At 58.5% G+C, this 57,037-nt stretch carries 54 protein-coding genes (1 of these 54 cut by a window edge); 32 read left to right on the forward strand and 22 right to left on the reverse strand.

What is annotated here, in order from left to right; genetic code table 11:
* The first annotated feature begins 1,284 nt into the window (after positions 1–1,284).
* Both MFF62_RS24490 and MFF62_RS24495 read left to right on the forward strand, forming a co-directional pair.
* A complete protein-coding gene (locus MFF62_RS24490; RefSeq protein ID WP_238265847.1) occupies positions 1,285–2,739 on the forward strand; it encodes an FAD-binding oxidoreductase in 1,455 nt (484 codons plus the stop codon).
* 499 nt (positions 2,740–3,238) lie between these two features.
* Complete coding sequence (locus tag MFF62_RS24495) at positions 3,239–3,556, forward strand: hypothetical protein (RefSeq protein WP_238265724.1); 318 nt, start codon at positions 3,239–3,241, stop codon at positions 3,554–3,556.
* 5 nt (positions 3,557–3,561) lie between these two features.
* On the opposite strand, the gene MFF62_RS24500 is transcribed toward MFF62_RS24495, so the two are convergent.
* The gene (locus MFF62_RS24500; protein WP_238265725.1) at positions 3,562–4,572 is read right to left on the reverse strand and encodes a hypothetical protein; all 1,011 of its coding nucleotides are present in this window, start codon (positions 4,570–4,572) and stop codon (positions 3,562–3,564) included.
* 317 nt (positions 4,573–4,889) lie between these two features.
* The gene (locus MFF62_RS24505; RefSeq protein WP_238265726.1) at positions 4,890–5,792 is read right to left on the reverse strand and encodes a LysR family transcriptional regulator; all 903 of its coding nucleotides are present in this window, start codon (positions 5,790–5,792) and stop codon (positions 4,890–4,892) included.
* Between the two features lie 124 nt (positions 5,793–5,916).
* Between MFF62_RS24505 and MFF62_RS24510 the strand changes: the two genes are divergently transcribed.
* From MFF62_RS24510 to MFF62_RS24530, 5 genes are all read left to right on the forward strand, one after another.
* Positions 5,917–7,182, forward strand: coding sequence for an alpha-hydroxy acid oxidase (locus MFF62_RS24510; RefSeq protein WP_238265727.1), 1,266 nt, complete (start codon positions 5,917–5,919; stop codon positions 7,180–7,182).
* Positions 7,183–7,240: 58 nt separating this feature from the next.
* Positions 7,241–7,918 carry an RraA family protein gene (locus MFF62_RS24515; protein WP_238265728.1) on the forward strand — a complete coding sequence of 226 codons (678 nt, stop codon included), beginning with the start codon at positions 7,241–7,243 and terminating at the stop codon, positions 7,916–7,918.
* Positions 7,915–8,973, forward strand: coding sequence for a hydroxyacid dehydrogenase (locus MFF62_RS24520; RefSeq protein ID WP_238265729.1), 1,059 nt, complete (start codon positions 7,915–7,917; stop codon positions 8,971–8,973). Before MFF62_RS24515 ends, MFF62_RS24520 begins: the two co-directional genes overlap by 4 nt.
* Before the next feature lie 131 nt (positions 8,974–9,104).
* Positions 9,105–10,043: a tripartite tricarboxylate transporter substrate binding protein gene (locus MFF62_RS24525; RefSeq protein WP_238265848.1), complete on the forward strand. Its 939-nt coding sequence runs from the start codon at positions 9,105–9,107 to the stop codon at positions 10,041–10,043.
* Positions 10,028–11,008, forward strand: coding sequence for a Bug family tripartite tricarboxylate transporter substrate binding protein (locus MFF62_RS24530; protein WP_238265730.1), 981 nt, complete (start codon positions 10,028–10,030; stop codon positions 11,006–11,008). Before MFF62_RS24525 ends, MFF62_RS24530 begins: the two co-directional genes overlap by 16 nt.
* 996 nt (positions 11,009–12,004) lie before the next feature.
* Here the strand turns inward: MFF62_RS24530 and MFF62_RS24535 are convergent.
* Complete coding sequence (locus tag MFF62_RS24535; RefSeq protein ID WP_238265731.1) at positions 12,005–12,898, reverse strand: LysR family transcriptional regulator; 894 nt, start codon at positions 12,896–12,898, stop codon at positions 12,005–12,007.
* An 87-nt stretch (positions 12,899–12,985) separates the two neighbouring features.
* Here MFF62_RS24535 and MFF62_RS24540 point away from each other — a divergent pair, with 87 nt between their 5' ends.
* Genes MFF62_RS24540 through MFF62_RS24550 form a run of 3 tightly spaced genes read left to right on the forward strand, consistent with a single transcriptional unit; the run spans position 12,986 to position 15,351 of the window.
* The gene (locus tag MFF62_RS24540) at positions 12,986–13,660 is read left to right on the forward strand and encodes an RraA family protein (RefSeq protein ID WP_238265732.1); all 675 of its coding nucleotides are present in this window, start codon (positions 12,986–12,988) and stop codon (positions 13,658–13,660) included.
* 32 nt (positions 13,661–13,692) lie between these two features.
* Complete coding sequence (locus MFF62_RS24545; RefSeq protein ID WP_238265733.1) at positions 13,693–14,676, forward strand: Bug family tripartite tricarboxylate transporter substrate binding protein; 984 nt, start codon at positions 13,693–13,695, stop codon at positions 14,674–14,676.
* 27 nt (positions 14,677–14,703) lie between these two features.
* Complete coding sequence (locus tag MFF62_RS24550; RefSeq protein WP_238265734.1) at positions 14,704–15,351, forward strand: 4-carboxy-4-hydroxy-2-oxoadipate aldolase/oxaloacetate decarboxylase; 648 nt, start codon at positions 14,704–14,706, stop codon at positions 15,349–15,351.
* A gap of 202 nt (positions 15,352–15,553) precedes the next feature.
* Here the strand turns inward: MFF62_RS24550 and MFF62_RS24555 are convergent, their stop codons facing one another.
* The 7 genes from MFF62_RS24555 to MFF62_RS24585 form a co-directional block, all read right to left on the reverse strand.
* Positions 15,554–16,465: a LysR substrate-binding domain-containing protein gene (locus tag MFF62_RS24555; protein WP_238265735.1), complete on the reverse strand. Its 912-nt coding sequence runs from the start codon at positions 16,463–16,465 to the stop codon at positions 15,554–15,556.
* Positions 16,466–16,557: 92 nt separating this feature from the next.
* On the reverse strand, positions 16,558–17,559 hold the full coding sequence (pdxA, locus tag MFF62_RS24560) for a 4-hydroxythreonine-4-phosphate dehydrogenase PdxA (RefSeq protein WP_238265736.1): 1,002 nt from the start codon (positions 17,557–17,559) through the stop codon (positions 16,558–16,560).
* A 34-nt stretch (positions 17,560–17,593) separates the two neighbouring features.
* A complete protein-coding gene (locus MFF62_RS24565) occupies positions 17,594–18,856 on the reverse strand; it encodes a four-carbon acid sugar kinase family protein (protein ID WP_238265737.1) in 1,263 nt (420 codons plus the stop codon).
* A 24-nt stretch (positions 18,857–18,880) separates the two neighbouring features.
* A complete protein-coding gene (locus tag MFF62_RS24570; RefSeq protein WP_238265738.1) occupies positions 18,881–19,963 on the reverse strand; it encodes an Ldh family oxidoreductase in 1,083 nt (360 codons plus the stop codon).
* Positions 19,964–20,062: 99 nt separating this feature from the next.
* Positions 20,063–21,040, reverse strand: a complete 978-nt coding sequence (locus tag MFF62_RS24575) for a Bug family tripartite tricarboxylate transporter substrate binding protein (RefSeq protein WP_238265739.1) — start codon at positions 21,038–21,040, stop codon at positions 20,063–20,065.
* A 457-nt stretch (positions 21,041–21,497) separates the two neighbouring features.
* The gene (locus MFF62_RS24580; RefSeq protein ID WP_238265740.1) at positions 21,498–22,688 is read right to left on the reverse strand and encodes a CaiB/BaiF CoA transferase family protein; all 1,191 of its coding nucleotides are present in this window, start codon (positions 22,686–22,688) and stop codon (positions 21,498–21,500) included.
* Between the two features lie 101 nt (positions 22,689–22,789).
* The gene (locus tag MFF62_RS24585; protein ID WP_238265741.1) at positions 22,790–23,710 is read right to left on the reverse strand and encodes a LysR family transcriptional regulator; all 921 of its coding nucleotides are present in this window, start codon (positions 23,708–23,710) and stop codon (positions 22,790–22,792) included.
* A gap of 170 nt (positions 23,711–23,880) precedes the next feature.
* Between MFF62_RS24585 and MFF62_RS24590 the strand changes: the two genes are divergently transcribed.
* Entirely contained in the window at positions 23,881–25,194 is a 1,314-nt protein-coding gene (locus MFF62_RS24590; protein ID WP_283205375.1) for a dicarboxylate/amino acid:cation symporter, read from the forward strand.
* Positions 25,195–25,261: 67 nt separating this feature from the next.
* A complete protein-coding gene (locus MFF62_RS24595; protein ID WP_238265742.1) occupies positions 25,262–26,224 on the forward strand; it encodes a hydroxymethylglutaryl-CoA lyase in 963 nt (320 codons plus the stop codon).
* A gap of 183 nt (positions 26,225–26,407) precedes the next feature.
* Here the strand turns inward: MFF62_RS24595 and MFF62_RS24600 are convergent, their stop codons facing one another.
* The 10 genes from MFF62_RS24600 to MFF62_RS24645 form a co-directional block, all read right to left on the reverse strand.
* Entirely contained in the window at positions 26,408–27,550 is a 1,143-nt protein-coding gene (locus tag MFF62_RS24600) for a glycerate kinase (RefSeq protein WP_238265743.1), read from the reverse strand.
* Positions 27,547–29,022, reverse strand: a complete 1,476-nt coding sequence (gene pyk, locus MFF62_RS24605; RefSeq protein ID WP_238265744.1) for a pyruvate kinase — start codon at positions 29,020–29,022, stop codon at positions 27,547–27,549. The genes MFF62_RS24600 and pyk overlap by 4 nt, the downstream gene beginning before the upstream one ends.
* A 30-nt stretch (positions 29,023–29,052) precedes the next feature.
* On the reverse strand, positions 29,053–30,006 hold the full coding sequence (locus MFF62_RS24610) for a D-2-hydroxyacid dehydrogenase (RefSeq protein ID WP_238265745.1): 954 nt from the start codon (positions 30,004–30,006) through the stop codon (positions 29,053–29,055).
* A gap of 218 nt (positions 30,007–30,224) precedes the next feature.
* Positions 30,225–31,196: a Bug family tripartite tricarboxylate transporter substrate binding protein gene (locus MFF62_RS24615; RefSeq protein WP_238265746.1), complete on the reverse strand. Its 972-nt coding sequence runs from the start codon at positions 31,194–31,196 to the stop codon at positions 30,225–30,227.
* 63 nt (positions 31,197–31,259) lie between these two features.
* A complete protein-coding gene (locus tag MFF62_RS24620; protein ID WP_238265747.1) occupies positions 31,260–32,168 on the reverse strand; it encodes an HpcH/HpaI aldolase/citrate lyase family protein in 909 nt (302 codons plus the stop codon).
* On the reverse strand, positions 32,165–33,349 hold the full coding sequence (locus MFF62_RS24625; protein WP_238265748.1) for a CaiB/BaiF CoA transferase family protein: 1,185 nt from the start codon (positions 33,347–33,349) through the stop codon (positions 32,165–32,167). Before MFF62_RS24625 ends, MFF62_RS24620 begins: the two co-directional genes overlap by 4 nt.
* Before the next feature lie 101 nt (positions 33,350–33,450).
* Entirely contained in the window at positions 33,451–34,395 is a 945-nt protein-coding gene (locus MFF62_RS24630) for a LysR family transcriptional regulator (RefSeq protein ID WP_283205376.1), read from the reverse strand.
* A 125-nt stretch (positions 34,396–34,520) separates the two neighbouring features.
* Entirely contained in the window at positions 34,521–36,056 is a 1,536-nt protein-coding gene (locus tag MFF62_RS24635) for a carboxylesterase/lipase family protein (RefSeq protein WP_238265750.1), read from the reverse strand.
* 21 nt (positions 36,057–36,077) lie between these two features.
* Positions 36,078–37,046: a Bug family tripartite tricarboxylate transporter substrate binding protein gene (locus MFF62_RS24640; protein WP_238265751.1), complete on the reverse strand. Its 969-nt coding sequence runs from the start codon at positions 37,044–37,046 to the stop codon at positions 36,078–36,080.
* Between the two features lie 99 nt (positions 37,047–37,145).
* Positions 37,146–37,529: a VOC family protein gene (locus MFF62_RS24645; protein WP_238265752.1), complete on the reverse strand. Its 384-nt coding sequence runs from the start codon at positions 37,527–37,529 to the stop codon at positions 37,146–37,148.
* A 134-nt stretch (positions 37,530–37,663) separates the two neighbouring features.
* Between MFF62_RS24645 and MFF62_RS24650 the strand changes: the two genes are divergently transcribed.
* The 5 genes from MFF62_RS24650 (at position 37,664) to MFF62_RS24670 (ending at position 41,954) form a co-directional block, all read left to right on the forward strand.
* The gene (locus tag MFF62_RS24650) at positions 37,664–38,578 is read left to right on the forward strand and encodes a LysR family transcriptional regulator (protein WP_238265753.1); all 915 of its coding nucleotides are present in this window, start codon (positions 37,664–37,666) and stop codon (positions 38,576–38,578) included.
* A 154-nt stretch (positions 38,579–38,732) separates the two neighbouring features.
* On the forward strand, positions 38,733–39,410 hold the full coding sequence (locus MFF62_RS24655) for a GntR family transcriptional regulator (protein WP_238265754.1): 678 nt from the start codon (positions 38,733–38,735) through the stop codon (positions 39,408–39,410).
* A gap of 7 nt (positions 39,411–39,417) precedes the next feature.
* Positions 39,418–40,503 carry an isocitrate/isopropylmalate dehydrogenase family protein gene (locus MFF62_RS24660; protein WP_238265755.1) on the forward strand — a complete coding sequence of 362 codons (1,086 nt, stop codon included), beginning with the start codon at positions 39,418–39,420 and terminating at the stop codon, positions 40,501–40,503.
* A 99-nt stretch (positions 40,504–40,602) separates the two neighbouring features.
* Positions 40,603–41,592 (forward strand): Bug family tripartite tricarboxylate transporter substrate binding protein, encoded by a 990-nt coding sequence (locus tag MFF62_RS24665; protein WP_238265756.1) that lies wholly within the window; start codon positions 40,603–40,605, stop codon positions 41,590–41,592.
* Positions 41,589–41,954 carry a putative quinol monooxygenase gene (locus MFF62_RS24670; RefSeq protein ID WP_238265757.1) on the forward strand — a complete coding sequence of 122 codons (366 nt, stop codon included), beginning with the start codon at positions 41,589–41,591 and terminating at the stop codon, positions 41,952–41,954. The genes MFF62_RS24665 and MFF62_RS24670 overlap by 4 nt, the downstream gene beginning before the upstream one ends.
* A gap of 178 nt (positions 41,955–42,132) precedes the next feature.
* Here the strand turns inward: MFF62_RS24670 and MFF62_RS24675 are convergent, their stop codons facing one another.
* Positions 42,133–42,801: an RraA family protein gene (locus tag MFF62_RS24675; RefSeq protein WP_238265758.1), complete on the reverse strand. Its 669-nt coding sequence runs from the start codon at positions 42,799–42,801 to the stop codon at positions 42,133–42,135.
* Between the two features lie 121 nt (positions 42,802–42,922).
* A complete protein-coding gene (locus MFF62_RS24680; protein WP_238265759.1) occupies positions 42,923–43,852 on the reverse strand; it encodes a LysR family transcriptional regulator in 930 nt (309 codons plus the stop codon).
* 106 nt (positions 43,853–43,958) lie between these two features.
* Between MFF62_RS24680 and MFF62_RS24685 the strand changes: the two genes are divergently transcribed.
* The 15 genes from MFF62_RS24685 to MFF62_RS24755 all read left to right on the forward strand — a co-directional run.
* Entirely contained in the window at positions 43,959–44,627 is a 669-nt protein-coding gene (locus MFF62_RS24685) for an RraA family protein (RefSeq protein WP_238265760.1), read from the forward strand.
* Positions 44,624–45,280, forward strand: coding sequence for an RraA family protein (locus tag MFF62_RS24690; protein ID WP_238265761.1), 657 nt, complete (start codon positions 44,624–44,626; stop codon positions 45,278–45,280). Before MFF62_RS24685 ends, MFF62_RS24690 begins: the two co-directional genes overlap by 4 nt.
* Positions 45,280–46,494, forward strand: a complete 1,215-nt coding sequence (locus tag MFF62_RS24695) for a pyridoxal phosphate-dependent aminotransferase (RefSeq protein WP_238265762.1) — start codon at positions 45,280–45,282, stop codon at positions 46,492–46,494. The genes MFF62_RS24690 and MFF62_RS24695 overlap by 1 nt, the downstream gene beginning before the upstream one ends.
* Positions 46,495–46,584: 90 nt before the next feature.
* Positions 46,585–47,556, forward strand: a complete 972-nt coding sequence (locus MFF62_RS24700) for a Bug family tripartite tricarboxylate transporter substrate binding protein (RefSeq protein ID WP_238265763.1) — start codon at positions 46,585–46,587, stop codon at positions 47,554–47,556.
* Between the two features lie 18 nt (positions 47,557–47,574).
* The gene (locus tag MFF62_RS24705) at positions 47,575–48,387 is read left to right on the forward strand and encodes an alpha/beta fold hydrolase (protein WP_238265764.1); all 813 of its coding nucleotides are present in this window, start codon (positions 47,575–47,577) and stop codon (positions 48,385–48,387) included.
* A gap of 58 nt (positions 48,388–48,445) precedes the next feature.
* Complete coding sequence (locus MFF62_RS24710; RefSeq protein ID WP_238265765.1) at positions 48,446–49,354, forward strand: LysR family transcriptional regulator; 909 nt, start codon at positions 48,446–48,448, stop codon at positions 49,352–49,354.
* Between the two features lie 311 nt (positions 49,355–49,665).
* Positions 49,666–50,313, forward strand: a complete 648-nt coding sequence (locus tag MFF62_RS24715; RefSeq protein WP_238265766.1) for a DUF4286 family protein — start codon at positions 49,666–49,668, stop codon at positions 50,311–50,313.
* Positions 50,313–51,638: an MFS transporter gene (locus tag MFF62_RS24720; RefSeq protein ID WP_404990830.1), complete on the forward strand. Its 1,326-nt coding sequence runs from the start codon at positions 50,313–50,315 to the stop codon at positions 51,636–51,638. Before MFF62_RS24715 ends, MFF62_RS24720 begins: the two co-directional genes overlap by 1 nt.
* Before the next feature lie 62 nt (positions 51,639–51,700).
* On the forward strand, positions 51,701–52,402 hold the full coding sequence (gene pxpB / locus MFF62_RS24725) for a 5-oxoprolinase subunit PxpB (protein ID WP_238265767.1): 702 nt from the start codon (positions 51,701–51,703) through the stop codon (positions 52,400–52,402).
* On the forward strand, positions 52,399–53,382 hold the full coding sequence (locus MFF62_RS24730; RefSeq protein ID WP_238265768.1) for a 5-oxoprolinase subunit C family protein: 984 nt from the start codon (positions 52,399–52,401) through the stop codon (positions 53,380–53,382). Before pxpB ends, MFF62_RS24730 begins: the two co-directional genes overlap by 4 nt.
* A 37-nt stretch (positions 53,383–53,419) precedes the next feature.
* Positions 53,420–54,196: a LamB/YcsF family protein gene (locus MFF62_RS24735; RefSeq protein ID WP_238265769.1), complete on the forward strand. Its 777-nt coding sequence runs from the start codon at positions 53,420–53,422 to the stop codon at positions 54,194–54,196.
* Between the two features lie 7 nt (positions 54,197–54,203).
* Complete coding sequence (accB, locus tag MFF62_RS24740; RefSeq protein WP_283205377.1) at positions 54,204–54,689, forward strand: acetyl-CoA carboxylase biotin carboxyl carrier protein; 486 nt, start codon at positions 54,204–54,206, stop codon at positions 54,687–54,689.
* On the forward strand, positions 54,682–56,055 hold the full coding sequence (gene accC, locus MFF62_RS24745; protein WP_238265770.1) for an acetyl-CoA carboxylase biotin carboxylase subunit: 1,374 nt from the start codon (positions 54,682–54,684) through the stop codon (positions 56,053–56,055). The genes accB and accC overlap by 8 nt, the downstream gene beginning before the upstream one ends.
* Positions 56,045–56,452 (forward strand): acetyl-CoA carboxylase biotin carboxyl carrier protein, encoded by a 408-nt coding sequence (locus MFF62_RS24750; protein ID WP_238265771.1) that lies wholly within the window; start codon positions 56,045–56,047, stop codon positions 56,450–56,452. The genes accC and MFF62_RS24750 overlap by 11 nt, the downstream gene beginning before the upstream one ends.
* Before the next feature lie 44 nt (positions 56,453–56,496).
* On the forward strand, positions 56,497–57,037 hold the 5' portion of the coding sequence (locus MFF62_RS24755; RefSeq protein WP_238265772.1) for a Bug family tripartite tricarboxylate transporter substrate binding protein. 431 nt of this gene lie beyond the right edge of the window; 541 of the gene's 972 nt are visible here — the first part of the coding sequence; its start codon is at positions 56,497–56,499; its stop codon lies beyond the right edge, outside the window.

Here is a 57,037-nt window from a genome sequence, read left to right on the forward strand (position 1 = left end):
CTGATGCTGCTACCTTTGCCGCGTTCGATCATGATGAGCGCTCGTTCTTCCGCACTCAAATGGCTGTAATTCTTCATTCCAACACCCTACCTCATCACGGGTGTTGCACTTGATACTAGAGACTAAGCCATGCTGCAAGCATGGACCATTCCCTGTCCGAATTCAAATGAACGCAACATCATATAATCAAATCGAAGAGAAGCCACCACGATCACTTGACCGACGGCGCAGTTTTAGGCCGCATATCTCCAATATCATCACAGCGCGGAATAACTGATTCGTCCGCAATCTCGGTCGTCTCCTAAACACGGTTCGATGGACCGATTTGGGTTGCGACTACAGCTCGTCGTTGCCGAATTCTTGGGATGTGCTCGCAATCGGGCTCTTCCCGGCCCAGTAACGGTCAATGCTCATCTCGTCGCCGAGCAGTGTTGTGGCTTAATGACACCCTACGACGAAATCGGCAATGTTGTGCTCCATTTTTGCTACGCTTTCGCACTCTTTCCTCGTGGAGATCAACGAAATGTTGAACAGAATATTCTGCTTACTGGTAATGCTTCCAAGCGCAGCGTATCAAGCGTTCTTTATCTACACGTTTAGCCACGGCGCATCGACGTCGGTACAGGAGATCTGGAGTAGATTCAGTGTCGTCCAGACTCCTTACTCATCGTTCGTACTTCGGAATATCCAATGGTTCTGGCTGCTTCCGATATGCTGCGTGTTGATACTCGGATACTCGCTTGCGAGGCCTACATTCTGGCGCTCTGCTCTCGTTGTTGTTGCTGGAGTTGGGGGTTTATCGTCCTTGTTATGGGCAGTGTATGCGCCGTCACTGCTAATCAGAGCAGTTTAGACTTCCTGCTGCTACCGGCCGCTACGGGTCGACCAGGGACTGCTGGCCATGACCACGGCCAGCCGGTCGGCCTAGGCCGGCCAGGAGCTGCCCTCCCTATTTTCGTCATCGAACGGCCGGTTTCCTGCCTGACGCAGCCGTCCTTTTGTAGTAGGTTTCCAACACCCTTTGTCACGAACTCCGCGTCTGGACATTGTCCGATGTAAATTCAGTGGCGTTCCACTCGAACTAAGCGTTGGACGGCTTCGTTAGCAGAACAGAGCGCTGAAGCGTGGCGCCAAGCCAGGGAGGGTCCGTCGGACTGGACAATTTCAAGATAATCCAGGAGTGTGTGCTTCGAGACTAAATCCGTGGAACGCCTTCTGTAAGATTATTGCCGGATATTCACAACAACATCGGAACGGTGCACGATGACGGCTACGTCGAAGCTTATGGCTGTTGAGCCGGCGATTCCAGGAAACATCGTCGACAACCCACGGCGGAGGCGCGTGCTCCGTGCAGGCGGATTCGCAGCCGCGTCCATCGCCGGCGTGAGCCATGCAGCCGAATCGTTTGTGGTGGACGACGTTAGCAAGCTTGACCGTGTCCACGTTGCGCGAATTGTGCGGCCGGGTAGCTCCCAAGAGGTACGAGAACTTCTTCGTCGGAGTACCGGACCAGTCTCGATAGGCGGAGGCTGCTTCAGCATGGGCGGCCAGATCGCCGCAACAGGTTCATTGCACCTCGACATGCGTGGCATGAATGGCGTGGTGTGGTTAGACGTGTCCCGACGCCGCATTCGCGTACAGGCCGGCATGACTTGGCGAGAACTGCAGGACGTCATCGACCCGCACGACCTAGCAGTGAAGATAATGCAGAATTATAGCAATTTCTCGATCGGTGGATCGGTTTCGGTCAATTGTCATGGCCGCTATGTCGGGGCCGGACCGGTAGTGAACTCCATACGAGCACTACAGGTAGCATTTGCCGACGGGCGAATTATGGAGCTGAGCCGCGAAATCAATCCAGATATTTTTCGCGCGGTTGCAGGGGGCTACGGTGGACTAGGCGTCATCACAGAGGTCGAACTGGAGCTCGCCGAGAATTGCGTGATCGCGCGGCAATGTGAACGCGTTGCCCTTGCCGATTACCCAGCCTTCTTTCGGGAGAAGATTCTTTCCAATCCGCACATATTGCTACACAACGCCGATTTGGCACCGCCCTCATTCGATAGGCCGCTTGCCGTTACCTGGGAGGTGTCGGAAAAGAAGCTGACGGAGTCCAAAAGGCTTGTGCCTCGCGGCCTCAACTATGCACGGGAGCAGAACCTCATCTGGGCATTAACGGAACTGCCGGCAACGCATTGGCTGCGCGAGCGCTACGCAGACGATGCGTTGCTGAATACCGAGGCTGTCGTCCGTCGAAACTATGAAGCCAGTCTCGATACGGCTTCGCTGGAACCGCGCACACGCGTTTTTTCCACGTATTTGCTTCAGGAGTACTTCGTCCCCACCCAGGCGTTTCTTCCGTTCGCCCGGAAAATGGCCACAGTGTTGAAGCAATACAACGTGCCAGCGCTCAATATTTCCATTCGCCACTCACCAGCAGACACGACAGCACTACTGGCTTGGGCTCAGACAGAAGTCTTCTCCTTCGTCTTGTACTATAAGCAACGGAGTAATGAGGAGGCAGATGAAGCGTCCCGGCGCTGGACGAGTCGGTTGATCGATACCGCAATCTCAGCAGGAGGTCGATACTATCTACCTTATCGCCTCCACGCTTCACCCGATCAATTTCACCGAGCCTACCCCCAGGTGGCAGAATTTTTCCAGATCAAGAATAAAGTCGATCCCGGAAATCGGTTCCGGAACATGCTATGGGATAAGTATTTGCCGTGCGCTAAGTGAAGCTGACTCCGACGCCTTCTAGGCTACAAACAGCCGTGCATTCGGACGAGATGACGGGCTGAGAAGGGTCGCGAACCGCCGATTGAGCCTCGCCTGCTTGTGACGGTAGCCAGAAGGCCGGGTCCGGCCATTGGCTGCCAGTCGACATATATGGCTAGATTGCACACAATGCGAAGATCGTGTCCTCATATTTCCAGTGAGCCATGCAACGACACTCCCTGTATGCATACGTAGATAATTCAGACCTCGACGACGACGTCACCGGTTTCGAGAAGGCACTCGTTGCGCTTGCTGTTTCGTCGGGCTGGGCCTTTGCACGTCCGGTCGTAGTGGACGAGCAAAGCATGGGCGTTTGCATCCGCTCAGGTAATTTGCCGGGCTGGGAGCTTGGAATGAACTTGGCCCTGACCGCTCCCGGCCTCTTCCAATGCTCAATCGCCGAACTCGTTAGCGCAGGCATGCCTCGATATCCATGTCGACGCGCGAGAAGGAATAGTCAATGAACCTTTATGAAGTTATCCGCTGGGGCAACGAGTCAGACGATCCGTTCACCGGAGGTGCGAACGGTTTGGATACCTGTTTCTTAGTGAGAGCTGAATCAGTCGAGCAGGCGGGGCAATTGGCTGATGCTGTGCTGCGTACAACAAAAGGTGAACTTGCGAAGTGGGCCGAGGTCATTCATCTCCTCGGCGCCGAGCAATCGGCGCAGCGCGATGCTCGCGTTCTCCGTGGCCCGTATCTTCAACACGCCTATCGACACGGTTGGAGGCATTGGACCCGGCCCGATGCAGTCTCGGGCTGGATCGAGCAAACATGAATGCGTTACTTTGAGCCGCTGGAGAGCTGCGTATACACCTTTCGTGTCATGAGCGCGCGCACGGTTACGCCGTCGGCCTTCATCTTCTCGATGAAAGAGCGTGCGCTCAACCCGGCTTCCCTGCAACGAGCGGGCTCGGCGAATTCGCCTTCGTTTTGCTTGAAGGTCGCGCGAACTTGTTCAGCCTCTCTTTGCGTCGCGAGAGTGCGGTTCATGGCCTTCATCTGGTTGTCTTTCATCGCCTGAAGGCCGCCTGGTTCCTTAAGCTGATCGGCGACAATCCGCCGGACTTCGGCCTCGGAGTCCGGTGACGAATCCATGAATTGCCCCGTGATGCCCTCCGCCATAGTGATCTGGGTAAGTGCATCCACATCCCGACCTGATACAGACTTGTCCTTGCAGGCCATAAGCCAACCTACGTGATCTGCGGCAATTTGGCCTGGACTGAGCGGGCGCTTCGGCTTGGAGCTATTATGAATGTCGTCTGAAATCCGGTTGATTTCAGTCGCTGTCGCGATAGCTACTTTATGCCGCTCAATAAAGTCATTGATTAACATTCGCTCAACCAAGCACGAATGCGTCTTTGCGTCACCGCCGGGGCCGGCGCCCTCTAGAATCTTAATGCCAAAAGCCCTTTCCGCCCGCACCCGTTCTTTGAGCGCGAGAACTCTATCAGCAGCGGCGCTTCGAGCTTCTGGAGTCCCGAGGCGTTCAGAAAGCGTGGTCCGCAAGGCGGCCGGATCCGTTTGCGCTTTCGCCAAGTCCTCACCGAGAATTGCCTCGGCGATCCCCATGGTGGAAAGCGCTCGATGCTGTGGCGTGCCCGATGGAAAAAACTGGCATGCGGCATTGAAACCAAGATGGGTAATTGCCTTCTCACCCAAGGTCCCAGATCTTTCGTCGTCCAACGCCATGCCCCGTGAATTCCGCAACACTTCGCTCTTGATAACGAAATCTTGCCCAACCGCAGCGCTTGCTGCCACACATAGCACCAGTGCCAAGGTTATTTTCTTCATGATTCTCCCCGAATGTCGCGCTCGATTGGCGCTTCGGTCGGGATTCTCCCACAATCGTCTTACGATGCCACCGTCAATTCCCTGGACAGAAATAACCTAGACGAACGGCAAGAATCTCATCCCATCGGAAGAAAGGCGCGAGGTTGCCAAGTGGAAAGATGCTCTGGAACAGCTGACTTCCGCTGGTCTCGTCGTGGACAGAGGCTACGCAGGTGAGGTGTATGAGATTACCAACCTTAGCTATCAGATGGCCGACATGATTGCCCTCTGACAATCGAGTAGAGGCGTGCCAATGATCGCGTCGCCGTTGCTTGTGCTTAAACGAAGCAGCGCGGCGCCTGGAAGTCGATGACGCCGCGGATGACCTCCCGCATCGCAAGAATCAGCGGCCGCGTGTCATCGCGACGCCATTGCACTGCGTAGTGGAGCGGCTCCAACGCATCGCTATCTGGGAGGATGCGCAGCGCACCGCGTTCGATAAGCGCATCGGCCCATAGCCGTGGCACAAACCCGAAGCCTAGCCCTTCGACGACCATACCGACGACAGCTCCCCAGCTGTTGCACATCAGACGCCGGCCGACCATCAAACCTCGGCGTGCCAGCCATTGGTCAAGCACCCGCGTCCCGCCCGCACCGACTGGAAGTGTCAGCAACGTCTGCTCGCTCATGAGCACTCGCGGGTCATCCGTGCCAGCCAACTCCAGGAAAGACTGGCTCGCCACCCAAGCAAAATCCACCTGACCTATCCGCTCAGCCGCCAAGCTACTGCGCGTAGACGGTCCCGCCAGGACCCCAATGTCCAGCTCCCCATCGTGCAAGCGCTGCTCCAGAACCTGCCCGATGTCGACGTGTGGCTCCAACAGCAACCCCGGATGTCGTGATGACACCTCGCGCACCAGCTTCGGCAGCCAAGTCAGCCCGCTCAGTTCCCCCAGCCCAATTCGGCATCGGCCACTCAGACCATGAACTTGTCCGGCCGACTGCTGCAGTTCCGCAGCGGCATGCAGCATCGCTCGAATCTGCGGCAGCATCTGCTCGCCTTGGGCCGTCAGCTCGGCGCTCCGCCCGCTGCGGTCGAACAATGCCACGCCCAGCGACGCTTCCAGTTCAGCTATCCGTTTGGACAGCGACGACACGGACAGGTGGACGCGCTCCGCTGCCACCGTGAAGTTGACGCAGGTCGCCGCCCAATAGAAAGCCTCGAGTTGCTTGAGAGTCATGGCTCGCCCTAATCGGTCGATGACCGATAGTTTCCTAAAAGCGAAATTATATCTTCGTTATTATTCGCTTTTTCAGGTTCATGCGGGTTGCTAGATTCGCTCCACTCTCTGGCCTTCACTCCCCATGTCAGCCGCTCCTATCGACGACACCGCCCAGACCGCTGCACTTCAGTCCGGTGATACGAAAACGGAAAAAGCGCCCGTTACTGCACAGAGCAACGAGCAGACGAGCTGGCTTAAACGGCGAGTGCTGTCGCTGAAGGACTTCGAGCCCTTGGCACGCAAGCGTCTGCCCAAGCCGCTCTACGCATACGTCAGTGGTGCAGTCGAGGACAACATCACCCTGGCGCAGAACCGACAGTCGTTTGAAGACCTGGCACTGCGGCCCCGCGTGCTGGTTGGCGTCTCCACACGCGACCTCAGCTTCACCTTGTTTGGCCGCCGGTACGCCGCGCCATTCGGCTTGGCCCCGATGGGCATATCCGCCCTGTTTGCCTATCGCGGAGATGTCGTCATGGCACAGGCGGCTTGCCTAGCGTCTGTGCCGGCCATCATGAGCGGCTCGTCGCTGATTCGGCTCGAAGACGTCATGGAAGCGGCCCCGGGCACTTGGTTTCAGGCCTATCTTCCCGGCGACATGCGCCAAATCGAAGGTCTGCTGGCACGGGTCGAGGCGGCCAAGGTCGAGACGCTTGTCATCACCGTCGACACGCCCGTCGCGGGAAATCGCGAAAACAATATCCGAGCGGGGTTTTCCACGCCGCTGCGCCCAAGCGCTGCCCTTGCCTGGCAGGGCGTCACGCATCCGCGCTGGCTGCTTGGCACCTTCACTCGGACCCTGATGCGGCACGGCGTGCCGCACTTCGAGAACGCCTACGCCCACCGCGGCACCCCAATCGTCTCGCGAAATGTGGAACGCGACTTCTCAGACCGCGCGCATTTCACCTGGGACCATCTGGCCACAATCCGTCGCCGCTGGAAGGGGCAGCTAGTGGTCAAGGGCATCCTGACGACGGAGGACGCGCGCCTGGCGCAACAGCATGGCGTAGACGGCATCGTCGTCTCAAACCACGGCGGCCGTCAGCTGGACGGCGTCATTGCCGCAATGCGCGCGCTGCCCGAAATCGTCGAGGCCGTCCCCCAACTACCCGTGATGCTCGACAGCGGCGTACGCCGCGGCACCGACGTCATCAAGGCGCTCGCCCTGGGTGCTCGCTGTGTCTTCATCGGGCGCCCGTTCGCCTATGCGGCGGCAGTGGGCTCCCGCCAAGGCGTTGCGCACGGCATCAACCTGATGCAAGCCGAGATTTCTCGAGACCTGGCCATGCTGGGTATCACCCGGGCAACGGATGTGGACGCGCAATGCATCTACCGCCCGCCTCCGCATTGAATACCAACCTTCACCGCATCCCAACAGAACCCTCACGGTCGATACAGGAGACAAAACAATGACTTCGCCGCACGGCTTTCGCATTCATCCGCGTCCCGCACACCTTGTCAGCTCGTCGCTGATGGAGCGGTATCGCAATTTCCCGGTGGCCAATGTCAGCGATGCCATGAGCCGCACGACAGGAACCAGTCAGTTGCGCTCATTCCACCGTCGCGAGGGCAACCTGGTCGGACGGGCACTGACCGTTCGCACGCGCCCCGGCGACAACCTGATGGTGCACAAGGCCATCGACCTTTCGGGTCCCGGTGACGTCATCGTGGTGGACGCCGGCGGCGTTGGCCCAAACGCCATCATCGGCGAAATCATGCTGGCGCTCGCCATCTCGCGGGGTGCTGCAGGCTTTGTCATCGACGGCCTGATTCGTGACAGTGACACGATTGGGACGGAACCGCTGCCCGTCTATGCGCGGGGTGTCTCGCACCGTGGCCCCTATAAGGATGGCCCGGGGGAACTCCACGTACCCGTCTGCATCGACGGCATGGTGGTTCGACCGGGCGACCTGATTATTGGCGATGGTGATGGCCTGTTGGTCATTCCCGCCGAAGAAGCGGAGGCGATTGCCGTTCGCGTGGAAGAAATCCAGCGGATGGAGGCCGGCGTCCTGGAATCGATTGCGCAAGGCCGTGCCGACCGTACCTGGGTGGACCGCTCGCTGACCGACAAGGGGGTTCTGTGAGCCAGGCTCTTCCCACAAAGCGCCAGGTCGTTCGATTCGACTATTGGCTGGACCCCGCCTTCAACCGCATCGTGGGCGAAGCTTCCGATGTCATCCTGCACACATGCCAGCGCGAGGGTGCAGACGAAGAGGCATGGGCACGCCTTTCCGAAGCCCACGTATATCAGATTACGGCTGCCAAGGACGAGTTGCCCCGACGCTGGTTCGTGACGGCGGAGCTTCTCGCCCAATGCCCGAATCTTCTGGCCATATCGTCGAGCGGCTCGGGGTGCGACACGATTGACATCGATGCCTGCACAGCTGCGGGCGTGGCCGTGATGAACCAGGCCGGCGGGAACGCCGATTCCGTGGCGGAAATGGCGGTCGGGTTGATGCTCTCTGTGATGCGACGCATTCCTGAGTCGGATCGACGCATGAAGGCGCATACCACCGGCAGCCGTGAAGACCTGATGGGCCACGAGCTCCGTGGTCGCACCCTGGGCCTGGTTGGCGTCGGACACGCCGGGAGCCGCGCTGCGGCACTCGGCCGTGCCTTCGGTATGCGGGTGATTGGTTATGACCCGTATCTCGATAGCGCAGAGATGGATAAGCGAGGAGCCGAACACGTTGCGTTCGATGAGTTGCTGCGCACGTCCGACATTGTGTCGCTGCACTGCCCGCGCGACGCCAGCACACTCGGGATGATGAACGCTGCAGCCTTCGCGGCAATGCGTCGCGGCAGCATCTTCGTCAGCACCGCTCGCGGAGGTATCCACGATGAGGCAGCCCTGTGCGAGGCGCTGTCCAGCGGACACCTAGCGGGCGCAGGCCTGGACGTCTGGGACCAGGAGCCGCCTCCGCCAGGCCATCCGCTTCTGACGCTCGACAACGTCGTTGCTACTTTCCATACGGCAGGCGTGACGCATGACGCCCGGCGTAGGAACGCTACCCTGGCCGCGACGCAAATTCTGGCGCTGCTCTCTACCGCAGAGAAGCCCGAACGCCTGGTGAACCCCGATGTATGGCCCAGTGTACGCCACCGCATGGAGGCAGCCTTGCTCGTTGCCTCGAGCTGACCACGCAAGCACTCGTCAAAAAAATACGCCGGCCACATGAGGGTCGGCGAGGAGACAAAATCATGCACAGCAATTCCGACATCCGTCGTCGGCGCCTATCCCTTTGCCTTGCCGCGAGTTCGCTCGTCGGTATGGTTGGCGCTCTGACACCAGCCTCAGCCCAGGCACAAGCCGCAGCTTGGCCGAATCGACCCATCGAGATGATTGTGGCGTACGCACCGGGCGGCGGCACCGACCTGGTCGCCCGCCTGCTCGCACGGCATCTGGAGAAGGAGCTGGGTGCGACGATCGTCGTGCAGAACAAGCCGGGCGCCGGCGGCGCCATCGGCTTTGCCGAGCTGGCGCGCGCTACACCGGATGGCTACACCATCGGCTTCATCAACACGCCGAACTTGCTGACAATTCCGATTGAGCGCAAAACGACGTTCACCTGGAAAAGCTACGACCTCATCGGCAACCTGGTGGACGACCCGGGTGCATTCACCGTCAATCAGTCCAGCAACATCGATTCCCTGGCGACGCTCGTGAAGTACGCCAAGGCAAACCCAGGCGCCGTCACCGTCGGCACCACGGGCGTGGGCTCAGACGACCATCTTGCCATGCTGCTGTTCGAGAAGGCATCGGGCGTGAAGATGACGCACGTGGGCTACAAGGGCGCGGGCGAAGTGCGCGGCGCGCTGGCCGGTCAACAGATTACGATTGGCGCCATCAACGTCGGCGAAGCACTGGCCTATCAAAAAGGCGGCACGCCGCTGAAGTTCCTGGGACAAATGGGACTGTCACGCGCAGTGCTTGCGCCGAACGTCTCTACGTTCCGCGAGCAGGGCTACAACATCGAGCTCGCATCGTTGCGCGGCTTGGCTGCACCCAAGGGCCTGCCGGAGCCAGTCAAGAAGAAGCTCGTCGATGCCATGGCCAAGGTTGCGGCTGACCCGCAGTTCAAGCAGCAAGCTGACGCCATGTTTGCGCCGCTGCGCTACCTCGCCCCAGCCGCCTACGCCGCCGAACTCGAACGCGGCGAAGCAGGCTTCCGCCAACTGTGGAAGGAGATGCCATGGCAAGAAAAGTGAGCCGACTCTTCCGGATTGCGACCGGCACCGCAGCGCTGGTCTGCTCGACGCTGCTGTCGGCACAGACGGCATTGCCCCCTGGTGCAATCACCATGGTCGTTGGCTGGCCCGCCGGTGGCCCTTCGGACTCCGTCGCGCGTCTCGTATCTGCGCAGATGTCCAAGACGCTGGGACAATCCATCGTCATCGACAACCGTGCTGGAGCAGGCGGCAACATCGGCTCGGATATCGCAGCGCGCGCCAAACCCGATGGCGGCACCATCATGCTTGCCACGGCGACCTCGCACGGGCTGAATTCCGCCTTGTACAGCCGGCTCAACTACGACCCCATCAAGGACTTCGCGCCGATTGGCCTAATTACCACCTCGCCAGGCGTCATGCTTGTCCCCAAGGACTCGCCATATCGTTCGGTGGCGGAGCTAGTCGCCAAGGCACGTGCTCAACCTGGTCAGCTGAACTATGGTTCCGGTGGCGTCGGCTCGAGCCAGCATTTGGCAGGCGCAGTGTTCAAAAAGCTCGCCAACGTGGATGTTGCACACATTCCGTTTAAAGGCACTGCTCCCGCAATGACCGACCTCATGGCCGGACGCGTCGACTTCATCATCACAACGGGCGCCGTGCCCTTTATCCGCTCCGGCAAGGTTCGTCCACTTGCCGTCGCCGCGCATCAGCGTCTGCCAGTATTGCCGGATGTCCCGACGTTCGAAGAGGCCGGGGTCAAAGGGTTCTATACCGATTCCTGGTATGGACTGGTGGCGCCCGCGAACACGCCGCGCCCGGCACTTGAGAAGTTGAATGCTGCGCTGAACCAGGCATTGCGAGACCCCGAACTCCAAAAGCAGTTCTCGGAGCAAGGTTCTCTGCTCGTCAAACCGATGGGGGTGGATGAGTACTGGACGTTCGTGAAGAGGCAGATGCCCAGCGCTGCAGAGCAAGTTCGCATCTCAGGGGCTAAGGCGGACTAAAGACGCAGCGCCGCGTTCTTCGACAAGAGAGCGCTACGCGTCACGGCTGGTCCAGCCGGACGGCTTGTCGCTGCAAGTCGACACACCCTGAAGTAGGGAAGACACGGCAGCTCATGCACATGAAAATGTCGACGTCGTGATTGACCCCATGACATTTCACCCAGCCCGCCAGCATCATGCTGCGGGCTTCCTTTTCCTCAGATCTCGGCTATACTGTATATTCATACAGTATCGACCTCCTGAGGCCATGCTCCCAGAACCTGCAAATTGCCCCCTGTGCGGCAGTTCCGCTGAGCGGATTCGGTCATCCCACCTCGAGGTTACCGATACTGTCCAAGATATGGCTCGTTTGGCATAGAGACGGCTGCTTTGGGCGACATGGAAGCCGCCATCTTGGCTCGCCAAACAGTCACTCGTTTGCGAGCCTACGGACATTTGCCGTTCATACAAAGAGACAAGCGAGGCGTTCGTGTTGGGCCTGACCGTAATAGGACAGCGTCGTCGAGCTATGCCGGCGTCGATTTCTACTGGACGTGTGCGCTTCTTCGCCAAGAGAAAAACGGCTCGGCATCATCGACACTTGCTTTATTATTGGTCGGTGTATCGCGCTGAACCGGTTGGAAGCAACGACACGCTCTAAACCCATTGTTCTCGTGCAGACTTGGACGAAGCTCTTCACTCAAACGCTCATCGCCATCGCGCTCATCGTCGTAGCGGCGGCGGTCTCGCGCGTCATATACGTTCGTATGACACCAACGGCAACGACCGACGTGCAGGACGGAAGTGATGTCCACCGGGAATTTGTCGACTGCAGAGCCAAGCGTGGACCGGCAGAGCGCCCCACAGGCCAAGCACAAAAGGATGTTATCTGGATAGCGGGCTGCCTCGATTCCTGAGGTAAGCCGGGCCGCCATACTCCGCTGCTCGCCCCCCTTTATATCCAACGCTAGACAACGCGATGGCGCAACGGACTCAGCCGTCGCATTGAGTTGCTTGCTACTGGTGGCGCGCGAGCGCCAGTGAGGCAACGAACTCTCGCACGGCCGGGCTCTCATCGCCAGCTCGAGTCACGGCCACCAACGTGGCTTGCGTCCGCACATTCGAAATGCGAACGAAGGCCACGTCACTCCGGTTCGCTGCGGCAACCGAAGCACCAACCACTGTGAATCCCAGTCCGGCTGCAACCAGGCCCAGTGCCGTGTGAATCTCGATGGCTTCATGTCCCGCGCGAGGATTGCCTCCAGCTTGGCGAAGTAAATCGACCATCTGGTTCGCGTACCGGCTCTGCGGGTCTTTCGGATATTGGATGAGCGCCAGCTCGTCCAAGTCGGCGGCCTTCACCGTCTTGCGTTTCGCTGCCCGAGATTGGATGGGCACTGCGGCGACAAACGGGTCTTCGAACAGCTCGGTGTAGATCAAGTCGCTGGCTCGGTCGAAATCGCCGATATAGCGGGAAACGCCAACGTCAATTCGACCACTGCGTAGCAGTTCTGGCTGATGCTCCGACAGTTGCTCGAGCAAGTCCAGCTGAATGCCTGGAAGCTTTTCCCGAAAGCGCCGGACCGCCTCCGGGAGCAGGGAGAAGATTGTTGACCGGGTGAATCCAACGCCAAGCCAACCAAGGTTGCCAGCAGCAACGGCCCTCGCCTCCTCGTCAAGTTGGCGCATTTGGGAAAGAAGGTCTTTCGCCCGGGGATACAGAAACTTGCCAGTGGGCGTTAGCGTCATGGGCCGATTGGACCGGTCGAACACGGGCGCACCCAACTGCGACTCCAACTGCGATATCTGCATGCTGATTGCCGTTGGTGCGACGAACAGGCGACCGGCAGCCGCCACCGCGCTACCAGCATCGACCACCTCACAGAAGTACCTCAGATGCTTCAAGTTCATTTTTTATGAATGTAGGTCCAATTTTCGATGTTTGATTCATCCAGAACTTTACTCGAAACTCCAACGACACACACATGGAGTTAAGCGATGGACAGCGTTTCGCCCCCCGCGCAAAGTCTGATGGAAGCGGCTCGCGCCCTGAGCACAGCTGAAATCTCGGACGCGCTCGACTATTTCAAGCTGCCTGGTAGCGCACTCGGCATCGGCCTCCAAGCCGGCGAACCGCGCATTTTCGGCCCCGCGTTCACGGTTGCTTTCGTTCCTGTCGACACCGCAACCCCGGGCACTGTCGGCGACTATCTCGACAACATTCCTCAAGGCGCTGTCGCCGTGCTGGACAATTCCGGCCGCGTCGACTGCACCGTGTGGGGCGGCATCATGAGCAAGATTGCCGAGCACCGTGGTATTGCCGGCACCGTTATCAATGGCGTCTGCCGTGACACTGCCGAAGCCCAAGAGGTCAATTACCCGCTCTACGCGCGGGCTCGCTTCATGCGCACCGGCAAAGACCGTGTTCAGGTCAGCACTGTGGGTGAGGTCGTCAGCCTCGGCGACGTGCGAGTGACGCCAGGCGACTACGTGGTTGCGGACGCCGACGGCGTCGTCGTCGTACCGCAAGCCCGCGCGGCAGAGGTGTTCGAGCGCGCTCTTCGCACTCGCGAGGTCGAAGGCAAGATTCTGGAAGCCGCGTTGGCCGGCACACCGCTTGGGGAGGCACGCCGCCAGTTCGGATACCACACGCTTCAGCGCACCGGTCACTGAACCCACGGTCACAAAAATATAACGGAGACAAAATGAACTGCAAGATGTATCCCGTGACCGCGCTCGCGGCGGCGACCTTGGCCTGCGCACTCACTCCTGTCGCCACAGCGGCGGCCGAAGCCTATCCCTGCCCGACCCTGCGGCTCGTATCCCCTTACCCGCCCGGTGGTACCACCGACATCCTCGCGCGCATTGTTTCGCCTGGACTGTCCAAGCGACTTGGCGTCACCGTCATCGTCGACAACAAGGGCGGCGCCAGCAGCAATATTGGCACTGAGTTCGTCTCGCGTGCCAAGCCGGATGGCTGCACCGCACTGCTCGGGAACAACACCGGGATTGTCATCAACCGGAACCTCTACAAGCTGAAGCTCGACCCGACTCAAGCACTGGCTCCAGTGGGCGAAGTAGCATCGGTTCCGCTCGTTCTTTACGTCAATGCGTCGCTACCTGTGAAGACTGTGGGACAACTGGTCGACATGACCAAGGCCGCTCCCGGAAAGTACAGTTACGCTTCCGGCGGAAGCGGCAGCCCGCAACATCTCGCAGGCGAAATGCTGAAGCTCGAGCGTCAGCTCGATATGGTGCACGTCCCCTATCGTGGCCAGGGGCCCGCGCTGAGCGACGTCATTGCCGGTCAAGTCCCCATTGCGTTCGAAACGACGACAGCCATCGCTCCTCACATCAAGTCCGGAAAGCTGCGTGTGCTGGCCACAACCGGTGCAAAGCGTTCGAAGACACTGCCGGACGTCCCCACGATGCAGGAATCGGGGTTCCCTGGCTTCGTCATCGAGAACTGGTACGGCTTGTTCGTGCCTACTGAAACGCCGACACCGCTCATCCAGCGGCTAAACGCAGAACTCAATGCTGTCCTCACCGAACCCGACATCGCATCGAAGTTGAGCGACTTGGGGTCTGGCGACGTTCACGGCACGCCTGCTCAGTTCCGCGCATTTATCACGAAAGAAATGCCGTACTGGGAATCGCTGGTCAAACGCTCCGGCGCGAAGGTCGACTGAACATCAACGAACTCGGAATCCACTGAAATGACTCAAAACCCAACCGCAGACCAGCTCGAACGCCTCTTGCGCCTAGGCACCGCGACCATCCATGAAGCTCAGGGCCAGCGCGGCGCCGTAGATTCGACTATTGCGCCCTTGGACCCTTCGATGCGAGTCGCCGGTCCCGCACTGACCATCGACATCCGACCCAGTGACAACCTGATGATTCACTATGCGTTGACGAAGGCTCGCCCAGGAGATGTCCTCGTGGTCGATGCCAAGCAATTTGTCAACGCTGGCCCATGGGGTGACGTGCTGACGTACGCTGCTCAAAGGATCGGTATCGCGGGCCTCGTCATCGACGGCGCCGTTCGCGATGCGACAAACATCGTAGAAATGGGTTTCCCGGTATTCTGCCGAGGCCTCTGCATCCGCGGCACCAACAAAGTACAGCCCGGACGGCTGAACGTGCCGGTCGTGATAGGCGGCGCGCCCATCAATCCCGGCGACATCATCATTGGCGACCGCGATGGGCTTGTCGTAGTAGCCGCAGAGGAACTCCAATCGGTCATCGACGCCAGCGAAGCGCGAGAGGATAAGGAGGCCGGCATGCGGAAAAAGCTCGAACAAGGTGCGACAATGGTCGAGCTACTTGGACTTCAGGCGACCCTCGATTCGTACGGTCTGCATTGAACCAAATCTTCGGGGTAGCGCATCACCGTTGCTCCCCTCCTGGACCTGGCTGCAACACGGCTTGCTGGGTCGCCCCCGCGTCGCGTCGCACATTGCCAGGCTGCTACTGACGTCGTGCCAGCATGCGAGGAAGGCCGTCGATGTTAGTCTGGCACGGCCTCGGCACCCCGCTTCCGCTCCTGCTAACGCAAAACTACGGTGATTACCGTTGTTCGCTACCTGACCGCTCTTCAGAGGTAAGAAGGTGCTCATAGAGCAGCGCAGCCACCGCGGTGAGAGGATGATTCTCCCTCGACGCCAGAAGCAATTCGCGGGTCGCCCACGGCTCATCCAATGGGCGGGCAAGAACAGTCTTGGCCTTCAGAAATGGCGTAACACTTCTCTCGGGCAGCAAACTGAGCCCAATTCCTGCCGACACCATCAAAACCAAGCCTTCATAGCTTCTCGCCTGTATCCGAAGCTTGAACGGTCGATTAAGTTTTTTCGCTTCCTCGGCGAGCATATCGCACAGAGCGGTGTTACGCGGAAGGCCGACGTGGTCGTAAGACAAAACGTCCTCAAAGCGCACTTTCTTCTCTGACGCTAAAGGATGGCCTTGCGGTAGAACTACGACGAGCCTGTCGTTCCTATAGTGCTCGAGTGTCAATCCCTCAATGGCATTCGCACTGACCAAAATGCCAAGGTCCGCAAGTCCAGCCAAGAGGAGCCTCTGCGTTTCGTCGCTGGTGCGCTCTTCCAAATCAAGCTTTACGGTCGGATGCACGGCGATGAAGCTCGCAAAATCTTGAGGCAAGAACTGTACGATGGAGGAAGTGTTGGCAAGCAAGCGGACTTGGCCCCGCGCACCGCTTCCGAAGTCGCTGAGCGTATTATCCAATCGCTCAAGCTCAACGAGCACCCGACGAGCGTGGTCCAGTAGTTCGACACCGGCAGGCGTAAGCGCGACGCCCCGGCGGTGCCGATTAATTAAAACGACACCACAAGCCTGTTCCATCTCGGAAATTCGCTTGCTGACGGCTGATGCTACCGTCGCTTCGCGCGCGGCACCTGAAGCTATAGACCCCTCCTCCGCGACCGCAACGAAAGCGCGAAGAGTTTGTATGTCGTAACGCATGAGTATGTCTGTTCTCTCCTGCGTGCAGTGTTACGACCGAAGTCGGGACGCTTCATCGTACACCAGGCATCAGTATCGGGCCAGTTCGTGCCTTATTGTCGACGAACCGCCAGGTCAATAGCCTGACGCATCGCCTCGACCATGCTTCCTTCGTCTACGACACCCTTTCCCGCAATGTCGAATGCCGTACCGTGGTCGACTGAAGTTCGAATCACATTCAATCCAACGGTAACGTTCACTCCGGCCTCAAGTCCCAGAACCTTCACTGGGCCATGTCCTTGGTCATGGTACATGGCGACCACCAAATCAAAGTCACCTCGTCCAGCGCGGAAAAAGAGTGTGTCAGCAGGAAGTGGGCCCGTGACATCGATTCCCTCGTCCTGCAGCGCCGCCACTGCCGGAACGATTTTCTCCTCTTCTTCGCCGTACCCGAAAAGCCCATTCTCGCCCGCGTGGGGATTGATTCCGCAAACACCGATGCGGGGCCGAGCAATCCCTGCCCGAACCAGAGTTTCATGACCCCTCTGGATAGTTCTTCGCACCAGCCCTGGCTCAATCTTTCGAATGGCATCAAGAATGCCAATGTGCGTAGTCACATGAATAACGCGCAACTGCGGCGCTACCAGCATCATTGATACCTCTTCCACGCCGGTGAGGTGCGCCAGCATTTCAGTGTGTCCGGGATATTTGTGCCCACCAGCGTGCAGCGCTTCCTTGTTAAGAGGCGCTGTACATATCGCGTCGATTCGGTTGTCCTGCGCGAGCTGTGCAGCGCGTTGAATGTATCGAAACGCTGCGTCGCCAGCCACAGCAGAAAGCTGACCGAACGGCAGGTCCTCTGGAATCAAATCAAGGTCAATGCAATCAACCACGCCCAGCTGGTACTTTGCGTCGTCCGGGCTCACGATTCTGCGAACCTCAAGATTGCCTTTCACAATGCTGACCGCCTGTTGCAGCCTTTTCGCATCGCCAATAATGAGAGGGCGGCACCGTTCGTAGAACTCGCTATGGGCGAGGGTTTTGACAATCACTTCGGGCCCCACGCCTGCGGCGTCTCCCATGGTGATACCAATGATGGGTAGAGGTTCGTTCATGAATACTCCTATAAAGGTAAAGCCACGGCGGTACCTAGACGCTTTGGCGGCTAACCTTGACCTTTTCCGAGTTTGCTTTACGTAGCGCCGCCCAAGCTTCAAGCAGCGTGTCATCGTTGCCGAATGCCCCGGCCTTGGTCACCACGAACGGCGCAGGGACGCCCGCCCCGACGGGCACGCCTACGACCACACCGGGCTCCAGTTCATCCAGGATGCGCAGCCGATGTACGCCGGCTTCCACAAGCATCGCGCGGGCGGTTTCACCGCCAGTCGCAATGAGCCCACCGATGCGGGGGAAGTATCGTGCGGTCAAGCGTGCAAGCGCCGTAGATAGCGCTGCTCCCTCGCAAGGGTCAAAGTCATCATCAAGGCCTATTTTGAGTAGTACATCAACATCACCGCCAAGCACTTCCTCAATTCGGTCTTGCAAGGTCGTCCACGCCTCAAGCATCGCCCCGCCGCGCAAGACGTGAGGTGGAACGACAAATGTTGCAATGCCCGGTTGGCCCATCAACCTATCAATCTGGCGACCCGTCGTCCTTGACAAGCTTCCTGCCAGGATGAGAATAGGACCAGTTTGACGCGGTGGAATCTCAAATCCACTTGTGGACCGCCCAGGTACAAGCTCAGAAATTTCCCGCGCCAAACCACCAGAGCCGACCCAAAAAGTTGGCCGGTCAACCCCTAGCGTAGCCAACGCTATGAATCGAAGGTCCTCAGTGCTTTCCGCACCCAGGACTAGTGCATCTAAATCTTGTCCGACGATTTCGCCAATGCGCAATGCAAGGGTCCCAGGGTTGTCCCTCTTGGCATCGACTTGCAACATCGCAACTTTGAGTCCCGCGTCCTCAAGTTGAACTGCAATGTTGGCAGACAGATGACCGTGCTCCAGCTGCCAAGTGTCCGACTGTTCAAGGGGCTGACCGCGCAAGAAGACACAGCCATCTTTGACAGTCCGACCCATGGCGGGATGCGCCGGCGCTACTATCGCGACACCGGCTACAGACACAAGCCGGGCAACTTCGACCGCCCAATTTCCCCTCAGCGTTGAGTCAATCTTCTTATAAAGCCGGTGGCCACTTGAACTCATCGCCTGGTATACCGACGCCGTGCGTTGAGCCGCTTCATTTGGCGAAAGGCGACGTGTATCGGTATCTACTGCTAGCAACCCATCACTGGGCACATTTTGAGCGACGTCTGGTTGGACCACGACGAAGGTATTGTGCCCGGTAGAGGCGAAGCCGATTGCGCAGTCAGCCGCCCCAGTAAGGTCATCTGCGAGAATAAGCAAGTTCATTTGCCGTTCCAGCTCCACCGGTGATTAAGTCGGTTCCGCAAGCAGGGGCATCCGTACGCCCAGGCGTTCGCCCAATTGTGCAATCTCTTCAAGAACCTCTGAGGGCATGTCAATCCCGTCGCGCATCTGGCGCCTGTAGTTCTTCGCCTCCATTTCTCCAGGCAGGAAAATCTCGTCCACACCTGGTGCCTTTTTGGACTGCCTGATGAAATCAATCTGAACGTCCATGTTTCGTTTGAACTCCTCTGGCTCGACCAAGAAGTCCAGGCGAATGGCACAGAACGTGTGCCCTTTGTTCAACGGAGTGAAGTCTTCGTAAACGTCCTTAAGCGTTGGTCCAATGGCAGCACCGGATATCATCGACGAGAGCATGCCTATCACGACCGACAATCCAGAACCTTTATAGTCGCCCATTGTTCGGAGAAACCCTTCGGTTGCAGCCACCGGGTCTGTGGTAGGGATTCCATTGGCATCCAGGGCCCACTCTGAAGGGATTGGCGAGTTAGTCTTCCCCGCCATCATGATTTTTCCCTTCGCCACGACGCTTTGCGCCATATCCAGCACCACAGCCTCCCGCGTGAGCGCTGGGAACGCAAAACTAAAAGGGTTGTTTCCGATTCGCCGCTCCGCCCCTCCGTATACAGGCATTAGATTTCCGCCACCAATCGACGAGCTGAAGCCCACCATGTCTTTCTGCAAGGCCATCATCGAGTAGTAGGCCGCAGCGCCGTAGTGGTTGCTGCCGCGCGCGGTCACGAAGGAAATTCCGTGCTTCTCCGCAAGCTCGATGGCCTTTTGCATCGCGAAGTGCGAGACGACTTGCCCGGCGCCGTTATGACCATCAACAAGTGCTAAGGCTCCTCGCTCTCGCACCAACTCCGGCTTTGCCTTTGGATTGACGGCCCCTTTTTCGATACGCTTTACGTAGAGAGGCACTCTCAGGCAACCGTGAGAATGGACTCCCCGTGCGTCCGCGACAACGAGCGAATGCGCTGTGAGTTCGGCATCTTCACGCGGCATTCCCACGGCCTGAAAAACTTGCGCTACCCAGTCTTGTAGCGTTTGCGGGGAAATTCTGATGGTCTGGTTGAAAAAATAGTGTCCCAAAAGGGTCTCCTACGCGTCAAATAGGGACGCATGTATTGCTCAGCTCTACGCGGCGGGCTGCCGGGTACTGATGTCCAAATTCACATCGGCAGTCACGGACTATTCGGGCTTGATGCCTGCTTCGCCCAGAAGCTTTGCCCAGTAGGCAGAGTCGGCCCGTTGGAAGGCAGCGAACTGCTCAGGGGTGCCGCTTAGCACTTCGCCGCCCATGCTTTGGATTTTTTCGATGACGTCAGGCTTCGCCAGGAGCCCGTTAATCTCTTTGTTGAGCATATCGACCATTGGCTTCTGCATTCTTGCTGGGCCCATTACGCCGAACCACTGACTCATCTCGAACTTTGGCAGGCCCGCCTCATCCATGGTCGGCACGTCAGGCAGTAGCGGTGAGCGCTTTAGGCTGGTAACCGCGATGGCTTGCAGCTTTCCGGCCTTGATGTGCTGAAGCACATTTGGGGGAGATTCAAAGTTCAAATCCACGCGGCCACCAAGCAAGTCCGTCATTGCCTGGCTGCTGCCCTTGTACGGGACATGTACCATTTCCGTGTGAGTCGCACGCATGAACTGCACGGCAGCCAGGTGTTGAGCAGTCCCAACGCCCGACGTCGCAAAACTGACTTTTCCAGGGTTCTTTTGCAGGTACTGAATTAGCTCTTTGAGATTCTTCACGCGCAGCGACGGACCCAGCGTCAGAATCACTGGTGTCGAAGCAACACGCGCAATGGCAGTCAAGTCTTTGATAGGGTCATAGGACAGTTTTGCCATCATCGCAGGCGCAACCGACACCCCTGCAAAATGTCCCATTAGCAAGGTGTAACCATCCGGGTTAGCTTTAGCTACAACTTGGGTGCCTATCGTGGTTGATGCACCGGCACGATTGTCGATAACCACCGGTTGTCCCAGTCGCTCTGACAACTGCTGCGCGACCAACCGACCAAGAACGTCCGTAAAGCCTCCCGGCGCAGAGCCCACCACCATGGTGACGGGCTTCTCCGGGTACTTTTGCGCAAATGCGGGATAAGCGAGGCATGGCAGTAAGCAAGCGGCAACAAATGCCCGCTTCGAAATCGAGAATTTCATGAAACTGTCTCCGGACTGTCGATGTCTTTTTTTTGACTCTATCTGTCCAGGGTGCAGTTCTCTAGTGGTATTTCGGCAGTCAGCCATCTCCGTCGGAGATGGCTGACACTCCCCCGATAAACGTCCACTAGAAGGACGCGCTATCTCGGCCGACCCCAAGCCCGCAGCGTATCGACCGAAGAAATGCGGGGTGGACTGAGCACCTGAATAGGCCACCGGCGAGAAGTTCGACGCTTTAGAGGGCGGCTCAGAGCCGCCCCGAGCCTCAGCTAATGGCTGAACAGCAACGATGCCAAGACTCAAAAAGATAGAGGTGGCCTATTGCAACATACTGGTCGTCAATAGGTGATGAGCCAATGGCTAAAGACTAGACGCGTGACAAGGCTCGAGTCGGCCATAGAACTGTGGGGACGCGACGTTGGGTCAACATCCGTAACAACTTTGGGACGGGGCTATGTCAGAGGATTCCACGAGCACGCCAATCAGTTCGAGTTAGCGCATCAATCCCAACGGACTCGAGAACCTTGTCGGTGTCTTCCCCGAGCGTCGGGGCTCGACGCCGAACACTGCCAGGCGTTCCGCTTAGCTTGGGCACGATGCCTGGCAGGACCACGGCTGTGCCGTCGCTTAATTCACCGTTCAACAACATATCGCGTTCGCGGTAGTGTGGGTCCTCGACGATATCGGACACGTCATAAATCTTGCCGGCAGGGATGCCTGCCTCATGAAGCTGCGCCAGAACCTCGGCCAGCGGCCTGCCCAGCGTCCACGCCTGGATAGCCACATCGATTTCTTCGACATGCATAACGCGACCGTCGTTCTGCGCTAATTCAGGTTTTTTGCCGAGGTCGTCTCGCCCAATCACCGTCATCAAACGTCGGAAGATGCTGTCCCCATTGCCGGCAATGAGCGCGAATTTTCCGTCTTTGCATCGGTAAGCGTTGCTCGGCGCGATGCCAGGCAAGCTGCTTCCGGCCGGCTGACGGATGGCGCCAAAGACCGAAAACTCGGGCACCAGGCTCTCCATCATGTTGAACACCGACTCATAGAGGGCGACATCGATGACTTGGCCCTCTCCGCCGTTACGTTCGCGATGCGCTAACGCGAGCAGGACGCCAATCACACCATGGAGTGCCGAAAGCGAATCACCAATGGAAACACCGACGCGCACCGGGGTCCGACCCGGCTCCCCGCTCAGATGGCGCAGGCCCCCCATGGCTTCGCCAATCACGCCAAAACCCGGCCGGTCACGGTACGGCCCGGTCTGCCCATAGCCGGAGACGCGAAGCATAATCAGCTTCGGGTTGATAGCCTTCAAGGTTTCCCAACCCAGGCCCCACCCTTCCAGCGTGCCAGGTCTGAAATTCTCAATAAGGACATCGGCCGAAGCGACAAGGCGACGAATGACGTCCTGTCCCTCCTCAGAACGGAGGTCCAGCGTCACCGATTGCTTGTTTCGGGATTGCGCGGCCCACCAGACCGAGGTGTCCTCGTGAATCATGCGCCACTTTCTCAGCGGGTCGCCGTTTTGCGGCGACTCAATTTTGATAACTTCAGCCCCGAATTCCGCAAGCATCTTGGCCGCGAAAGGCCCTGCTATAAGTTGCCCGAGTTCGATGACTCGGATGCCATTGAGCGCCTGTTGCATGCTGTCTCCCTACCTGTGATACCCAGCATGATGTGACAACTTCGGGCTCAGTACTTTGCAGTATGCTCATCTACCCTTTCCTGAACAGAAAGGGTCCGTCCTCAAGCGCCGCCGGAGACGTCCAACTCCATGCCGCAAAGATGCTCCACGAGCTTAAGGGCCTCCGGTTGGAGCACACGGGCATCTTTTACTCCGAGCCAAAGGGACCGATTGGCCCAAGGGTCTGACAGCCGCACGGCCCTCAGGCCTGCCACCAAAATCTCCTGCCGAACCGCACCCGCCGGAAGAATGCCAATTCCTAGCCCGGCTTCAATCATCCGGCAAATTGCGTCGAAACTTGTCACCTGAATCCGTAGCTTCAAAACCCGCTCCAGAGTCGCGGCGGCTTCACTCATGCGATTCAGCAGCGAACTACCCTGGTTAAGCCCCACAAAGTCGAAGTCCAGCGTGTCTGCAAACGACACCTCCGCAAGCCCCGCCAACGGGTGTTCCGGAGGAACCAAAACGACCAGCGAATCCTCTCGGTATTGGTATTTTTGAAGTCCCGGCGCGTGGACGTTGTCGGCAAACACTCCAACATCAGCAACACCTCCCATCACCGCATCGACGACCTCATGGCTCAGCTTCTCCTCGAGACTGATTCGGATGAGCGGTTCTTTGCTCAAAAATGCGGCAAGGTCGGCAGGCAGGAATTGAACTACTGCCGAGGTATTGGCCCAGACTCTGACGTGGCCGCGCACGCCGATAGCGAAGTCACCCATCGCGCTCGACATGCGGTTCACCGTTTCCAGGACGCTCTTCGCGTGGCGCATGAGTTCGTGGCCGGCCGCAGTCAGCATGAGTCCGCGCGGCAAGCGTTGGAACAAGGGGCAATCGACGGTCCGCTCCAGGTCCGCAATTCGTTTGCTTACGGCTGACATTGTCATGTGCGCCTTCTCGGAAGCGCGCGTGACGCTGCCGTTCTCAGCGACCAGCATGAAGATTCTCAACGACTGCAGGTCAAAATGTGTCGGCTTAAGCATTTACGCGTCCGGCTTAGGGGTTTCGTATGGTACTCCCGGACTGCTTGCCTTTCCAATATGGAAAGGGTCGTTGAAAGATGACTGATTCTCCTACGTAGGCATAAGTCAAAAAATAGCGCTACCAACGAGCGGAATTAGCCGCCGGGCAAAGGTAGTAGCAGGAGACAGTTATGCCCACAATGCACTCGGCCATATCCCCGGCCGTGACCGCCGAACATCCCCAAAACAAGTGGTACAAGCATCTGTATGTGCAGGTGCTCATCGCCGTTGCCATCGGCATCCTTCTCGGCCACTTCTATCCCAACGCCGCGCAAGCCATGAAGCCGTTGGGCGACAACTTTCTGAAGCTCGTGAAGCTGATGGTCGCTCCGCTCATCTTCTGTACCGTTGTGCATGGCATTGCCAGCATGCGTGACATCAAGGCGGTCGGTCGTCTGGGCGGCAAGGCCCTCATCTACTTCGAGGTCATGACCACCCTGGCGCTCGCGATTGGCTTACTGGTCGTCAACATCATGAAGCCTGGGGTGGGCATGCATGTCGACCCGGCCACTCTCGACGCATCCTCCATTGCGGCCTACACGAAGGCAGCGCATGAACAAACCGTAGTCGGCTACCTCTCACATATCATTCCCCATACGGTGATTGGCGCGTTTGCCGAGGGTGACCTCCTCCAGGTCTTGTTCATCTCCGTTATCTTTGCCTTCGCCTTGCAGATGCTCGGCGAGAAAGGCAAGCCCATGCTGGACGTTATCGACTCCGCAGCGAACACGTTCTTCAACATGGTTCGAATCGTGATGTACGTGTCGCCTCTTGGCGCCTTCGGAGCCATCGCCTTCACCATAGGGAAATATGGCATTGGGTCGCTGGCCTCCTATGGGCAGTTGCTCGCGACGTATTACCTGACGGCTGTCCTATTTGTCGTAATTGTGCTCGGCGCGGTCTGTCGGCTCGCCGGGTTCAGCCTGTTCCGCTTTTTGCGATACATCCGCGAAGAGCTGCTGATTGTTTTGGGCACATCGTCGTCCGAATCGGCGCTACCACGCCTGATGGCAAAGCTCGAACGACTCGGCTGCGACAAGTCGGCAGTCGGTCTCGTCGTCCCGTCCGGGTACTCCTTCAATCTGGATGGCAGCTGCATCAACATGACCGTACTGGCCATTTTCATTGCACAGGCCACCGACACGTACCTGTCGCTGGGACATCAAATCACGCTGTTGGCGATTCTGCTCTTGACCTCGAAGGGGGCAGCAAGTGTGAGCGGCGGCGCATTCATCGTCCTGGCCGCTACGCTTGGGACGATTCCTGGTTTCCCTGTAGCTGGACTGGTGCTCGTTCTCGGTGTCTATCGTTTCATCTCAGAAGGTGGCGCCATCGTAAACGTCATCGGAAATGGCATCGCAACCATCGTGGTCGCCAAATGGGAAAAGGTTCTCGACGAAGAAACGCTCCATCGCGAACTTCAGCAGGGTCCCGACTTCAATTAATCAGTGACGGCTCCAATCGCTGGCATCAGACTGCCCAGTTAGCAAGCCAACTCAACGAGGAAGCATCATGTCCGCCAAGAAGATTCACATTCAAGAGGTCGCAACGCGCGATGGCTTTCAGAACGAATCGAAGTTCGTCGAGACGGAAGACAAGGTAAGTCTCGTCAATGCCCTCAGCGCTTGTGGCTATGCGAAAGTAGAGGTGACATCGTTCACCTCGCCCAAGGCCATCCCCGCCCTTAGGGACGCTGAAGCTGTGATGCATCTCATCACTCGTCAGGAGGGCGTTGTCTACACGGTCCTCGTCCCCAACGTCCGCGGCGCCGAACGTGCCCTTTCCTGCAATGTCGACGAAGTAAACCTCGTCATGTCGGTGAGTGAGAGCCACAATCGCACGAACCTTCGCATGTCGCGCGAGCAGTCTTTTGCTCAACTCTCTGACGTCATCCAGGTTGTCCGTACCACTCCAACCGCCATCAACGTTTCCTTGTCTACAGCGATGGGTTGCCCGATGGAAGGCGATGTACCCGTCGAGACCGTACTTGACTGGATGCAACGATTCGCCGACCTGGGTGCGCATGGCGTGACCCTGTGCGATACCACTGGAATGGCCTATCCGTCTCAGGTGAAAGCACTTTGCGAGGCAGCCAAACGCCAGTTCCCAGCCCTCGAGCTCACCATGCACTTCCACAACACGCGCGGTTTGGCTCTTGCGAATACCCTGGCAGCGCTGGACGGCGGCATCGACCGATTCGATGCATCTCTGGGCGGTCTTGGTGGTTGCCCCTACGCGCCGGGCGCGACTGGCAACGTCTGCACGGAAGAATTGGTCCACATGCTGGAGCTGGACGGCTACAACACGGGGGTGGACCTGGCTGCCATCCTCGCCGCATCAGCACGCCTTCCCGACCTCATCGGCCACGATGTCCCGAGTCAGCTCCTGAAGGCAGGTCGCCGCTCTGACCTCCATCCGATGCCGTCGACTGAAAGTCTGCCGGAGCAGAATGCATTCGCAACCTCCCCTAACTAGGCCCAGCCGATTAGAAGCATGACGGCCAAAGCCCGCTCCGGTGGGCCTTGGCCGTAGTTCATTGTCAACGTTCGGGCTACTTGCTTCGGCCCTCAGGCCTCAGAGAGCTTCACCAAAAAAGACAGGGCCAGTGCGCGTGCTGCGCGACTGGCCCTTTTTTAACGCAGTACGGTTGCTCGACAGCTATGCTCTCCGATGCCGCGCAGAAGCGAAAAGACGAGTTAGTTGGAGAGAAGCGTCTTCAAGCAGAACACCGGCGTTCTCCATGGCATAGCTCAGCGATGCAGGACCTTGCTGGATTGAGATACATCCATCGAAAGCCGCAGTCAACTCATCGCTCGGCTCCAACGCGCCCGATATGAGGGAAACGGGTACGTCAGCGTCTCTTGCCATCGTGGCAATCATTGCTGGTCCCTTTCCCATCATCGTCTGTGAGTCGGACCGTCCTTCTCCGGTAATAACCCAATGGAAGTCTCTCAGCCCTTCCTGGATGCCAGCAGCCCTCAGCACGAACGTGGCGCCGGAGACCATTTCCGCACCCAGCAGACGCAAGGCGAATCCAATCCCACCCGCGGCGCCACTACCCTCGTCCTGAGCAAAATCGATTCCGATTCTGGCTGAACAGCGCTCAGCAAATCGCAGCAGCGTAGCGTCGACAGCGGCGAGCGCTTTGACCCCCTTCTGAGGACCGAAGACATAGGTGGCCCCGGAAGGGCCGCACAACGGGCTGTTGACGTCCGAAAGTCCGATAAGACGCACACCCGCCAAGGCATCCAGTGCTTCCGTATGAATCTCCCGAACTTCTTGGAGGTTCTCGAGAATCGGAGACAATGATGAACCAGTGGCGTCCATAAACCGGAATCCAAGTTCCGACAACATGCCAGAGCCGGCCTCGTTGGTGGAGGAACCGCCAAGGCCAACGGCGATGGTATCCACGCCGCGAGCAGCAATCTGCCTGATAGCCTGGCCGATTCCCTTAGTTGTTCGCCTCTCTGGTTCAACCACAGCGTGCGGGAGCCCAACGACGTCCGCCACCTCGAGAAACGCTATCGAACCGAACTCGGCGCTCTTTCCACGAAAATACCGCACCCTCTTCTCTGCGCCATTCGCGTCGGAAACCCGCACGTCACTCCACTCGCCAGGCAAGGTTGCAGCGAGGACCTCTGCTGTACCCTCACCACCATCGGCAATGGGAGCCAATGTTACCTGGGCTTCAGGCACAGCCCTCAGAACCCCGGCACGGATGCGTTCTGCCACAACCGAGGCGCCCAAGCTGCCCTTGAATGAGTCGGGGGCAACCAGAACACGAAATCCTACCTCGCTCATGCCGGCACCCCTTCGAACGTGTGAACAATCGCTCCATCGGCACGAGCCAATTCCGGCAATTTTGCGACGCGGGCAACGTGTACCATATTGGTCGAGCCATGCATGCCGAACGGCATACCGGCAACGATGACGATTTCTTCTCCCTCTGAGGCGAATCCTTCGGTCAATGCCGCGTTACTGGCCACTGCAATCATCTCATCTACATCCTTGACGTCAGGTACCACGGATGCGTGTACGCCCCATGTAAGGCACATCCGGCGCGCCACTTCGAGAGATGGGGTCACCCCGACAATCGGCGTCTGGGGCCGCACACGAGCGGCCCGCAACGCCGTCGCACCTGACGATGTGTAGGCAATCGTGGTCTTAGCACCGACTGTGCGGGTAATGTCGCGAAGAGCACCGCACACGGCATCCTGTCGATTCGAGAGCGCGGAGACCTGTTGCGCATCAATCATGTTCCGGTAGAGCGGGTCAGCCTCAACTTCACGGATAATCCGGTCCATCATCTGGACAGCTTCGCGCGGGTACCGACCGGAAGCAGACTCAGCCGAGAGCATCACCGCATCCACGCCGTCGTAAATTGCGCTGGCGACGTCCGATGCTTCTGCCCGTGTGGGAACAGGAGCGGAAATCATCGACTCCAGCATCTGTGTCGCGACAATTACCGGACGTCCTAACTGTCGGCACACTCGGGAAATACGCTTTTGCACAGCGGGCACACGTTCAGGTGGCAGCTCTACGCCAAGGTCCCCACGGGCAACCATCACCGCATCCGCCTGCAATGCAATCTGTTCGAGATGTTCGATGGCTGCAGGCTTTTCCAGCTTCGCAACCACCGTCGCACGGCCGGCAATGCGCGCTTTCGCAGCGGTCACATCCTCCGCAGTCTGCACAAAGCTAAGCGCGACCCAGTCTGCCCCCATACGAAGCGCGAACTCCAGGTCAGCGATATCTTTCTCGGTCAACGCAGGTATTGGGATGACTGCATCGGGAACGTTTACACCCTTGCGCGAAGAAAGGACGCCACCGGTAACGACGGTGGTAGTCATCCTATCTGCCTCGACGGTCTCGACGCGCAGCTGCAACTTCCCATCATCAATCAATAGCGTCTTCCCTGGCTCGGCACAGTCAAAGAGCTCCTGGTGCGGCAGACACACGCGACTGGCATCTCCTAGCTCCTGCGAGCGGTCGAGAACGAATTGCTCGCCCTCGACCAGCGTGCTCGGCTCGCGCATCAATCCGATTCGTAGCTTTGGGCCCTGCAAGTCTGCCAACACCGCAATCGGCCGCCCTGTTTCCGCCTCAACCTGACGGACAAAGCCATAGTTCTGCTGATGGGTCTCATGGGACCCGTGGCTGAAGTTGAATCGAAAGACATCGGCTCCAGCCGCGAACAGCGAGCGAATGGCATCCAGGGAGGACGTCGCAGGCCCCAGCGTCGCGACAATCTTAGCTTTACGATAGCGTCTCATGGTGTTCGCCCTTTGGCAGAAAAGTTCCGGTCAAACTACGACGTTACGCGGACTGCCCTGGACAAACGCCGCGATGTTGTCGAACAACTGGTCCGTCAGACCTTGGACGGCTTCGTCGCTGGCCCAGGCAACGTGGGGAGTCAGAATGAAGTTGGGCTCGTCTTTCAACTGATTGAAAGGATGGTCTTCGCCCGGCGGCTCTTGCGTGGCGACGTCGAAGCCCGCGCCAGATACCTTCCCCGCCTTCAGCGCATTGGCAAGCGCAGATTCGTTCACGAGGCCGCCTCGTGCCGTATTGATGAGCAAGGGGCGCTTTTCCATCATGTCGAATTCCGCGGCGTCGATGAGGTTGCGTGTCTGCGGCGTCAGCGGGCAATGCAGCGTGATGATGTCGCTGCGGCGGAGCACGTCTTCAAACGGCGTATACAGAGGCCCCATGTCATTGCGCCCCTTGTAAGTAGAGAAGAGCGGCTGCATGCCCAGCGCGCGAGCCAGCGCCGCAACGGACTGCCCCAACACCCCATCACCGATGATGCCCAGTACCGAGCCATGCAGGTCTTTGATGGGGTAATCGAAGAAGCAAAACGTCCCAGCCTCCTGCCACCGGCCCTTCCGCACAGCATCGTGATAGGCCGTCAGGCTGCGGCGCAGCGCGAATATCAGCGAAAATGTGTGTTCGGGAACCGTGTGCACGGCGTAGTTGCGAATGTTGGAGACGACAACGCCGCGCGCCGCACATGCCTTGATGTCCACGACATCCGTGCCGGTCGCCGCAACGGCGACGAGCTTCAGTTTCGTCGCGCTCTCCAGCTGCTGGCCACTGAGCTTCACCTTGTTGGTAATCACGACATCAGCGTCGGCGATGCGCTCCGCTACTTGTGCGTCGGCCGTCTCGTCGTGGAGGACGAGCTCATGCGAGAAAGGCAGCGTCTTGAGCGTCGTCTGCGGGGAGATGGTCGAACGGTCCAGGAATACAATCTTCATGGGAATAGTGCCGGGATACGGTCAGAAGTGAATTTCGCGCGGGCCTCGTTGGGACTCGCCAACTTGATGGAACGGATAGCGGGCGGCAAGGCCGCCCGCTATCCGCTTGCATGATGACTGGAAGGCTGCGATAGGTGAATCGCGGTTTTGTTGACCGTCCTTTCCCAAATGGAAAAGGTTATGTGGTCATGCCTTCCTTATCTCGCTGCTGCTTCGCCTTAGTCAACCGTCGCGCCAGACGTTTTGACAATCTTGGCCCACTTTTCCATGTCGGTCTTCAACATGCCGGAAAGCTGTTGCGGGGTTGCTCGCGGCAAATCTGCCCCCTGGGCCCTCAGCTTTTCCTGGACAGACTTGTCGTCAAGAACCTTGTCCACCGCATTCGTCAGCTTGGTCAGGACATCCTTCGGTGTGCCATGCACGGCGTAGAGCGCGACCCAAAGGTCCCCGTTGTAGTTGGGGATGGTTTCAGCAATGGCCGGGATGTCTGGTGCGGCGCTGGAGCGCTTGGCGGAACTCACCCCGAGTGCTTTCAGCTTGCCGGCTTTGATATGGGAAATGACCGACGGAAGGCTAGCGAAAGCCAACGGAATTTGGTTGCCCAACAGGTCGTTGAGCGCCGGGCCAACCCCCTTATATGGCACATGCTCCAAGGAAATGCCGGCCATGTTGTTCAGCATTTCGCCCAACAGGTGATTCAGTGAACCATTGCCTGCCGAACCAAAGCGGTATTCGTTCGGCTTGCTCTTCGCCAAGGCAATGAGTTCCTTCATGTTGTTCGCCGGAAACGCAGGGTTGGCTACCAGGACGTTCGGTACGCTGGCCACAAGCGCCACCGGCTCGAAGTCCTTCACCGGGTCGAATGGAATTCTCTTGTACAGCGCTGGGTTGATGGCCTGGGTGCTACTGATGGTGAGCAGAACCGTGTAGCCATCCGGATTGCTGCGAGCCGCATACTGGCTGCCGATGTTGCCGCCGGCGCCCGGTCGATTGTCAACGATAAACTGCTGCCCAGTAGACTGGGAAAGTGCGGCACCAATAATTCGGCCGACGATGTCGTTCGTTCCGCCGGGCGCTTGCGGCACCACGATGGTTACAGGCTTCGACGGATAGTTGTCCGTAGCAGCGGCGTTCGCGAGCGACGCGCCGAAAAGAACGCAGGCAAGTGCCATGCGAACCGGTCGATTCATTTCGTGTCTCCTTGGGGGTTACCGGCCCTCTGACGTGGCTGGCTAAACTGAAAATCCGCTTTCTCAAGCCACCGCGCGGTCTCGGACCTCGACAACCTTCTTTGCCATCCGGATGTTGGCGTAGTCCACCAACTTTCCATCCAGCTGAACGGCGCCACGCCCTTCCCGTTCGGCTTCAGCAAGCGCAGCCACAACCCGCTGAGCCGCTGCGTACTCTTCATCCGTGGGTGTGAATGCTCGATTCGTGAAGGCCAGTTGCATGGGATGAATGACCTGCTTGCCGTCATAGCCCATAGCTGCTGCCTTCAGCGCACTCGATTCACTGAGCGCTGCATCGCGGAAGGCACCGCAAGGACCGTCAATCGCTCGCAGCCCAAATGCGCGGGCCGCAACCAGGATGCGCATCATCGGATAGGCCCACATGTCGAGCGCCGTATTGGCATAACCGGCTTCCGCGCGGGATATCATCGTGTACTGAGGATGCGACAGACCGATTTCGACGCCCTTTGCCCCAATCGAGGCGCCAAAGTCGCCCACGCCGAAATGCAGTGCTTCGAGGCTCCCGCCTGCGGCAGCGATTTGCTCGCAGTACACCAGGCCTTTGGCTGTCTCAATCATGGCTTCGATGGCGACGGCCGTCCCCGCGACCTGCTGCTGCACGGCGGCGATTTCGTCAGCGGATTCGACCTTGGGGAGTAGCACGCCGTTGAGCCTCGATGCAAACCGCACTAGAGTCTCGATTTCCTGCCGTTGGCGGAGTCCCGCGCCGTTAACCCGTACTACGATGACCTTGTCACCCCACTCGAGTCCGTTAATGGCGCGCACTGCCGCGCCGAGTGCCGCTGCCTTCATCGTCTCGGGAACGGCGTCTTCCAAATCCAGAAAGACGGCATCTGCATCCGAGCGTGCGGCAGACGCCACCAGCTTGTCCTGATGGGCAGGAACGGCGAGATAGGTTCGCGTAATTCTCATTGTGCGCTCCCAGCACCGGACGCCGACTCAAGCGTTGCTTCACCCAAGCCAAGTTCGGCAAGAACCTGAGCCGTATGCTCGCCGACAGCTGGCACAGGACCGAGCACCGGTTCAATGCCCTCAATGATGAGCGGCGGCTTGAACACCTGAAGCGGCCCAACCGGGCTGTCGACGGTACGGATTCGGTCGCGTTCGTGAAGCTGCGGATGCTGGAGAAACTCAGCGACATCATTGAGACGGGCATTGGCAATGGATGCGGCGTCAAGCTTTTCGGCGACCTCGTCGCTCGACCATTTGGCGAACCGCTCCGTAATCACGGCCTCCAGCTCGGCATGGTTCGCAAGCCGGTGGGGGTTCGTATTGAAGCGCGGTTCGGCGGCGATAGACGCGTCCTCGAGAACCCGAGCGCAAAAGGCTTGCCACTCGCGTTCGTTCTGGATGCCAAAAAATACTGCCTTGCCATCCCCGGCCTTGAACGGCCCATACGGTGCAATGGTGGCGTGTCGCGCACCGGCGCGCGTAAGGGGCGTCCCGCTGTCGCGCGTGTAGTAAGCCGGATAGCTCATCCACTCAGTCATGCTGTCGAATAGCGAGACCTCGAATGCGGTTCCCTTTCCCGTCCGCTCGCGGCGGTACAAAGCCATGAGGACGCCGTTCAGGGCGTACATGCCCGTGGCAATGTCGACAATAGACAAGCCGCATTTAGCCTGCGCTTCCGGCGTCCCGTTAATGGACAGGAAGCCGGTCTCACATTGGACCAGCAAGTCGTACGCCTTCTTGGAACGATATGGACCGGTCGAACCGTAGCCCGAGATGTCGCAAGCAATCATTGAGGGATGGCGGGCAACGATGCTTTTCGCGTCCAGGCCAAGTTTCTTGGCCGCGCCGGGGGCAAGATTCTGCAGGAAAACGTCGGCCTTCTCGAGCAGCGCATCGAGCGCACGGCGGCCGTCCTCGGTCTTGATATCCAGGGCGACGCTCTCCTTTGTGCGGTTCGTCCAGACGAACTGGCTGGACATGCCATGCATGACCTTGTCATAGCCACGAGCGAAGTCACCGACCTCCGGGCGCTCGACCTTGATGACGCGTGCACCCCAATCTGCCAGGTGACGCGTTGCCATCGGCGCTGCGATTGCCTGCTCGAGCGCTACTACTGTGATTCCGTCCAACGGGAGATTCATGGGGCACCAGCCATCTTGTTGCTTGAGTGGCTAGTGTCGGAAATGCTCCGGCACCCGTAAATCATTGGATTTCGATGGCGGCCGTTCCAGATGTTGATGGCTCAGGTAGTGGTCTGCGACGCCTGTGACAAATGCTCGACAAATTGTTGCGCCGCACGCGGGAGGGCATCGTAGTCGCGATAGCCAATCTTCATTTCCAGCCCGGCCCATTCATCCAGCAAAGGAACCGTGCATAGTTCACCTCTATTGTGCTTTGCAGCAACAGTCACGTCCGTCATGATGCCAATCCCCACGCCGGCGGACACCATCGTTCTCATGGCGTCGAAGCTCGTAACCTGGAGCCGTGTGCGGATGGGGCGTTGTAACCCTTCGGCTGCCTGGACGGACAGCCGATGAATCATGCTGCCTTCGTGGAACGCGACATGCGCGAAGTCCAGTGTCTCCGCGAAATGCACGCCCGATTTTCCGGTCAGTGCGTGGCCATCAGGAACAACCGCGACAAGGCGAGCCAAGCGATAAGGTACTGTCTCAAGCCCTGCGTGAGGCGTCTCAGACCAGAATAGGCCGACATCGGCCAGCCCGTCCTTCAAAGACCGGACAATATATGGACTGCTCCACTCCTCCAGTCTTACCTCGACCTGGGGGTAGCGAACAAGGAACTCCGGAAGGTCGCGGTCTAGGAAGCCAACTATCGACGTACTATTCGCGTAAACGCGAACGTCACCTTTCGTGCCCTCGCTGTACTGACTCATGTCGGCACGCAAGCGCTGAAGCAAGTCGACGACGCCTTTGGCATGCTCAACGAGTTCCAAGCCGGCGGCGGTGGGACGAACACCTCCGCTGTGCCTGTCCAGAAGGCGAGCCGACAGGGCATCCTCCAGGTCGCTGATTCTCTTACTCACCGCCGAAGCTGCCATGAAATGCCGTTCGGCAGCTCGTGCCAAACTCTGCTCCTCAACGACAGTGAGAAAAATGCTTAGGGTTGTTGGGTCTATCCGCACAATCTTAGGGGCAATAGGTAGGTAGAGGCTGCGAGCGGAAAGCATAACCGATGCGGAAACCCATCCCACCTCCGCCCTGCTGGCGGAAGTTCAGCCTTGCGAGCCGTTTGCCGCGGCTCCGATTGTTCGGACTAGTTGGGCCCCTCACGAGGCCCGCTTTCTATCTTCGGCTAGCGCCGAACGCTCGCGTAGTAGTCCCGGACGAGGTCCAGCCGGCTATTGTTGAACCCACTTCCAGGCTGCACCGCGTTGCCGAACTCGATATACCGCTCCTGCGAAGTTTGGAACATGGGCCACGCGACCTCCTCCGGGCTCCCCGGCTTCCCCGTCTTTGCGAAACTCACCCATGCGTCAGCCATCGCCCCTGCAATCCTAGTATCCACGTCTGTGAACGGCAGTTGCTTGCCGCGGTGCGACGCGGTCAGGTTATCGAATGCGTACTGCAATTCGTCACCGTGCACAGGTTCTGCAACAGCATCGTTGCGGTGCCGAGAGAAGAGGTAGCGATATGCCGGCAATCCAGCTTTTGCGTATGCGCGAAGCAGCTCGCGCGTGCCGTAGTTGAATTGCGTATCGCTGTACATATCGGCTGTCATCTTGTAAATCCGCGTGTCGGACTGCACACCGTACTCGGCTCGCGCCTTCGATTCAAAGCCAGGGAAATTCCGGTCTACATACGAGAGGTAATTGGACACGGACGACTGCACGTATCCCTTCGCCGCACGCCCACCTTCGTCAGCGTTGCTTCCTATCAGAATCGGAATGGAAGAAAGCGAGCCGGAGGCGATGACCTGATAGTCGGGCTGCGCAACGATATCTCCATCCTGGACGATGCTAATCATCGCCGGAACAGTCATCCGCCCGTCTGATTTCGGACCTTTGCTCTGCAGTTCGACCAGTTGCTTTCCTGAGAGCTTGCGCAGCGATGCAATATCACCATACTGCGCTCCAAATGCTTGTGCTTCTGCTTGTGTGGCCTGCGGCCGCAGCACGCCGACACTTTGCATAATGGCCTGCTGGAACAAGCCTTTCGACTTGGGCGACAGCAGCATCGTACTGATGGAATGCGCGCCTGCCGACTGACCAAAGACGGTCACCTTTGACGGGTCGCCGCCAAATTCCGCGATGTTTCGCTGTACCCAACGCAAGGCCGCCATCTGGTCCATTAAACCGTAGTTCCCCGACGTATGAGTCGGCGATTCAGCCGCAAGCGCGGGATGTGCGAGGAAGCCCAGAAGACCCAGCCGGTAGTTGATGGTCACGACCACCACACCCCTGCGTGAGAGCGCTTCGCCGTCGTATGTGGGATGCGAACCGGAGCCATACCGAAATCCACCACCATGAATCCAGACCATGACGGGAAGCTTGTCGGTAGCGGCGTGGGCTGGTGTCCACACGTTCACCCGCAGACAGTCCTCGCTCATGCCGTTACCGCGCAACTCAGGGTACTCGGCGGGCTGTGGGCAGTCGGGTCCGAAGCGGCTTCCATCAAGCACGCCCGTCCAAGGTTGAACGGGCTGTGGGACTTTCCATCGAAGCTGCCCTTCCGGCGCAGCCGCATACGGAATACCTCGGTAGCTCTTTACAGCATCGCCAATTCCAGAGACTTCACCGCCTTCTGTCTTCACTGTCGACATGCCAGCGGCATTACAAGTAGTCGCGATGGCAATGCCAATCACTGCTGCGGCCAAGTATTTGGCTCTCATCATTGTCTCCGGGGACTATTGTTATTCGGCGGTGATGTTCCCGTCCTTGATGACCTTTGCCCAAGTGGAAAGCTCCTGGGACACGAACTTGTCGAGCGCTCCAGGGTCCATGTAGGCTGCAAATCCACCCTGCTCTTCAATCTTCTTGCGATAGTCCGCGCTGTCTACGACTTTCTTAATCGCAACTGAGAGCCTCTTGACGATGTCGGGAGGAGTTCCAGCGGGAGCAAAGACAGCAAACCAGGACTCGACGTCGTAGCCCGGCAAGCCTGCTTCAGCGGACGTTGGCACATCGGGCATGGACGGATGACGCTTGGGACCTGTGTAAGCCAGCGCCTTCATTTTTCCTGCTTTGACCTGGCCAATGACAGAAGGCGGCGTGGTGACAAACATGTCCACCTGACCACCAATGAGGTCACTTACCACGGGGCCGGCTCCTTTGTACGGGACGTGGGTAACAGGAACCATTGCCTGCTTGCCGAACATGACGCCAGCGATATGCTGGATGGAGCCATTTCCCGATGACGCATAGAAGAGACCACGATTGTCCTTCCTGCCAAACGCGATGAGCTCTTTGAGGTTTTGTGCTGGAATCTTTCCGCTGACCACGACCACATGGGGGGCGCGCATGACGAGAGCAACTGACGCGAAGTCAGAGGGCTTCCAGCGTGCCTGCGGGAACAACGCGGGATTGCCCACGTGATAACCGGAATACTGCATGAGAAGCGTGTAGCCGTCCGGCTTGGCCCGGGCTACGGCCTCGGTACCAATATTGCCACTGGCACCAGGCCGGTTTTCGATAACGATAGGCTGCCCAAGGTCCTTGGCCAGTTGTTCGCCAACAAGCCGTGCGACGATATCCGTCGAGCCAGCAGGTGCGCTCGGCACAATCATCGTAATGGGCTTGCTTGGGTAGGCGTCGGCTGCAAACGCCGACGTCGCTAGCGTGAGGACGAGCGTCGTCACGGAGGCTTTCGCGCTCCAGTTCATTTTGTGTCTCCTAGTTGATATTTTTTTTGCAGGCGACCCTATGGAGTCGTCCCATTTTTTGATGAGTACCGCGATTGTCTGAGGCGGGCTGAGAATTCGTCAGCCATCTGCTCTCTCAGAAATCTCGATGAGGTTTAGGTCTGGGTCCCGGAGGTAGATGGAGCGAATTCGATAGTTCGCGCCGGTCCGGGCAACCGGGCCTTCGATGATGCGGGCACCCTTCTCGTTCAGTTGCTTGATGACGTCATCGAGTGGAAAGGATGCGATAAAGCACAGGTCCAGTGCGCCTGGCACTGGCAGATGAGCCTTCGGCTCAAATTCGTGCCCCTTCACGTGCAGGTTGATTTTTTGCTCGCCGAACTTGAATGCCTTGCGGCCTTCGCCAAATGTCTCAAGAGTCATCCCCAGCAGGCCGACGTAGAAATCAACACACGCCTTTTCGTTGCTGGTGGTCAAGACGAGATGGTCCAAGTGGTGAATCACAGATGCCCCCTTCTTGCGAATTCGCGAATGGTCTCAATTTATTCCCGCTGAAACTGGGAGAGGAATTCCTAATTTCGCATGTAGCCTTCGTGTTTTGAGAAGGCATCACCTTTTCGGACTGCTAACATCCGGCAATGACACAGGACCTCATCAATCCCGCACGCGTCGACTTCGTCACACTTCGGCTCTTTTGCGCCGTCGCCCAGACGGGCAGCATTACCAAGGGGGCGGAGCGATGCAACCTCGCGTTATCCGCAGCAAGCCGGCGCATCTCGGATTTTGAGGCTGCGTCGAAGGCTGTCCTGCTGGAAAGAACGGCGCACGGGATTCGGTTGACGCCGGCCGGGCACGTGGCCCTGCAACATGCAATGCGACTTTTCCAGGGATTCGAGTTGTTCAGTAACGAACTGAGCGAGTATTCGAACGGGTCTCGGGGTCACGTTCGGCTGTGGGCCAACATGTCCGCTCTGGTTCAGTTCCTTCCCGCGGCACTTGAGAGCTTCCTGCATCTATATCCCGACACACGGGTCGAGGTTGAGGAACAGCTAAGCGGCGACATCGTCCGCGCACTGGTGGAAGGAATGGCAGATGTTGGAATTTTCGTTGAGGGGCCTCCTACGCACGGATTGAACGTCCTGCCCTACCGAGTTGACCGCCTGGTCGTCCTTTGCTCAAAAACGCATCCCTTGGCAGAGGTGGATGAAATCGACTTCCGTAGCTGCCTTTCATACGACTTCGTTGGCCTAAACCGTGGAAGCTCACTGCTGAACACCATCTCCAACGCGGCCCATGACAGCGGCTTCCCATTGCGCTTACGCGTCCAAGTGCGCAGCTTCGATGCAATGTCCGAGATGATTGCGTCGAACCTGGGAATCGGGGTACTGCCCATCGGCGCCTGCTTCCGGAAGCTTGAGCCTATGGGCCTGAAGGCCATACGGGTTTCAGATGCATGGGCCAACCGGAGACTTCTCATTGCGACTAGCTCAGCCCGAGCCTTGGCCGGGTCCGCCGCCCTCCTTGTAGAGCACTTGAGCAAGTCTTCGAATTAGCCGGGCCCTAGCGCAGCGCTCCTGCGGTCGTCCTGGGAGCCTCCGCATTTATCTCTGAAGCCCAGAGGGTTTTCCCCATCTCGCGCCAAACAACGTATGCATTAAAGTATGCGTTAACGCATGCATAGCCTTGGGGCGTCAGCTTCACGCAGAGATGAATATCAAACCAATGCCCACCGCATCGCTGGCCGACGCGGCTTACGACAAGATTCGCCAGCGTATTCTGGACAACGCCTGGCCCCCGGGATACCGCGCTCTCGAACAAGAGGTGGCCCTCGCACTTGGGATGAGCCGCACGCCTGTGCATGAGGCGCTGGTCCGCCTCCACGCCGAGCGCTTGATTGATTTGGTACCACGCCATGGAATGCTGGTGCTGCCCGTGTCGCCCAATGACATGCGGGAAATCTATGAAGTACTGACCGCGCTTGAATGCATGGCAGCGGAACTGGTCGCGCGCAAGAAGCCGAGCAGTCGAGAACTGGCTCCGCTGACGACTGCCACTGACGAGATGGAACTGGCGCTCAAGGCTGATGACCTAGAGGCATGGGCCCGCGCAGACGAGCACTTCCACGTCGCATTGCTAGAGCTGGCCGACAATAAACTGCTCGCGGAAGCCGTCATGAAGCACTGGGACCGCGCTCATCGTGCGCGGATGTTCTCTCTGAGGCTGCGCCCCAAGCCCGTGAACTCGACGCAAGAGCACCGTGCCCTGCTGGCGCGGCTGCTCGCTGGGGATGCAGAAGGTGCCGCCCGCGAGAACCGCTCGCATAGGGAGCGGGCCAGCCGAGAACTATTGGCAATCTTCGAGCAATACAAGCTCGCACACATGTGAGGCACGCGTGACTAGCTACGATATCGCTGTTCTGCCGGGTGACGGCATTGGCATTGAAGTTATGAATGCCGCCCTCGAAGTCCTTCGTGCGCTTGAGCCACGCATCGGGCGCAAGTTCACGACGACGGTGCATCCGGCAGGGGCGCAGCTCTACGCGGAGACGGGCACCGCGTTGCCCGATTCGACTCTGAGCGCCTGTCGGAAAGCGCACGCCATTCTGTTCGGCGCAATGGGTCTGCCTCACGTACGCGCAAAAGATGGCACCGAAGTCATCCCGCAGCTCGATATCCGCTTCGCGCTCGACTTGTACGCAGGTGTGCGTCCCATCAGGACCTGGCAAGGCTTGCCGGTGCCGCTGCGTGACCCACGCGCAGCCGAAATCGACTTGGTTCTCGTGCGTGAAAGCACGGAAGGCCTTTTCTTTGCGCGCGGCCGAGGAACCATCGAAGGTTCCGGCGGCGACTCGTACGCCTTGGACACGATGAAGATTACCCACAAGGGCACCGCTCGTGTATGTGACTTCGCGCTACGGCTCGCCGAGCAACGTAAAGCCACCGGCAAACGCGGCCATGTCACGAACGTGGACAAGGCCAACGTGTTCACCTCCATGGCTTACTGGCGTGACATCTTCGTGGAGCGAGCCAAGGAGTTCCCGGCCATTACCACGGAAAACGCGTACGTGGATGCCATGGCCCTGAATCTGGTCATGAAGCCGTGGCAGTACGACGTGTTGGTTACCGAGAATATGTTTGGCGACATCCTCTCCGACCTCATCGCAGCCTTGGTCGGCGGCATGGGCATGGCGCCGTCGGCAGACATCGGTGACGAACACGCAGTCTTCCAGCCTGCGCATGGCACCGCACCGGATATTGCTGGTCGCGGCATTGCCAATCCAAGCGCGATGATTCTCTCGGCGGCAATGATGTTGGACTGGCTAGCCGTTCGCCATGACGACCCAACGCTTGCAGACGGCGCGCGCGCCATCGAGTCAGCGCTGCAAAAATCCTTTGCTCAGAAAGAGGTCATGCCGTTCGACTTCGGCGGCTCGAGCACCACGACTGACATCGCTAACGCTGTGCTCCGTAATCTGTAAAGCTATCAGGGAACGCCCGAGACAAAAAACATACACGGGCGTGACTTCCTCGTTCAGGAGACAACGCACCTTTCGGTGCATCATTGAGGAATAGCAACAATGACCGACATCCGTATGTCGCGCCGGCAGTTCATTGCGCTGCCGGTAGCTGCCGCATGCCTGACCCTGCCCCCTTTACCGGCATTCGCGCAGAGCTATCCAACCCGCCCCATTAAAATCGTAGTGCCTTCGCCGCCAGGCGGCACGACAGACTTTCTGGCACGCGCAGTGGGAAATCGGATGCAAGGGACTTGGGGACAGGCAGTAGTCATTGAAAACAAGCCAGGCGCTGGCCTTCGGCTCGGCGCTGACTACGTCGCCAAATCTCCCGCGGATGGCTACACACTCCTTCTGGCAGCTGTCCACCATTCCATCGCACAGGCGGTGTACAAGAAGCGTAGCTACGACCTTGAGAAGGACCTCGTTCCCATCAGCATTATCGCGGATGTCCCGAATGTGCTGATTGTCCCCGCATCGCTACCGGCCAAGAACGTGAAGGAATTCATCGCTCTGGCAAAGGCGCAACCAGGAAAGTTGTCATATGGAAGCACAGGCAACGGAACAGCCCATCATCTGATTGGCGAACAGTTCAACGACATGGCAGGTACCAAGTTGCTGCACGTCCCGTATAAAGGCAGCGCGCCCGCTCTTACAGACCTGATGGGCGGACAGATTCAGGCGATGTTCGACACGGCATCGTCTTGCTTGCCGTACATCACGTCCGGCAAAGTTCGGGCGCTCGCCGTGACATCGGCGAAGCGGTCCGCGGCATTGCCTGATGTACCAACGCTTTCCGAATCCGGACTGGTAGGATTCGACGTCGTCACCTGGTTCGGCCTGATGGCACCGGCAGGCACACCGAAGGAAGTCGTTGCGCAACTACAAAAGGAAATATCCCGCGCGCTGGCAATTCCTGAGATGCGCGACCAGCTACTTAAAGCGGGTGCAGAACCTGTAGGCAGCACGTCGGAGCAGATGGCCCAGCAGATTCACGGTGAGGTACAACGCTTCACCGCCCTTGCCAAAAAGGTAAACTTGGAGCTTGAATGAGCAACTGCTCAACGCATCTGCAGTGTGTGGTGCTTGTCGAACTAGCCATCGAGCCAACACGAGTCGATGAGTTCCTTCCACTAATGCTCGAAAACGCGTCGTCCTCACTGGCGCTCGAACCTGGCTGCCATGTGTTCGACGTCTGCCGAGCGCCGGATGACCCCACTCGGTTCATTCTTTATGAGGTGTACGAAGATGAAGCGGCGTTCCGACAGCACTTGGAAACGATTCACTTTCTCGCATTTAATCAGCAAACTGAGGCTTATACGATTTCAAAATCGATTCGCATTTTCGAACGCATCGAACCGATGGGAGACCAAGCCGTCTTTGTTGCAAGACGTTGTGCCCGCTTAACACGGTGACATGGTAGTTCGACATGATTAGTCTATGCTTCCTCAGCTCAAACATCTGCCGTTGCTCAACCGAGCCGCTAAGTAAATTCGAATCAGAGAAAAAATCCACGGCCTGCAGGGGATTTTTCTTTCATGCGCAACAAGCAGCGGAGTTCAATTCCTCCAGATGGCGCCCAGTCGCTACAGCTCAGTACAGCCCGTGCGGCTCCAAGACCTTGCGAAGCCACTCTTGCTCTCGCACTCCGGTCGCAATCTCATCGACGATTTTCTGCTCGTTCTTCGCCGTGACCGCAACAGCTTCAAGCAGCGCTCCGGCTTGAGCAAGGGGAAAGGCAACTACGCCATCCTCGTCGCCTATGACCACGTCTCCGGGGGAAATGAGCTGCCCCCCGATGGATACCGGCACATTCATCGCACCAGGGCCCATTTTGTACGGCCCACGATGGCTGACAGCGCGCGCATAGCAAGGGAAGTCCGCTTCATAGAACGCTGCCATATCGCGAATCGCACCGTCCAGCACGAATCCGGCGCATCCTCGCGCAGCCGCATATCGCATGATGAGTTCGCCAACTAGAGCATTGGTGGCATCACCGCCTCCATCGACAACAAGGACGTGGCCTGGCTGCAATTCCATCAACGCCTTATAGATGAGCAGATTGTCGCCGGGCCGTGCCTTTACGGTGACTGCCGTTCCGACAAGCTTGCGGCTGCGGTTGAACCGCTGTAACCCCGTCACCCCAGACAGCCGCTGCAGATTGTCACTGATGTGCGGTGTCACCACGTTGCCGAAAGCCTCGATGATCTCCGTGGGGGCAAGAGGAGGGACGGGATTGAGTGTGAAATTGGACGTTGCCACAAGAGTCTCCAAGAAGGAATAGCGCTATGTACCAACTCTCGGGCAACGCCAGGGGTCTGTAAATTCCAAAAACCGGATGGATTTGATACGCCAAACCTATGGATTAGGTACTTGCATAGCGCTATCCGTGGGGGACTGAACGCTGGCGAGTTGAGACGACTTTGCCACTTGCGAGTATTTCGATAGCCGCTTCCACTGCCGGACTTTGCCTGCTCTTCGACCACGCCATCGCAGTTGTGACTACGCTCACGGCCTCCCTCAGGGGACGGACAACAACACTTTCGGGGGCCGCCTTCTTCATGGAGGACGGCACAAGGGCAATGCCCTGACCACACCCTACAAATGCCACTTGTGTCGCAACCGTTCTCACTTCGTGAAGGATTCTCGGCGAAAACCCTACCGCCCGACAGGTTGCAATAATGCTGTCGAAGTAGGTCGGGCTGACCGCGCGCGAGAAGGTAACAAAGGGTTCCTCCGCCAGCGTCGCAAGCCGAATTCTTGGCATGCTCGCGAACCTGTGTGTCTTGGGCAGCGCCACTGCCAGGCGGTCCTGCTTCAGTGGCAAAGCACCAATCGTCGTGCCGAGCTCGCCTTCCAAACGGGCAAATGCCAAATCGATATCTCCCCGCTCGAGTGCGGGAACCGCATCCACGCTGTCAATCTCGGTCACCGAAACCGTCAGCTGGGGGAACCTCTTCCCCAGTTCGTCGATGAGGCTAGGCAGTGTGTCGACGAGAGCAGAAGAGATAGCGCCAATCGAAAGCACCCCAGTGCTGCCGGTGATAGCTTCCTGAACCGCGAGTTCGAGTCGGTCCAGTTGCTCTGCAAATTTCCGGACAGCCGGAAGAATCGCTACTCCGACTGGCGTCAGGGTGGCCCCCTTTCTGCCTCGCTCAAAAAGCTTGACCTTCAGCGCCTGTTCCAGCACCTGAATCTGTTCAGTAAGCGGGGGCTGGGACATGCCCAGCCTCTTCGCGGCACGTCCAAAGTTCCCCTCTTCGGCCACAGCCAAGAAGAGATACAGGTGCCGAACAAGCCTGAAGTTAATCATGACAATTGATAGGTTTGGCGTATGGATTGGTTACTGGAATCGGAATTTACATTTCAAACTCTAGCGCCGACAGTAAGCCCATGGCAACCCACCGCACCCTCTCATCATGAGTACCTCTTCCTTGCTGGACCGCCTTTCATCGCTGGACACCAACACGGTTTCCGATGCGCTCGACTTCCTGAACCTGCCCGGTGCGACCTACGGCATCCGCCCCCTTTGGGACTGCCCCAAAATCGTCGGACGCGCGAGCACCATTCAACTCGGCCCCAAGACTGAAGCCAAGCCAACGGTCCACCTCATCACGCCGGTCGTCGCGCAAATCCAGACGGACGACCGCATTCTCGTCATCGCTGGCGGACTGGAAGGTATTTCGTGCTGGGGGGACATTCTTGCAAACGCTTCCGTAGCCAAGAAAGTTCGCGGCTCCGTCATCGACGGTGTAAGCCGGGACATCGAGGGAAGCGAATCCATCGGCTATCCCGTCTTCGGGCGCGGCGTCACGATGATTAGTGCACGTAACCGCGTAGTCCAGATCGACTCGGGCAAGGCGGTCACCTTCGCAGGCGTTGTCGTCAGTGAGAACGACTACGTCATCGCAGACCGCTGCGGTACGGTCTTCGTACCGGCGGACCGAATCGAAGAGGTGCTTGATCTTGGCGAGCGTATCGCTCGTCGGCAGGACGGAATGGTGCAGGCGGTGCGTTCGGGACGCTCCGTCGAGGAAGTCATGCACGACAAGGAATTCGACGCCATCAACAGCAAGGAGGCAAAATGACTGACAAAGACCTGGTAGCCCTTTTTGAGGGTCTGGACACTCCCGGCGTATCCGATGCAATGGACCGTCTCGGCCTGCCTGGTCAGTGCCTGGGCATCGCACCGCTGGACAACTATCGCAAGCCCATCGTCGGCCCTGCTTTCACCGTGAAGTATGTGTCGGCAAGCACGCCTCCTGGCACTGTTGGCGACTTCATCGACGACGTGCAACCTGGCGACATCATTGTCATCGATAACGACAGCCGCACGGACTGCACGGTCTGGGGTGACATCATGACGCAATATGCTGGCACGCGCGGCATCGCCGGTACCGTGATTGACGGCGTCTGTCGTGACGTAACGAAGGCGCTCGGCGATGGATATCCGCTGTTCACGCGTGGCCGTTTCATGCGCACCGGCAAAGACCGCGTACAGGTGCAATCGGTGAACACGCCGATTTCCGTGGGAACCGCTCGCGTTTGCTCACGTGACATCGTGATGGCAGACGCCAACGGCGTAGTCGTTATCCCGCGCGAACGAGCCAAGGAAGTGGCTGAACTTGCACGCAAGATTGAAGACGTCGAATCGCAGATTCGCGAGCACATCGCCAACGGCAGAACGCTCGGTGAAGCCCGCGAAGCGCTGGGCTACCACACCTTGCAGAGGAAGGCGTGATGGCAGACGAACTCCGGCGATTGAACGTCAATCTCGCCAACGCTCAGCCGTCGGCGACCTATCGCGTGATGGACCGTGTTGCTGCCAAGCGAGCGACCGGTGCGAAAATCATCTCCCTGAGCGCCGGCGAGCCGGACTTCGACACGCCTGCGCACATTTGTGAAGCAGCCATCGGCGCCATTCGTGGCGGCCACACGCGCTACACCCAGGTTGCAGGCCTTCGCTCGCTGCGCGAAGCCATCGCCGAGAAGTTCAAGCGCGAAAATGGTCTCGATGTGAGGTGGCAGGACACCATCGTCTGCTCGGGCGGCAAGCAGGTCATCTACAACGCCCTGGCAGCAACATTGAACACTGGCGATGAAGTCATTGTTCCTGCTCCGTACTGGGTCAGCTATCCCGAGATGGCGCAATTGTGCGGGGCCACACCCGTGGTCGTCCAATGTGGGGCCGATGTTGGATTCAAGCTGATGCCCGAGGCACTGAGCAGGGCGATTACTCCGCACACGCGTTGGCTGATTCTCAACTCCCCGTCCAATCCGACCGGTGCTGTCTACTCTCGAGACGAGCTGGCCAGGCTGGGAGAAGTGCTGCTGGACCACCCTCATGTGCTCGTGCTGTCTGACGATATCTACGAGCACCTCACCTTCGACGGAGAGCAGTTTTTCACCATTGCCCAAGTCGAGCCACGTCTGATGGACCGGACGCTCACCATGAATGGCGTCTCCAAGGCGTATGCCATGACCGGCTGGCGCATTGGATTCGGGACGGGACCAGCTTGGTTGCTGGAGGCGATGGAGAAGCTGCAAGGACAGCAGACCTCCGGCGCATCCTCGATTTCGCAGCATGCGGCACTCGTTGCACTGCAAGGCCCACAGGACTTTATCCGGGATTCGAAGGACGTGTTCCAAGCTCGTCGGGACATGATGGTAGAACTGCTGAACAACACGCCCGGACTTAGCTGTGCTGTGCCGGGCGGGGCTTTCTACGCGTTTGCGTCTTGCGAAGGTCTGCTCGGCAAGTCCACCCGGGCCGGCACGCTGTTGCGTACGGACGAAGACGTCGCGCTCGCTCTGCTCGAGGAAGCAAACGTCGCCGTGGTACATGGCTCGGCTTTCGGGTTAGGACCCTACATTCGCATCGCTTACGCTCTGGACAATGAATCTCTGCGTAAAGCGTGCGAAGCCATTCGCGAGTTTTGTCTGTCTCTTCGGTGAGATAGAAGGCGGGGTCAGAGTCAGCTCTGACCCTGCTTCCAAAATAAAAAATTCGTGCTGGCCACGGTCGCACGATTGAAGGAGACTATCATGCAGCGATTCTCGACCGTCGCACAGATTCTGGTCGCGGCTATTTCCATAGCCACTTCGGCAGCTTACGCGGAAGACCGCTGGCCCACCAAGCCCATTTCCCTCATCGTTCCTTACGCCCCTGGTGGCACCTCGGACGTGCTCGCACGAATCCTCGCTGCAAAGCTGCACGACAAGCTCGGGCAATCCGTCATCGTTGAGAACAAGCCCGGCGCGGGTGGCAATATCGGAACGAATCTTGTGGCCAAGGCGAAGCCCGATGGCTACACGTTTCTGGTGGGTTCCAGCGGGCCCATTGTTATTGCGGGCGCCCTGTATCCAAAGCTTCCCTATAAGCCTGAGACAGACTTCACCCCAGTCGCGCCGCTGGCGAAGGCCAGCTTCGTCGTCGCAGTGAACGCGAAATCGGGGCTCAACTCAATTCAGGACATCATCAACAAGGGGAAGACTGGCCAAATCTCCTTTGGCTCGGCCGGCTCCGGCTCGCCGCAACATATCATCGGCGAAATGTTCAATGTTGAAGCGAAGACCAAACTTCAGCACATCCCCTACAAGGGGTCCGGCCCGTTGTTGAATGATTTGGTAGGCGGACAGGTCGCGCTCGCATTTGAGAACCCGCTGCCCATCATGCCCCAGGTGAAGGCAGGGAACATCAAGGTACTGGCCATTACCAGCGCTCAGCGGTCGCCTCTGTTCCCGGATATCCCGACGCTCGCAGAGTCCGGCGTGAAGGGATTTGACGCACAGCCCTGGTACGGAATGCTGGCTCCCGCCGGGCTTCCAAACGATATTGCAGAAAAGATGAACACTGCTGTGCAGTCGATTCTCTCGTCAGCCGATGTCGTCGCGCAGTTGAAGGGCCAAGGCGCTGAACCGATGGCGATGAAGCCTGCGCAATTTCGCGCCCTCATCGGGTCCGACATTCGCAAGTGGGCCGACGCAGTCAAGCGTTCGGGTGCCACAGTAGACTAACCATACATCCCAACAACGATGAACAGAGATACCCTGAAGGAAACGGTCGCGTTGGAAGTAGACGGTGTAGACCTGGAAATCGCGGCTATCCACCGTCAAGGCGAACTGGCCCCCATCGTCTTCCTACACGGTTTCGGCTCGACAAAGGAAGATTACGCCGATATCGCCATTCACCCGGCGTTCGCTGGCCGTGCGTTTCTCGCCTACGATGCGCCTGGTTGTGGTGAGTCATTGTGCGGCGACCTTCAGCGTGTGAGCATTCCCATGCTGGTCGAGACCGCCAAAGCCATGCTCGCCCATTCGGGTATCGACCGGTTCCACTTGGTGGGCCACTCAATGGGCGGACTCACTGCGCTGATGCTCGCACATGAGCTGCGTGACCGGGTGTTGAGCTTCATTGACATCGAGGGCAATGTCGCGTCCGAAGATTGCTTCTTGAGCAGGCAGATTGTGGACTTCCCGGCGGAAGACCCTGCAGCCTTCTTCAACGAGTTCATTGATAGAAACTGGCACTCGTCTCAATATTCGTCGCCGCTCTATGCTGCCAGCTTGCGTCACAAAGTCCGCGCACAAGCCGTAGCAGGAATCTTTTCCTCGATGGTCCATCTTTCCGACTACGGCTCGCTGATGGACAAGTTCCTGGCGCTTCCATTTCCCCGGATGTTCATGTACGGCGTACAGAACAATCACCTGACCTACCTCCCTTTACTGGCCGAGTCAGGCGTGGAACTCGCTGAAATCAGCGAGTGCGCCCACTTTCCGATGTACTCTAATCCTGTGGAGATGTGGCGACGCATCGAGGCGTTCCTGACCAACGCCGAGCGCCGCTGAGCGCCACAACTCCTGCTGTCCGGGCTACGGCAGGACCGAAACCGAGCTTTGTCTTTACATGAACACTCGCTTTCTCGAGAGCTTTATCCTGGTCGTGCAGTTGGGAAGCTTCCGCGCCGCTGCAGAGAAGCTTCACATCACTCAGGCCACAATTTCGAACCGGATAGCATCTCTCGAGGAAGAGATTGGCGCGCGAGTATTTTCCCGGGATGCGGGCGACTTGCGCCTGACACCTGTGGGGATGAAACTCATCCCACTTGGCGAGCGCGTGCTCGAGATGCAGAAGTACATCATGCAGCTCGGACAATCCGACCAGAACGTTCTCGGTAGTGTACGCATCGGCGCAATTGACACCGTCGTGCACACGTGGCTGGTGGGCTTTATTGAGCATCTTCAAGCGTCCTATCCCGGAATCGAGGTCCAACTTAGTTCCGAGTCAACCGACCGTTTGAACAAGAGCCTCCGCGACGGCGACGTAGACATCGCGCTCCAAACGGACCAACTGGCTGGCGACGGCGTCGTGAGCACCACCTGCCTGCCCATGGGCGTAGGGTGGGTCGGGCCGGCCGGACGCGGCGAACCCAAAGTGGATGTGCGAGAGTTGCTCACGCAACCTGTAGTCACCATGAGCAGGGGCTCGCAGCCTTACCTGATCCTCAAGGACGTGTATAGGCGTGTTGGTTTGCCGATGGGCAAGGTGCACTGCGTAAATTCGATTGCGGCCCTTGCTCGTTTAGTCCGCAGTGGCTTGGGAAACGCCCTTATTCCTCTTCCCCCGGTCCGCGAGGAGGTGGTCCGGGGCGAACTACGCATTATCGAAACTGACATGCAGCTTCCTCCTCAGGGGCTTATTGTCAGTTATCTCGAAAGCCGTGAGTCGGACGCTATTCGACTAGTCGCCGAATTGGCCTGCCAGGAGGCTGACCGGTTTATGCGCTCAATGCCCGCTCCGTTCTCGCCTCAATAACGCACTTCTAGCTTCCGCGCACTCCCGCGTTCTCGAAGCCAGCGACCTATAGCTGCCTGGGAATTACCCTGAAGCGCGCCAAAGCCTAATATCTGCTTGAGGTTGGTGGACACAGAAATCAGGGATTACCCTTGATTATTCTGCCTTCCGTACCACTTGACGCACCAACAAGAGACGTATTGCGGCCACATTGGTGCACCAACCCTTAAGGGTCGAAAGAAACCTTATTAGGTGGTCGAAAAAATTCCCGTTTGTCCGTGACCAGCTCGTCTAAGTAGCATTCATATAACCAAAACGAGCGAGGTGATGGAATGTCAGAGAATAAATTCGGCATGCTTTTCGTGGCGTCGGATATTGGCGCCGATGACGAACATGATTTTAACGCCTGGTACGACCGCGAGCACATTGAAGAGCGTGTGCGCATGAATGGTGTTATCTCCGCGGCCCGCTACGTGGCAATTTCCGGGCGTCCAAAATACCTCGGTTTGTATTGGGCAGAATCGATTTCAGTTTTCGCTTCTCCGGCATATGCGCACGCGTTCCGTCACCAGACTCCCTGGTCAGTTAGTGTGCTGCCGAAGATTCAGAATCCGACACGCCGCATTGGTGAGGTCTCCGCCGACGTCGGGCAAGGCAGCGGAGGATGGGTGGCGGTACTTCCTCTGAATGCCGACACCCCTGCGTTCGAACAGAAGTGCGCAAATGTTGGAGCCCTGCTGGCGACCGACATTGGTTTCGTCCGTTCGTACGTCATCACGACGAACGACGAGCTCAGCCGACCACTTCCGCAGGAAGACCTGAGCAAGCGGGAGATGCGTCCGCTTTTTGTCATCGAAAGCAGCAACTCGGCCTCGAACGAAGCCGCGCTGCGCCACGCCATCGAGGCCCTGCCCTGTGCGCCTGCTGATGCTGCCCGCTATCAATTGACGTGGAAGCTGTCCCGTGAGGAGTTGAAGTAATGGACAACGCAACTACCTTCACTCCCGCGGCTGAGTCCGCGCACGTAGCGGCACCGCGCAAGAAAATGCGCCGTCTCGCTGCCGCGAGCTCCATAGGGACCACGCTGGAATGGTACGACTTCACGGTCTACAACCTCATGGCGGCGCTGGTCTTCAACAGCGTCTTCTTCCCGTCGCTGGACCCGCTGTCCGGCACTATCCTAGCGTTCTCGACCTACGCCGTTGGCTATCTGTCGCGTCCGTTCGGCGGCATCGTTTTCGGTCATCTTGGCGATAAGCTCGGACGTCGCTTTGTCCTGGTGGCCACTCTGGTTCTCATGGGCGCTTCCACCGGTCTCATGGGCATGCTTCCGACGTATGAGGTGTGGGGCATCTGGAGTCCTATTCTGCTGGTCGCTTTGCGCTTCCTTCAAGGTGTGTCTATTGGGGGGGAGTGGGCAGGAGCAGTTCTGCTTTCGATGGAGCACGGTAGTCAGGACCAGCGCGGGCGCAACGCGTCCTTCGCTCAGGTGGGACCCGCCTGCGGCACGCTGCTGGGAGCCGGCTTCATCACTTTCTTCACGTTCTTTCTGCCCACAGAAGCTTTCCATGACTGGGGCTGGCGCATTCCGTTCCTTTCCAGCGTTGGCCTGGTGGCATTCGGCCTGTGGCTGCGACGCGGCGTCGATGAAACTCCGATGTTCGAACAACTCGAACAAGGTCATAGCAAGGCCAAGATGCCGCTGAAGGAAGTTGTGGAGAGCCACTGGCGCCGCCTTCTCGTTGCGGGTGGTGTGCGAATCGGCTCCGACGTTGTATACGGCCTGCTCGTCGTCTTCACGCTGACGTATGTGACTACGGTGCTGAACCTTCCCCGTTCGCTGGCCCTGACCGCGACCATGTTAGGCGCCGCCCTTCACGCCGTTGCCGTACCAATCTTCGGCGCGCTGAGCGACAAACTCGGCCGCAGAGTGGTCTACGGGGCGGGCGCGGTGTGCTCCATCGGATGGGCGTTCGCTTACTTCGCCCTGATGAACACGCTTAATCCAGTCAACATTTGCATTGCCGTCGTCGTAGGGATGTTGTTCCAGGCAATGATGTACGGACCCCAAGCAGCATTCGTGACGGAACAGTTCCCGACCCGCGTCCGGTATGCCGGTGCGTCGTTGGCTGCAACGCTGGGCGGCATCATCGGTGGTGGCTTCGCTCCGCTCGTTTTTGCCAGCCTCTACAAGACGTACCAGTCTTCCGCCACGCTCTCCATCTACATCGCTGCGAGCCTGCTGGTCACTCTGGTGAGTCTCCTCGCCGCCAAGGAGACAGCGCACAAGCCGCTGGAACACTGACCTGCCCCGGCCGCCACTACGAAGTGCGGCCGGACCCTTGAATCGAAATCGGCATTTCAAGCATGACCCTCACCCTGGAAATAGCAGAGCCCGACAATATGGTCGTAGCGCGCATCCATGCGGCTGGTTCCGGCGCCCTACTGCTCGACGCTTCCACCGGCGCCTTCGACAACGATATCCAGTCGCTTCTGCTTTCCCTGGCTAGCAAGCTGCGTCAGCGACTAGGAGAAAAGACTCCTCACGAGGTGGTGCTCGGCGTCAACAACCTGCTCCTGACGTTCGACCCGCTCCAGCTGCATCCGAGAAAAGCGGAGGCGCTGATGCAACAGCTGTGGGAAACGGCTACACCCTCTCCCAACGGTGGACGGAACTTCGACATCCCAGTCACGTACGGCGGTGAGTACGGAGAGGACTTGAACGACCTCGCCGAGCGTGCCGGTGTTGGCGTTGAAGAGTACATCCGTCGACACAGCTCAGCCGTCTACACGGTTGCATGCATTGGTTCTATGCCGGGATTTGCCTACATGACAGGCTTGCCAGAGGAGCTTTGGGTGCCGAGGCGAGCCATGCCTCGCATGAAAGTTCAGAAAGGGGCGGTGATTGTAGGCGGCAGCCAGGCGGGCGTCATGCCTTGCACGGCTCCTTCAGGCTGGCACCTCATCGGCATAACCGACCGGGAAATGTTTGACGCGAGCAAGGAAGCGCCTTGTCTACTCGCACCCGGCGACACGGTTCGATTCAGTATCAAGGAGGTTTTGGTGTGATTGAGATTCTTTCAAACGGCGCGCCAAACGTAGTGCAGGACTTGGGGCGAAACGGCTGCCTGAGCTTCGGCGTCAGTCGTAGCGGCGCCATGGACCCATTCGCACTCGCCATCGGCAACGCTCTCGTTGGAAATGACCGCGGCGAGGCGGGCATAGAAATCAACCTCTTCCCGTTCCGCGCGAAGTTTCACCAAGACATGCGCTTCGCTGTCACGGGCGCAGACGTCAAGACAACGTTGGACGACCACCGTATGGCGCCTTGGTGGGGTCGCACGGCATCCGCCGGCCAAACCATCGTTATTGAGCGCCCCAGGCGCGGGGCGAGAGCTTATCTGGCCGTCGGCGGAGGCGTCAGCGTCGAACCCGTCCTTGGCTCGAAGTCCACCGACCTTAAGGGCTCTTTCGGCGGCGCGTCGGGACGCGGATTGATGCGCGGTGACCGCTTGGATGTCGGTCAAGTGTCGGTCCAGTCCTCCCAAGCATGGAAGGTCGGACTAGGCGTTGTTCCGCAAGGGCTAATCGAGTACTGGGATGAAGTCAGCAGCAACTGCGTCACCGTCCGAGTACTCCCTGCAGCCGAGTTCGAGCGGTTTACCCCTGAATCGAGGGCCGCCTTCCTGCACGAGGAATTCAAGGTCACGCCGGACTCCAATCGCGTCGGGTACCGACTGAACGGCCCGATACTCAGCCAGCATGAACATGTTGAGCTGCTCTCTCACGGCATCGTCGCCGGAACCATCCAAGTTCCGCCGTCCGGCCAGGCCATCGTGCAACTTGCTGAAGCCAACACTTGCGGCGGCTATCCCAAGATTGCAACGGTGATTGAAGCCGACTTGTGGAAGCTCTCTCAGGCTCCCATTGGCTGCGCCATCCGATTCGTACTCACCGACATTGATACCGCTGTTGCTGCGCTGCAGACAAAGCGCGACGAAGAACTGCGAATCCGAGACACCCTGGCGATGATGTCAGGCCGAGCATAGACACCTCCTCAGATAACCCGACAAGGAACTAAAAATCATGAGCACGCAAAGCGAAGCCATCCAAGTAGACCTCAACTCCGACATGGGCGAAGGCTTTGGCGCATACCGCATGGGAGACGATGCTGCCATCCTCGAAATCGTCACGTCCGCTAACGTCGCATGCGGCATGCACGCTGGTGACCCTGAAATCATGGCCAAGACCTTTTCGCTAGCCAAGGCTCGAGGCGTTGCCGTGGGTGCTCATCCTGGCTTCCCCGACCTGTGGGGATTCGGCCGTCGTGTCATCCCCTTCACGCACGGGGAAATCGAACGCCTGGTTGCCTATCAGATTGGCGCTGCCCAAGCGCTGTCGCGTTACGCTGACCACCCCATTACCTACGTGAAAGCACACGGGGCGCTCGGCAACCTGACCCAAACGGACGAAGCGGTAGCCAAGGCAATCGCACGTGCGATTAAGGCTGTCGACCCGAACCTCATCTGCATGACCTTCGCCGGTGCAGTCATGGAACGCGTAGCGTCCGACATGGGACTGTCCGTCAGGCGCGAAGTTTTCGCGGACCGCGCGTACACCGAGGAAGGAAATCTGGTGCACCGGTCTGTGCCGGGCGCAGTACTCCATGACGGCGATGAAGCTGCCGCTCGCATGCTACGCATGGTCAAGGCGGGAGCCATTGAGACCGTCTCCGGGAAGCTGTTGCCGGTGCAGATTGACACCATTTGCGTCCATAGCGACACGCCCGGTGCAATCCAAATGGCGGCAAAAGTGCGTAGCACGCTTGAAGGCGCAGGCATCGTGGTTAAGTCATTCAGCTGAGGCGAACATGGATTTGAAGTTCGTCGAAACTCTGGTCAGTGTGCTCGAACGCTCCAAGGCACTCAGCGAAATCGAGTATAGCGATGGCCAACGTCACGTAACGCTGAAGCGTGCTTCGTCGGGCACCACAGTCTCGGCAACGCCGTTTGACCATCCGCTTGCGGAAGCTAGGACCCTCGACCGGATACCGGCGGCAGTCGAGCATCCTGCAGCCGCATCGATAGCAGCTGCGCCCAACACCCACACCATAGTCGCCGGCATGATTGGGACCTTCTATCGCTCTCCAGCGCCGAACCAACCCGCCTTTGTGTCTGTCGGTGACTCGGTGAAAGAAGGTCAGACGCTGGCAATCGTGGAGGCGATGAAGCTACTCAACCCTATTGATGCGGATAGGGCTGGTCGGGTTTCCGAAATTCTCGTGGCAGACGGCACAGCCGTTGGAGCCGATACCCCACTGTTCGTCATTGAGGACTTGGAGGCGTCAAATGTTTGACACAGTCCTTATAGCTAATCGGGGCGAGATTGCGCTCAGAATCCATCGAGCCTGCCGCAAATTGGGCTTGAAAACGGTTGCAGCATACTCAGATGCCGATGCTCTTCTTCGGCACGTGAGTCTTGCCGACAAGGCAATTTGTATTGGACCTGCCCCTTCGGCGAAGAGCTACCTGAACCAGCACGAGATTCTGCTGGCGGCGAAAGCAACGGGAGCCGGTGCCATTCATCCTGGATACGGCTTTTTGTCGGAGAATGCCTCGTTTGCGGAAGCGGTCGAGCATGCCGGTCTGGTCTTCATTGGACCAAGCTCGAAATCCATCCGGCTGATGGGTGACAAAGTCACTGCAAAACAAGCCATGGCGGAGGCGGGAGTTCCCTGCGTACCTGGCTCGGATGGCTCTCTGCCCGACGACCCATCAAGCATTGTGGAAGTTGCTGCACGAGTTGGCTATCCGCTCATTGTTAAGGCGGCTGGCGGTGGCGGCGGAAGAGGCATGCGGGTCGTCGAATCCCCTGATGAGTTGGTCAAGTCGGTGGCTATGACCCGGGAAGAAGCTGGACGCGCATTTGGTAACCCCACCGTGTATCTGGAGCGGTATCTGAAGACGCCGCGCCACGTCGAGATTCAGGTCCTGGCCGACAGTCACGGCAACGCCATCTGGCTCGGCGAGCGCGACTGCTCCACACAAAGACGTCACCAGAAGCTCATCGAAGAGTCTCCGGCCCCTGGGATTGACCGCAGTGAGATTGTAAGAATCGGCGACCTATGTGCGCAAGCCTGCGTCCAGATTGGATACCGTGGGGCGGGTACATTCGAGTTCCTCTATGAAGAGGGCGAGTTCTTCTTCATCGAGATGAACACCCGCGTCCAGGTCGAGCATCCAGTTACCGAACTTGTGACGGGCGTTGACATTGTGGCTGAGCAGCTTCGTATTGCACGCGGCGAACGGCTGGGAATTAAGCAAGCCGATGTGACCTTCTCGGGCCACGCCATTGAATGTCGAATCAATGCCGAACATCCGTGGAAGTTCACACCTTGCCCGGGAAAAATCGACGAGTGGCTTATCCCCGGTGGACCGGGCGTTCGGGTTGAATCCCACGTGTATGCGGGATACGTCGTGCCTCCGCACTACGACTCCCTCATCGCCAAGCTGCTTGTCCATGGAAGTACCCGAGAGGAAGCCATCGCCCGTATGAAGACCGCGCTAGATGAGCTACATGTTCGCGGAATTCAGACCACCACCTCGCTGCATCGCAAATTGATGGACGAGCCGGATTTCGCGGACGGAGGTGCCGACATTCACTACCTAGAACGATTGATTCCGCAATGGGGCACCGCCAAGGGGGATAGTCATGAACGTTGAAGTGCTCTCTTCGTTGGTCGCTGCACTTGAGCGAGCGGGCATCTCGACGTTCTCCTATCGAGAAGGCTCCGAAACACTGACGCTGCGCTTCGGCCAAACGGCTCAGCCTTCACCTCTGGCTTCGCCCGAAACTGCTTCCCATGTACCTCCTGGCGACAGCGCTCCAGCGAAATTAGAGATTCTCTCCAATGGCACCGGTTCGTTTAGTCGCTCTCACCCACTTGCGGAGCGTGCGTTTGAGCAAGTGAGGCAGGGAGACCATATCGGGTACCTGACTGTCGAATCGGTATGGAGCGCTATCGTCGCACCCGTTGATGGGCTGGCTACCGCACAACTTACAGAAGACGGCGGAACCGTTGGATACGGCCAGCCGGTACTCGAACTCCTCGAATCGTAGTCGTTTCCTTTGCACCCCCAAAATCCCTTGGAAGGACAGACGCCATGAAGCGCCTCATAAATGCTCTACTTGCCGCAGTGTGCCTTATCGGCTCGCAGGCCTTCGCGAGCACCGCGGACTATCCGAACAAGCCGATACGCTTGCTGGTGCCCTACCCTCCCGGCGGCTCGACCGATGGCGTCGCTCGCCTCGTGGGCCAAAGACTGACAGCAAAACTCGGGCAGCCCGTTGTGGTGGACAATCGTCCCGGGGCTAGTGAAGCCATCGCCGCAAGCGCTGTAGCAAAGTCTGCTCCGGACGGCTACTCGCTCTTGTTCGCCACGATGACGGGCCTTTCGGTAAATCCGAGCCTGTACAGCAAACTTAGCTACGACCCAGCCAAGGACTTTGCGCCAATCATCCAGGTGACCTCGATTCCCAGCGTGGTAGTGGTCAACCCGAATGTGCCTGTGCAATCGATGGCGGACCTGGCTCGCTATCTGAAGAGTCGGCCCGCATCAGAAGGTTACGCATCCGCAGGGAACGGGACGCCAAGTCACCTCGGCATGGAACTGTACAAGAAGGCTACCGGGACCAATGTCGTTC

Source organism: Cupriavidus pauculus, from assembly GCF_022179805.1.
In the GTDB taxonomy this organism is placed as follows: domain Bacteria; phylum Pseudomonadota; class Gammaproteobacteria; order Burkholderiales; family Burkholderiaceae; genus Cupriavidus; species Cupriavidus pauculus_E.

Excerpts from the sequence above, each read along its gene's own strand:
- MFF62_RS24490 (WP_238265847.1), top strand. The coding sequence starts at position 1,285 with ATGGCTGTTGAGCCGGCGATTCCAGGAAACATCGTCGACAACCCACGG.
- MFF62_RS24495 (WP_238265724.1), top strand. The coding sequence starts at position 3,239 with ATGAACCTTTATGAAGTTATCCGCTGGGGCAACGAGTCAGACGATCCG.
- MFF62_RS24500 (WP_238265725.1), bottom strand. The coding sequence starts at position 4,572 with ATGAAGAAAATAACCTTGGCACTGGTGCTATGTGTGGCAGCAAGCGCT.
- MFF62_RS24505 (WP_238265726.1), bottom strand. The coding sequence starts at position 5,792 with ATGACTCTCAAGCAACTCGAGGCTTTCTATTGGGCGGCGACCTGCGTC.
- MFF62_RS24510 (WP_238265727.1), top strand. The coding sequence starts at position 5,917 with ATGTCAGCCGCTCCTATCGACGACACCGCCCAGACCGCTGCACTTCAG.
- MFF62_RS24515 (WP_238265728.1), top strand. The coding sequence starts at position 7,241 with ATGACTTCGCCGCACGGCTTTCGCATTCATCCGCGTCCCGCACACCTT.
- MFF62_RS24525 (WP_238265848.1), top strand. The coding sequence starts at position 9,105 with ATGGTTGGCGCTCTGACACCAGCCTCAGCCCAGGCACAAGCCGCAGCT.
- MFF62_RS24530 (WP_238265730.1), top strand. The coding sequence starts at position 10,028 with ATGGCAAGAAAAGTGAGCCGACTCTTCCGGATTGCGACCGGCACCGCA.
- MFF62_RS24535 (WP_238265731.1), bottom strand. The coding sequence starts at position 12,898 with ATGAACTTGAAGCATCTGAGGTACTTCTGTGAGGTGGTCGATGCTGGT.
- MFF62_RS24540 (WP_238265732.1), top strand. The coding sequence starts at position 12,986 with ATGGACAGCGTTTCGCCCCCCGCGCAAAGTCTGATGGAAGCGGCTCGC.
- MFF62_RS24545 (WP_238265733.1), top strand. The coding sequence starts at position 13,693 with ATGAACTGCAAGATGTATCCCGTGACCGCGCTCGCGGCGGCGACCTTG.
- MFF62_RS24550 (WP_238265734.1), top strand. The coding sequence starts at position 14,704 with ATGACTCAAAACCCAACCGCAGACCAGCTCGAACGCCTCTTGCGCCTA.
- MFF62_RS24555 (WP_238265735.1), bottom strand. The coding sequence starts at position 16,465 with ATGCGTTACGACATACAAACTCTTCGCGCTTTCGTTGCGGTCGCGGAG.
- pdxA (WP_238265736.1), bottom strand. The coding sequence starts at position 17,559 with ATGAACGAACCTCTACCCATCATTGGTATCACCATGGGAGACGCCGCA.
- MFF62_RS24565 (WP_238265737.1), bottom strand. The coding sequence starts at position 18,856 with ATGAACTTGCTTATTCTCGCAGATGACCTTACTGGGGCGGCTGACTGC.
- MFF62_RS24575 (WP_238265739.1), bottom strand. The coding sequence starts at position 21,040 with ATGAAATTCTCGATTTCGAAGCGGGCATTTGTTGCCGCTTGCTTACTG.
- MFF62_RS24580 (WP_238265740.1), bottom strand. The coding sequence starts at position 22,688 with ATGCAACAGGCGCTCAATGGCATCCGAGTCATCGAACTCGGGCAACTT.
- MFF62_RS24585 (WP_238265741.1), bottom strand. The coding sequence starts at position 23,710 with ATGCTTAAGCCGACACATTTTGACCTGCAGTCGTTGAGAATCTTCATG.
- MFF62_RS24590 (WP_283205375.1), top strand. The coding sequence starts at position 23,881 with ATGCCCACAATGCACTCGGCCATATCCCCGGCCGTGACCGCCGAACAT.
- MFF62_RS24595 (WP_238265742.1), top strand. The coding sequence starts at position 25,262 with ATGTCCGCCAAGAAGATTCACATTCAAGAGGTCGCAACGCGCGATGGC.
- MFF62_RS24600 (WP_238265743.1), bottom strand. The coding sequence starts at position 27,550 with ATGAGCGAGGTAGGATTTCGTGTTCTGGTTGCCCCCGACTCATTCAAG.
- pyk (WP_238265744.1), bottom strand. The coding sequence starts at position 29,022 with ATGAGACGCTATCGTAAAGCTAAGATTGTCGCGACGCTGGGGCCTGCG.
- MFF62_RS24610 (WP_238265745.1), bottom strand. The coding sequence starts at position 30,006 with ATGAAGATTGTATTCCTGGACCGTTCGACCATCTCCCCGCAGACGACG.
- MFF62_RS24615 (WP_238265746.1), bottom strand. The coding sequence starts at position 31,196 with ATGAATCGACCGGTTCGCATGGCACTTGCCTGCGTTCTTTTCGGCGCG.
- MFF62_RS24620 (WP_238265747.1), bottom strand. The coding sequence starts at position 32,168 with ATGAGAATTACGCGAACCTATCTCGCCGTTCCTGCCCATCAGGACAAG.
- MFF62_RS24625 (WP_238265748.1), bottom strand. The coding sequence starts at position 33,349 with ATGAATCTCCCGTTGGACGGAATCACAGTAGTAGCGCTCGAGCAGGCA.
- MFF62_RS24630 (WP_283205376.1), bottom strand. The coding sequence starts at position 34,395 with ATGCTTTCCGCTCGCAGCCTCTACCTACCTATTGCCCCTAAGATTGTG.
- MFF62_RS24635 (WP_238265750.1), bottom strand. The coding sequence starts at position 36,056 with ATGAGAGCCAAATACTTGGCCGCAGCAGTGATTGGCATTGCCATCGCG.
- MFF62_RS24640 (WP_238265751.1), bottom strand. The coding sequence starts at position 37,046 with ATGAACTGGAGCGCGAAAGCCTCCGTGACGACGCTCGTCCTCACGCTA.
- MFF62_RS24650 (WP_238265753.1), top strand. The coding sequence starts at position 37,664 with ATGACACAGGACCTCATCAATCCCGCACGCGTCGACTTCGTCACACTT.
- MFF62_RS24655 (WP_238265754.1), top strand. The coding sequence starts at position 38,733 with ATGAATATCAAACCAATGCCCACCGCATCGCTGGCCGACGCGGCTTAC.
- MFF62_RS24665 (WP_238265756.1), top strand. The coding sequence starts at position 40,603 with ATGACCGACATCCGTATGTCGCGCCGGCAGTTCATTGCGCTGCCGGTA.
- MFF62_RS24670 (WP_238265757.1), top strand. The coding sequence starts at position 41,589 with ATGAGCAACTGCTCAACGCATCTGCAGTGTGTGGTGCTTGTCGAACTA.
- MFF62_RS24680 (WP_238265759.1), bottom strand. The coding sequence starts at position 43,852 with ATGATTAACTTCAGGCTTGTTCGGCACCTGTATCTCTTCTTGGCTGTG.
- MFF62_RS24685 (WP_238265760.1), top strand. The coding sequence starts at position 43,959 with ATGAGTACCTCTTCCTTGCTGGACCGCCTTTCATCGCTGGACACCAAC.
- MFF62_RS24690 (WP_238265761.1), top strand. The coding sequence starts at position 44,624 with ATGACTGACAAAGACCTGGTAGCCCTTTTTGAGGGTCTGGACACTCCC.
- MFF62_RS24695 (WP_238265762.1), top strand. The coding sequence starts at position 45,280 with ATGGCAGACGAACTCCGGCGATTGAACGTCAATCTCGCCAACGCTCAG.
- MFF62_RS24700 (WP_238265763.1), top strand. The coding sequence starts at position 46,585 with ATGCAGCGATTCTCGACCGTCGCACAGATTCTGGTCGCGGCTATTTCC.
- MFF62_RS24705 (WP_238265764.1), top strand. The coding sequence starts at position 47,575 with ATGAACAGAGATACCCTGAAGGAAACGGTCGCGTTGGAAGTAGACGGT.
- MFF62_RS24710 (WP_238265765.1), top strand. The coding sequence starts at position 48,446 with ATGAACACTCGCTTTCTCGAGAGCTTTATCCTGGTCGTGCAGTTGGGA.
- MFF62_RS24715 (WP_238265766.1), top strand. The coding sequence starts at position 49,666 with ATGTCAGAGAATAAATTCGGCATGCTTTTCGTGGCGTCGGATATTGGC.
- MFF62_RS24720 (WP_404990830.1), top strand. The coding sequence starts at position 50,313 with ATGGACAACGCAACTACCTTCACTCCCGCGGCTGAGTCCGCGCACGTA.
- pxpB (WP_238265767.1), top strand. The coding sequence starts at position 51,701 with ATGACCCTCACCCTGGAAATAGCAGAGCCCGACAATATGGTCGTAGCG.
- MFF62_RS24735 (WP_238265769.1), top strand. The coding sequence starts at position 53,420 with ATGAGCACGCAAAGCGAAGCCATCCAAGTAGACCTCAACTCCGACATG.
- accB (WP_283205377.1), top strand. The coding sequence starts at position 54,204 with ATGGATTTGAAGTTCGTCGAAACTCTGGTCAGTGTGCTCGAACGCTCC.
- accC (WP_238265770.1), top strand. The coding sequence starts at position 54,682 with ATGTTTGACACAGTCCTTATAGCTAATCGGGGCGAGATTGCGCTCAGA.
- MFF62_RS24750 (WP_238265771.1), top strand. The coding sequence starts at position 56,045 with ATGAACGTTGAAGTGCTCTCTTCGTTGGTCGCTGCACTTGAGCGAGCG.